59 protein-coding genes, 1 tRNA gene and 1 pseudogene are annotated in these 52891 nt (G+C 69.2%); 22 read left to right on the plus strand and 39 right to left on the minus strand.

Annotation, left to right across the window (positions count from 1 at the left end):
* Positions 1 to 158 precede the first annotated feature (158 nt).
* From ACK4S2_RS01245 to ACK4S2_RS01255, 3 genes are read right to left on the minus strand one after another with little or no spacing between them, the layout of a single operon-like run.
* Positions 159 to 1148 (minus strand): OmpA family protein, encoded by a 990-nt coding sequence (locus ACK4S2_RS01245; protein WP_409619515.1) that lies wholly within the window; start codon positions 1146 to 1148, stop codon positions 159 to 161.
* Positions 1149 to 1178: 30 nt separating this feature from the next.
* Complete coding sequence (locus ACK4S2_RS01250; RefSeq protein WP_409619517.1) at positions 1179 to 1910, minus strand: GNAT family N-acetyltransferase; 732 nt, start codon at positions 1908 to 1910, stop codon at positions 1179 to 1181.
* Positions 1910 to 2635: a competence/damage-inducible protein A gene (locus tag ACK4S2_RS01255; protein ID WP_409619519.1), complete on the minus strand. Its 726-nt coding sequence runs from the start codon at positions 2633 to 2635 to the stop codon at positions 1910 to 1912. The genes ACK4S2_RS01250 and ACK4S2_RS01255 overlap by 1 nt, the downstream gene beginning before the upstream one ends.
* Positions 2636 to 2680: 45 nt before the next feature.
* On the opposite strand from ACK4S2_RS01255, the gene sfsA reads away from it, so the two are divergent.
* From sfsA to ACK4S2_RS01275, 4 genes are all read left to right on the plus strand, one after another.
* Positions 2681 to 3367 (plus strand): DNA/RNA nuclease SfsA, encoded by a 687-nt coding sequence (gene sfsA / locus ACK4S2_RS01260; protein ID WP_409619521.1) that lies wholly within the window; start codon positions 2681 to 2683, stop codon positions 3365 to 3367.
* Between the two features lie 53 nt (positions 3368 to 3420).
* Positions 3421 to 4320 (plus strand): D-amino acid aminotransferase, encoded by a 900-nt coding sequence (locus tag ACK4S2_RS01265; RefSeq protein WP_409619523.1) that lies wholly within the window; start codon positions 3421 to 3423, stop codon positions 4318 to 4320.
* An 86-nt stretch (positions 4321 to 4406) separates the two neighbouring features.
* Positions 4407 to 5123: an HAD family hydrolase gene (locus ACK4S2_RS01270; protein WP_409619525.1), complete on the plus strand. Its 717-nt coding sequence runs from the start codon at positions 4407 to 4409 to the stop codon at positions 5121 to 5123.
* A 131-nt stretch (positions 5124 to 5254) separates the two neighbouring features.
* Entirely contained in the window at positions 5255 to 6502 is a 1248-nt protein-coding gene (locus ACK4S2_RS01275; protein WP_409619527.1) for an MFS transporter, read from the plus strand.
* 6 nt (positions 6503 to 6508) lie between these two features.
* Here the strand turns inward: ACK4S2_RS01275 and ACK4S2_RS01280 are convergent, their stop codons facing one another.
* The 4 genes from ACK4S2_RS01280 to ACK4S2_RS01295 all read right to left on the minus strand — a co-directional run bounded on the left by ACK4S2_RS01280 (position 6509) and on the right by ACK4S2_RS01295 (position 9150).
* Positions 6509 to 7144: a GntR family transcriptional regulator gene (locus ACK4S2_RS01280; RefSeq protein WP_409619529.1), complete on the minus strand. Its 636-nt coding sequence runs from the start codon at positions 7142 to 7144 to the stop codon at positions 6509 to 6511.
* Positions 7144 to 8538, minus strand: a complete 1395-nt coding sequence (locus ACK4S2_RS01285) for an aspartate aminotransferase family protein (RefSeq protein ID WP_409619531.1) — start codon at positions 8536 to 8538, stop codon at positions 7144 to 7146. The genes ACK4S2_RS01280 and ACK4S2_RS01285 overlap by 1 nt, the downstream gene beginning before the upstream one ends.
* Before the next feature lie 138 nt (positions 8539 to 8676).
* Complete coding sequence (locus ACK4S2_RS01290; protein ID WP_409619533.1) at positions 8677 to 9048, minus strand: RidA family protein; 372 nt, start codon at positions 9046 to 9048, stop codon at positions 8677 to 8679.
* 26 nt (positions 9049 to 9074) lie between these two features.
* Positions 9075 to 9150: transfer RNA gene (locus ACK4S2_RS01295), tRNA-Arg, on the minus strand.
* 106 nt (positions 9151 to 9256) lie between these two features.
* Here ACK4S2_RS01295 and ACK4S2_RS01300 point away from each other — a divergent pair.
* Positions 9257 to 10309, plus strand: a complete 1053-nt coding sequence (locus ACK4S2_RS01300) for a LacI family DNA-binding transcriptional regulator (protein WP_409619535.1) — start codon at positions 9257 to 9259, stop codon at positions 10307 to 10309.
* A complete protein-coding gene (locus ACK4S2_RS01305) occupies positions 10306 to 10875 on the plus strand; it encodes a peroxidase-related enzyme (protein WP_409619537.1) in 570 nt (189 codons plus the stop codon). Before ACK4S2_RS01300 ends, ACK4S2_RS01305 begins: the two co-directional genes overlap by 4 nt.
* Positions 10876 to 11013: 138 nt before the next feature.
* Here ACK4S2_RS01305 and ACK4S2_RS01310 read toward each other — a convergent pair whose 3' ends face one another.
* Positions 11014 to 12264 (minus strand): lytic murein transglycosylase, encoded by a 1251-nt coding sequence (locus ACK4S2_RS01310; protein ID WP_409619539.1) that lies wholly within the window; start codon positions 12262 to 12264, stop codon positions 11014 to 11016.
* Positions 12265 to 12344: 80 nt separating this feature from the next.
* The gene (gene rnr, locus ACK4S2_RS01315; protein WP_409619541.1) at positions 12345 to 14591 is read right to left on the minus strand and encodes a ribonuclease R; all 2247 of its coding nucleotides are present in this window, start codon (positions 14589 to 14591) and stop codon (positions 12345 to 12347) included.
* A gap of 124 nt (positions 14592 to 14715) precedes the next feature.
* On the opposite strand from rnr, the gene ACK4S2_RS01320 reads away from it, so the two are divergent.
* A complete protein-coding gene (locus tag ACK4S2_RS01320) occupies positions 14716 to 15540 on the plus strand; it encodes a serine aminopeptidase domain-containing protein (RefSeq protein WP_409619543.1) in 825 nt (274 codons plus the stop codon).
* Here ACK4S2_RS01320 and grxD read toward each other — a convergent pair whose 3' ends face one another.
* The 4 genes from grxD to ACK4S2_RS01340 all read right to left on the minus strand — a co-directional run bounded on the left by grxD (position 15541) and on the right by ACK4S2_RS01340 (position 17654).
* Positions 15541 to 15900, minus strand: coding sequence for a Grx4 family monothiol glutaredoxin (grxD, locus tag ACK4S2_RS01325; RefSeq protein ID WP_409619545.1), 360 nt, complete (start codon positions 15898 to 15900; stop codon positions 15541 to 15543). It abuts the gene before it with no gap.
* Positions 15897 to 16055, minus strand: coding sequence for a hypothetical protein (locus tag ACK4S2_RS01330; RefSeq protein ID WP_409619547.1), 159 nt, complete (start codon positions 16053 to 16055; stop codon positions 15897 to 15899). The genes grxD and ACK4S2_RS01330 overlap by 4 nt, the downstream gene beginning before the upstream one ends.
* On the minus strand, positions 16052 to 16285 hold the full coding sequence (locus tag ACK4S2_RS01335) for a BolA/IbaG family iron-sulfur metabolism protein (protein WP_409619549.1): 234 nt from the start codon (positions 16283 to 16285) through the stop codon (positions 16052 to 16054). The genes ACK4S2_RS01330 and ACK4S2_RS01335 overlap by 4 nt, the downstream gene beginning before the upstream one ends.
* A gap of 136 nt (positions 16286 to 16421) precedes the next feature.
* On the minus strand, positions 16422 to 17654 hold the full coding sequence (locus tag ACK4S2_RS01340; RefSeq protein ID WP_409619551.1) for an argininosuccinate synthase: 1233 nt from the start codon (positions 17652 to 17654) through the stop codon (positions 16422 to 16424).
* A 102-nt stretch (positions 17655 to 17756) separates the two neighbouring features.
* On the opposite strand from ACK4S2_RS01340, the gene ilvA reads away from it, so the two are divergent.
* Entirely contained in the window at positions 17757 to 19004 is a 1248-nt protein-coding gene (ilvA, locus tag ACK4S2_RS01345; protein WP_409619707.1) for a threonine ammonia-lyase IlvA, read from the plus strand.
* 16 nt (positions 19005 to 19020) lie between these two features.
* On the opposite strand, the gene ACK4S2_RS01350 is transcribed toward ilvA, so the two are convergent.
* Entirely contained in the window at positions 19021 to 19353 is a 333-nt protein-coding gene (locus ACK4S2_RS01350) for an Hpt domain-containing protein (protein ID WP_409619553.1), read from the minus strand.
* Between the two features lie 173 nt (positions 19354 to 19526).
* Between ACK4S2_RS01350 and ACK4S2_RS01355 the strand changes: the two genes are divergently transcribed.
* Entirely contained in the window at positions 19527 to 20783 is a 1257-nt protein-coding gene (locus ACK4S2_RS01355) for a PP2C family protein-serine/threonine phosphatase (RefSeq protein WP_409619709.1), read from the plus strand.
* Here the strand turns inward: ACK4S2_RS01355 and ACK4S2_RS01360 are convergent.
* A complete protein-coding gene (locus tag ACK4S2_RS01360; protein WP_409619554.1) occupies positions 20769 to 21203 on the minus strand; it encodes an NUDIX domain-containing protein in 435 nt (144 codons plus the stop codon). The two genes, ACK4S2_RS01355 and ACK4S2_RS01360, sit on opposite strands and share 15 nt — an antisense overlap.
* Positions 21204 to 21293: 90 nt before the next feature.
* Here ACK4S2_RS01360 and ACK4S2_RS01365 point away from each other — a divergent pair, with 90 nt between their 5' ends.
* From ACK4S2_RS01365 to ACK4S2_RS01375, 3 genes are read left to right on the plus strand one after another with little or no spacing between them, the layout of a single operon-like run.
* Complete coding sequence (locus ACK4S2_RS01365) at positions 21294 to 22289, plus strand: Hsp33 family molecular chaperone HslO (protein ID WP_409619556.1); 996 nt, start codon at positions 21294 to 21296, stop codon at positions 22287 to 22289.
* The gene (locus ACK4S2_RS01370; protein WP_409619558.1) at positions 22282 to 22878 is read left to right on the plus strand and encodes an NUDIX hydrolase; all 597 of its coding nucleotides are present in this window, start codon (positions 22282 to 22284) and stop codon (positions 22876 to 22878) included. The genes ACK4S2_RS01365 and ACK4S2_RS01370 overlap by 8 nt, the downstream gene beginning before the upstream one ends.
* Positions 22875 to 24095: a CCA tRNA nucleotidyltransferase gene (locus tag ACK4S2_RS01375; protein ID WP_409619560.1), complete on the plus strand. Its 1221-nt coding sequence runs from the start codon at positions 22875 to 22877 to the stop codon at positions 24093 to 24095. The genes ACK4S2_RS01370 and ACK4S2_RS01375 overlap by 4 nt, the downstream gene beginning before the upstream one ends.
* On the opposite strand, the gene ACK4S2_RS01380 is transcribed toward ACK4S2_RS01375, so the two are convergent.
* The 6 genes from ACK4S2_RS01380 to ACK4S2_RS01405 form a co-directional block, all read right to left on the minus strand.
* Positions 23995 to 24852: a YihY/virulence factor BrkB family protein gene (locus ACK4S2_RS01380; RefSeq protein WP_409619562.1), complete on the minus strand. Its 858-nt coding sequence runs from the start codon at positions 24850 to 24852 to the stop codon at positions 23995 to 23997. The two genes, ACK4S2_RS01375 and ACK4S2_RS01380, sit on opposite strands and share 101 nt — an antisense overlap.
* A gap of 218 nt (positions 24853 to 25070) precedes the next feature.
* Positions 25071 to 25286, minus strand: coding sequence for a hypothetical protein (locus ACK4S2_RS01385; RefSeq protein ID WP_409619563.1), 216 nt, complete (start codon positions 25284 to 25286; stop codon positions 25071 to 25073).
* 77 nt (positions 25287 to 25363) lie between these two features.
* Positions 25364 to 26068, minus strand: a complete 705-nt coding sequence (locus ACK4S2_RS01390) for a YjbF family lipoprotein (RefSeq protein ID WP_409619565.1) — start codon at positions 26066 to 26068, stop codon at positions 25364 to 25366.
* Positions 26065 to 28197 (minus strand): YjbH domain-containing protein, encoded by a 2133-nt coding sequence (locus ACK4S2_RS01395; RefSeq protein WP_409619567.1) that lies wholly within the window; start codon positions 28195 to 28197, stop codon positions 26065 to 26067. Before ACK4S2_RS01395 ends, ACK4S2_RS01390 begins: the two co-directional genes overlap by 4 nt.
* Before the next feature lie 69 nt (positions 28198 to 28266).
* The gene (locus ACK4S2_RS01400; protein ID WP_409619569.1) at positions 28267 to 28896 is read right to left on the minus strand and encodes a sugar transferase; all 630 of its coding nucleotides are present in this window, start codon (positions 28894 to 28896) and stop codon (positions 28267 to 28269) included.
* Positions 28893 to 29774: an NAD-dependent epimerase/dehydratase family protein gene (locus ACK4S2_RS01405; RefSeq protein ID WP_409619571.1), complete on the minus strand. Its 882-nt coding sequence runs from the start codon at positions 29772 to 29774 to the stop codon at positions 28893 to 28895. The genes ACK4S2_RS01400 and ACK4S2_RS01405 overlap by 4 nt, the downstream gene beginning before the upstream one ends.
* A 139-nt stretch (positions 29775 to 29913) precedes the next feature.
* Here ACK4S2_RS01405 and ACK4S2_RS01410 point away from each other — a divergent pair, with 139 nt between their 5' ends.
* A complete protein-coding gene (locus tag ACK4S2_RS01410; protein WP_409619573.1) occupies positions 29914 to 30264 on the plus strand; it encodes a hypothetical protein in 351 nt (116 codons plus the stop codon).
* Between the two features lie 100 nt (positions 30265 to 30364).
* Here ACK4S2_RS01410 and ACK4S2_RS01415 read toward each other — a convergent pair whose 3' ends face one another.
* From ACK4S2_RS01415 to ACK4S2_RS01475, 13 genes are all read right to left on the minus strand, one after another.
* Positions 30365 to 30697, minus strand: a complete 333-nt coding sequence (locus ACK4S2_RS01415; RefSeq protein ID WP_409619575.1) for a hypothetical protein — start codon at positions 30695 to 30697, stop codon at positions 30365 to 30367.
* Between the two features lie 299 nt (positions 30698 to 30996).
* A complete protein-coding gene (locus tag ACK4S2_RS01420; protein ID WP_409619577.1) occupies positions 30997 to 31125 on the minus strand; it encodes a hypothetical protein in 129 nt (42 codons plus the stop codon).
* Positions 31126 to 31269: 144 nt separating this feature from the next.
* Positions 31270 to 32094 (minus strand): phosphonate ABC transporter, permease protein PhnE, encoded by an 825-nt coding sequence (gene phnE / locus ACK4S2_RS01425; RefSeq protein ID WP_409619579.1) that lies wholly within the window; start codon positions 32092 to 32094, stop codon positions 31270 to 31272.
* A complete protein-coding gene (phnE, locus tag ACK4S2_RS01430; RefSeq protein WP_409619581.1) occupies positions 32091 to 32957 on the minus strand; it encodes a phosphonate ABC transporter, permease protein PhnE in 867 nt (288 codons plus the stop codon). The genes phnE (ACK4S2_RS01425) and phnE (ACK4S2_RS01430) overlap by 4 nt, the downstream gene beginning before the upstream one ends.
* Positions 32954 to 33730: a phosphonate ABC transporter ATP-binding protein gene (phnC, locus tag ACK4S2_RS01435; protein ID WP_409619583.1), complete on the minus strand. Its 777-nt coding sequence runs from the start codon at positions 33728 to 33730 to the stop codon at positions 32954 to 32956. The genes phnE (ACK4S2_RS01430) and phnC (ACK4S2_RS01435) overlap by 4 nt, the downstream gene beginning before the upstream one ends.
* Positions 33727 to 34623, minus strand: a complete 897-nt coding sequence (phnD, locus tag ACK4S2_RS01440; protein WP_409619585.1) for a phosphate/phosphite/phosphonate ABC transporter substrate-binding protein — start codon at positions 34621 to 34623, stop codon at positions 33727 to 33729. Before phnD (ACK4S2_RS01440) ends, phnC (ACK4S2_RS01435) begins: the two co-directional genes overlap by 4 nt.
* A gap of 32 nt (positions 34624 to 34655) precedes the next feature.
* A complete protein-coding gene (locus ACK4S2_RS01445) occupies positions 34656 to 35456 on the minus strand; it encodes an inositol monophosphatase family protein (RefSeq protein WP_409619587.1) in 801 nt (266 codons plus the stop codon).
* On the minus strand, positions 35453 to 36304 hold the full coding sequence (gene phnE, locus ACK4S2_RS01450; protein WP_409619589.1) for a phosphonate ABC transporter, permease protein PhnE: 852 nt from the start codon (positions 36302 to 36304) through the stop codon (positions 35453 to 35455). Before phnE (ACK4S2_RS01450) ends, ACK4S2_RS01445 begins: the two co-directional genes overlap by 4 nt.
* Positions 36304 to 37185, minus strand: a complete 882-nt coding sequence (gene phnE / locus ACK4S2_RS01455) for a phosphonate ABC transporter, permease protein PhnE (RefSeq protein WP_409619591.1) — start codon at positions 37183 to 37185, stop codon at positions 36304 to 36306. Before phnE (ACK4S2_RS01455) ends, phnE (ACK4S2_RS01450) begins: the two co-directional genes overlap by 1 nt.
* Positions 37186 to 37233: 48 nt before the next feature.
* Entirely contained in the window at positions 37234 to 38133 is a 900-nt protein-coding gene (gene phnD / locus ACK4S2_RS01460) for a phosphonate ABC transporter substrate-binding protein (protein ID WP_409619593.1), read from the minus strand.
* On the minus strand, positions 38130 to 38939 hold the full coding sequence (gene phnC / locus ACK4S2_RS01465) for a phosphonate ABC transporter ATP-binding protein (protein ID WP_409619595.1): 810 nt from the start codon (positions 38937 to 38939) through the stop codon (positions 38130 to 38132). Before phnC (ACK4S2_RS01465) ends, phnD (ACK4S2_RS01460) begins: the two co-directional genes overlap by 4 nt.
* A 170-nt stretch (positions 38940 to 39109) precedes the next feature.
* Positions 39110 to 39586, minus strand: a complete 477-nt coding sequence (locus tag ACK4S2_RS01470) for a VOC family protein (protein WP_409619597.1) — start codon at positions 39584 to 39586, stop codon at positions 39110 to 39112.
* A complete protein-coding gene (locus tag ACK4S2_RS01475; protein WP_409619599.1) occupies positions 39583 to 40014 on the minus strand; it encodes a VOC family protein in 432 nt (143 codons plus the stop codon). Before ACK4S2_RS01475 ends, ACK4S2_RS01470 begins: the two co-directional genes overlap by 4 nt.
* 59 nt (positions 40015 to 40073) lie before the next feature.
* Here ACK4S2_RS01475 and ACK4S2_RS01480 point away from each other — a divergent pair, with 59 nt between their 5' ends.
* From ACK4S2_RS01480 to ACK4S2_RS01515, 8 genes and pseudogenes are all read left to right on the plus strand, one after another.
* The gene (locus ACK4S2_RS01480; RefSeq protein WP_409619601.1) at positions 40074 to 40538 is read left to right on the plus strand and encodes a MarR family winged helix-turn-helix transcriptional regulator; all 465 of its coding nucleotides are present in this window, start codon (positions 40074 to 40076) and stop codon (positions 40536 to 40538) included.
* 114 nt (positions 40539 to 40652) lie between these two features.
* Positions 40653 to 41828 carry an ABC transporter ATP-binding protein gene (locus tag ACK4S2_RS01485; RefSeq protein ID WP_409619603.1) on the plus strand — a complete coding sequence of 392 codons (1176 nt, stop codon included), beginning with the start codon at positions 40653 to 40655 and terminating at the stop codon, positions 41826 to 41828.
* Complete coding sequence (locus tag ACK4S2_RS01490) at positions 41746 to 43029, plus strand: ABC transporter substrate-binding protein (RefSeq protein WP_409619605.1); 1284 nt, start codon at positions 41746 to 41748, stop codon at positions 43027 to 43029. The genes ACK4S2_RS01485 and ACK4S2_RS01490 overlap by 83 nt, the downstream gene beginning before the upstream one ends.
* A 66-nt stretch (positions 43030 to 43095) precedes the next feature.
* Entirely contained in the window at positions 43096 to 44370 is a 1275-nt protein-coding gene (locus tag ACK4S2_RS01495; RefSeq protein ID WP_409619606.1) for an ABC transporter substrate-binding protein, read from the plus strand.
* Positions 44371 to 44427: 57 nt separating this feature from the next.
* Positions 44428 to 45303 carry a carbohydrate ABC transporter permease gene (locus ACK4S2_RS01500; RefSeq protein ID WP_409619608.1) on the plus strand — a complete coding sequence of 292 codons (876 nt, stop codon included), beginning with the start codon at positions 44428 to 44430 and terminating at the stop codon, positions 45301 to 45303.
* Complete coding sequence (locus tag ACK4S2_RS01505) at positions 45300 to 46139, plus strand: carbohydrate ABC transporter permease (RefSeq protein WP_409619610.1); 840 nt, start codon at positions 45300 to 45302, stop codon at positions 46137 to 46139. Before ACK4S2_RS01500 ends, ACK4S2_RS01505 begins: the two co-directional genes overlap by 4 nt.
* 189 nt (positions 46140 to 46328) lie before the next feature.
* Positions 46329 to 46818, plus strand: a pseudogene (locus ACK4S2_RS01510) (IS3 family transposase); the annotation flags it as partial.
* Positions 46804 to 47160 (plus strand): integrase core domain-containing protein, encoded by a 357-nt coding sequence (locus tag ACK4S2_RS01515; RefSeq protein WP_409619711.1) that lies wholly within the window; start codon positions 46804 to 46806, stop codon positions 47158 to 47160. The pseudogene ACK4S2_RS01510 and the gene ACK4S2_RS01515, both read left to right, overlap by 15 nt.
* A 182-nt stretch (positions 47161 to 47342) precedes the next feature.
* On the opposite strand, the gene ACK4S2_RS01520 is transcribed toward ACK4S2_RS01515, so the two are convergent.
* The 5 genes from ACK4S2_RS01520 to tsaD form a co-directional block, all read right to left on the minus strand.
* Positions 47343 to 49160, minus strand: coding sequence for an acetate/propionate family kinase (locus ACK4S2_RS01520; protein ID WP_409619612.1), 1818 nt, complete (start codon positions 49158 to 49160; stop codon positions 47343 to 47345).
* Between the two features lie 175 nt (positions 49161 to 49335).
* Positions 49336 to 49767 (minus strand): EVE domain-containing protein, encoded by a 432-nt coding sequence (locus ACK4S2_RS01525; RefSeq protein WP_409619614.1) that lies wholly within the window; start codon positions 49765 to 49767, stop codon positions 49336 to 49338.
* Positions 49767 to 50036, minus strand: coding sequence for a YciI family protein (locus ACK4S2_RS01530; protein WP_409619616.1), 270 nt, complete (start codon positions 50034 to 50036; stop codon positions 49767 to 49769). The genes ACK4S2_RS01525 and ACK4S2_RS01530 overlap by 1 nt, the downstream gene beginning before the upstream one ends.
* The gene (locus tag ACK4S2_RS01535) at positions 50037 to 50984 is read right to left on the minus strand and encodes an NAD(P)H-dependent glycerol-3-phosphate dehydrogenase (protein WP_409619618.1); all 948 of its coding nucleotides are present in this window, start codon (positions 50982 to 50984) and stop codon (positions 50037 to 50039) included.
* On the minus strand, positions 50981 to 52063 hold the full coding sequence (gene tsaD, locus ACK4S2_RS01540; RefSeq protein ID WP_409619620.1) for a tRNA (adenosine(37)-N6)-threonylcarbamoyltransferase complex transferase subunit TsaD: 1083 nt from the start codon (positions 52061 to 52063) through the stop codon (positions 50981 to 50983). Before tsaD ends, ACK4S2_RS01535 begins: the two co-directional genes overlap by 4 nt.
* 56 nt (positions 52064 to 52119) lie before the next feature.
* Here tsaD and ACK4S2_RS01545 point away from each other — a divergent pair, with 56 nt between their 5' ends.
* A complete protein-coding gene (locus tag ACK4S2_RS01545; RefSeq protein WP_409619622.1) occupies positions 52120 to 52866 on the plus strand; it encodes a uroporphyrinogen-III synthase in 747 nt (248 codons plus the stop codon).
* Positions 52867 to 52891 lie beyond the last annotated feature (25 nt).

A 52891-nucleotide genomic window follows, 5' to 3' on the forward strand; every position in this document is an offset into this window, starting at 1 on the left:
AAACTCGACGGCCAAAACCGCCTCCCCGAGATCATCCGAGGGGTTGAATTTCGCGACGGCATCAAGCACGAAATCAAAGCCGCCTGATCACACCGTCACCAACTTTCGGGCATAGCTCGCGCCGGGGGCCAAGGCGCCAGTGTCAAAGGTGCGTCGGCTTACCGGGTCGAGGTCAACATGGCCTCGACCCGCCTGTTTGCTGCCCGGCCTTCGTCGGTCAGGTTCGATCCGCGCGGCGCCATGAACCCGGCCCCCAGCGCGGTGATGCGGCTGCCATCGGCGCCCATCTCGGCGATCAGGCGCGCGCGCACGGCCTCGGCCCGCCGTTTGGACAAGGCGATGTTGGCTTCCAGCGAACCCGAGGCATCGGTGTGCCCGACCAGGGCGATGCTGCGCGCCGGATGCGCCGCCAGATAGGCCGCCAGTTCCGCCAGCACCGCATCGCCCCCCTGCGCCACATCGGCGGCGCCGCTGGCAAACTCCACGCCATTCAGCACGACCGACCCGTTTTCCAGCGCCTGCGCCAGCCCACCCGCGGCTTCGGCGCGCGGTGGTGCCGGCACCGCCTGATCCGGGGCGGATTTGCTGGAAACCGCGGCCTGAACCGGCGGTTCGTCTGCCGCCGGCCCCACCCGGATCATCTGCACATGCCCGGTGCCCGCCCCGGCCGACCGGCTGACCAGCAGGCTGAGGTATTCCGCCTGCGCCCCGCTGCCCCGGCGCACGGCCAGAAAGCGGAAATCGCCCAGATCGACATGCATCGCCGGTTCGGGCAGCACTTGCGTGGAATAGCGAAAGTCGAATCCGCCGCACCCGGCCGTTTCGCATTCGAACAGCATCTGCCAACCGTCGGCCAGCAGTGCTGCGCGCATCGGTGCCAGCAACGCCAGCGTGCCCGCCCGGCTGTCGGGCAGGCGCCATGCCGATTGCTCGACCCGGCCTTCGGTGCGCTGCGTCAGCATGCTGCCATCGGCCCAGGGGCCGATCGGCAAGGCGTAGCTGCCCATCGGCTCGACCCGCTCGGCGGTGCGTTCGGCGCCCGGCGGAAAGGCGCGTTCCAGCGCCAGTGCCGGGGTTGTGGTCAGGGCCAGCCCGATCGCCAGCCCAAAGGCTATGCGGCGCCGCAGGAAGCATGCGCCAGGGAACATGCGGGTGTCCATCACTGCTCGGCCCAGTTTTCAGGCGCTTCTGTAGTGATAGTGTCCCACAATGCTCATGTTCAGGGAAGCATAGAGTTTCCCGGCCGCCTCGTTGTGGCAGGTCACCGCCAATGCCAGCCAGTGCGCACCATTTGTCTGTGCCCACCACGCAGCCGACCGCAAGATGTTGTGCGCGGACCCTTGCCGACGCATCCGCGGAAGCACCTCGACGGCGTGGATCATCGCAATTTGACCCGAAATGGCGGCAAATCCTGCCCCTGCCACCCGGTCGATCCGGTCCGGCGCACAGGCCAGAAAGGCCGTGGCCGGCCCCTTGACCCGCCGCATCACCGCCTGCCGGCCCGGACCGATGCCCGTTTCGGTCCACACATCCTCGCACATCGCCATCGGCGGCCAGTGCGGAAAGCTGTACATCAGGTCGGGCTCGGCAAAGGCCCCCAGCGGGGCCGCGCGCAGATGCACCGGGTCCACCACCCGGTAACCGCGCGCCTCCAGCATGGCGTCCAGCGCCTCGTCGCCCGGCCGGATCAGAAACAGCGGGGTCTGACCCAACGCGCGGTGCCTGGCCTCTGCCAGCGGGATATCGGCCTCGGTCACCGGCGCCTCGGCCGTCGCCGCCGAAACCCGCTTGCCGCCTCCCTGGCCTTCACGCACCAGCCACGGCCCCACCCGGTGCAGCGCCGCCGCAGGCCAGGTATCGTCCATCGCCTGGAACAGCGCCGGCAAGGCAGGCAGGGCGGGCGCCAGCATCAGCCTTGCCCGAACAGCGCGACCAGCCGCGCCATCGCCGCATCCACCTGCGCCCCGTCGGTGCCGCGGATCACCAGATTGGTGCCATGCGCCCCATTGCGGATGAACGGATAGCTGCCCATCGACAGCTCGGGGAAATCGGCGGCCAGCGCACCGAATGCCTCGGCGATCTCGCCTTCGCCGCGGTTCACCTGCAACGACTGGCTCAGCAGCGGCGCCCCGCCCGTCAGCGTCGGCAGCACGCTGGCCACCATCGCCTGAAAGATGTTCGGCACACCTGCCATCACATGCACGTTGCCCAGCGTGAACCCGGGTGCGGTGGACACCGGATTGTCGATCAGCGCCGCGCCGTCGGGGATGCGCGCCATCCGCTGCCGGGCGGCGTTGAACTCCAGCCCCGCCCGTTCGTAATGCGCCGCCAGCAAGGCGCGCGCATCCTCACGGATGCCGATGCCCACGCCGAACGCCGCCGCGACCGCATCGGCGGTGATGTCGTCATGCGTGGGCCCGATACCGCCGCTGGTGAACACATGGTCCCACCGGCCGCGCAAGGCATTCACCGCTGCCACGATATCCTCGTGCACATCGGCCACCACCCGCGCCTCCATCATGCGGATGCCGTGGCGCGTCAGTTCGTTGGCCAGATGGTGCATGTTCGAATCGCGCGTGCGACCCGACAGGATTTCATCGCCGATCACCAGCATCGCCGCGGTAGGGTTGGTCATGGTCGTCTCCTTGCAGGGAAGTCCAACAGCGTATAGGGGCCGGGCATGGACTTTCCCACCCCCCTGTTCTCGTTCAGGTTGTGCCGCCGATACAAGCGGTTTCTTGCCGACATGCAGGACGATACCGGAAACGTGGTAACCGCGCACTGCCCCAACCCCGGCGCCATGACCGGGCTGGCCGAACCGGGCACCCTCTGCTGGCTGGCGCCCGCCGCGCCGGGGGCGAAACTGACCTGGGGCTGGAAGCTGGCGGAAACGCCAGGCGGCATGGCGCTGGTCGATACCACCCTTGCCAACCGCATCGTGGCCGAGGCGCTGGCCGCCCGCCGCATCCCCGGCCTGCCCGGCTACACCGCCATCCGGCCCGAGGCACGCCTGGGCGACAGCCGCATCGACTTCTGCCTGACCACTGCCACCGGCCCCCTCTGGCTGGAGGTGAAAAGCGTGACCCTCTCGCGCGACGGCTGGGCCGAATTCCCCGACACCCGCACCGAACGCGGCGCCCGGCACCTGGCCGCGCTGACGGGTGCCGCCGAACGGGGCGAAGGTGCTGCGATGGTCTATCTGCTGGCCCGCACCGATTGCACCCGTATCCGCATCGCCGCCGACATCGACCCCGCCTATGCCGCCGCCTTTGCCCGCGCTCGCGCTGCCGGCGTGGCGATGATCGGGCTGGCCACCGCCATCACCCCGCAGGCCGTCACCGCAACCGGCCCCGTTCCTGTCGCCTGACCTTTCCCCCGGCCCGCGCCCGCGCTAGCCTGCGCACCAAGCAGGAGGCCGGAATGACCGATCACGTCAGCACCCACCAATCCGAAGAGGACGCCCGCAACGAAAACATCCTGATCTGGGTCGATGGCCGCATCGTGCCCAAGGCGCAGGCGGTCGTGTCGGTCTACGATTCGGGCTTCATGCTGGGCGACGGGGTGTGGGAAGGCATCCGCCTCTACAATGGCCGCTGGGCTTTTCTGGAGGATCACCTCGACCGGCTGTTCGAGGCCGCGCGCGCCATCGACCTCGACCTTGCCCGCACGCGCGACGAAATCCGTCAGGCGATCTTCGACACCCAGGCCGCAAACGGCATGACCACCGATGCCCATGCCCGGCTGATGGTCACCCGCGGAGTCAAGACGCGGCCCTTCCAGCACCCCGCCCTCAGCCAGCGCGGCCCCACGATGGTCATCATCATGGAACACAGCCGCCCGAAAATCCCGCGCCCGATCCGCCTTGCCACCGTGCCGCACCTTCGCGGCCTGCCGATGACGCAGGATCCCAAGCTGAACTCGCACAGCAAGCTCAACTGTATCCTTGCCTGCATCGCCGCACAGAAGGCCGGCGCGGACGAGGCGCTGATGCTCGACATCCACGGCTTCGTGAACACCACCAACGCCTGCAACTTCTTCATCGTGCGCAAGGGCCAGGTCTGGACCAGCACGGGCGACTACTGCATGAACGGGATCACAAGGCAGAAGGTCATCGACCTGTGCCGCGCCAATGACATCCCGGTGTTCGAACGCAACTTCTCGCTGGTCGAAACCTATTCGGCGGACGAGGCGTTCCTCACCGGCACCTTCGGCGCGCAAACCCCCGTGGGCAGCATCGACGGGCGCACCATCGGCACCGGCCAGATGGGCCCGATGACCGCCCGGCTGCGCGATCTCTACAAGGCGCTCGTGATGGCCTGACCCTGCCCGTTTTCTGTCCTCAAATATCCCACGGGGGTCCGGGGGTGTGAAACCCCCGGTTCCCCGCCAGCCACAAGGAACCGCCCATGAACATCGCGATGTGGTCCGGCCCGCGCAACCTGTCGACCGCCATGATGTATGCCTTTGCCGCCCGGGGCGACTGCGCGGTGTGGGACGAGCCCTTTTACGCCGCATACCTTTCCGCCACCGGCATCGACCACCCGATGCGCGATGCGATCGTCGCCGCGCATGACGCCGACCCGGCCCGGGTCGCCGCCGCCTGCGCCGCGCCCCCCGCCGGCAAAGAGCCGCTGTTCTACCAGAAGCACATGACGCTGCACATGATCCCCGCCTTCGACCGCGGTTTCATGCGCGCCTGCACCAATGTCTTCCTGATCCGGCACCCGGCGCGTGTCGTGGCCTCCTACGCCAGGAAACGCGAGGGCCCGACGCTGGCCGACATCGGCTTTGTCCAGCAGGCCGAGCTGTTCGACGAGGTGGCGGGCTGGCTGGGCCGCGCGCCGCTGGTAATCGACAGCGCCGACATCCGCGCCGACCCGCCCGGCGCGCTGGCCCGGCTGTGCGCGGCACTGGGGATAGCCTTCACCGACCGGATGCTGCACTGGCCGGCCGGGCCGAAACCCTTCGACGGTGCCTGGGCGCCGCACTGGTATGGCGCCGTGCACGCCTCGACCGGATTCGAAGACCCCGAAGGCCCGCTGCCCGACCTGCCGCCCGATTACGCCGCCCTCGTGGACCAGGCCCTGCCGTATTACGACCGTCTGCGCGCCTACGCCCTTTGACGCCGCCCCGGCCCCGAGCCGGGGCCTTGTCAGACCGCAGAGGTCCCGGCACAAGGCCGGGACGGGTTTCCCCAGCTTGACCTTCCGTTCCGGCCGACGCAGCTTGCGCCGGAACGGAACCGGAGTCGGTCATGGCCAAAGCCCCCCTCGTCACCCCCGTGCTGATCGCAGGGTGCATCCTCTTGATGCTGGGCTTTGCCGTTCGCGCCTCGTTCGGGGTGTTCCAGATTCCGATCGCGGCCGAGTTCGGCTGGGCGCGCAGCGAGTTTTCGCTGGCCATCGCCATCCAGAACCTGGCCTGGGGCATCGGGCAGCCGCTGTTCGGCGCGCTGGCCGAACGCTTTGGCGACCGGCGCGCGATTCTGGCCGGCGGGGTGATGTATGCGGTGGGGCTGGTGCTTTCGGCCTTTGCCACCACGCCCTTTGCGATGCAGTCGCTCGAGGTGCTGGTGGGGTTCGGCATCGCGGGCACCGGCTTCGGCGTGGTCCTTGCGGTGGTCGGCCGCACCGCGGCGCCCGAACATCGGTCGATGGCGCTGGGCATCGCCACCGCGGCCGGGTCGGCCGGGCAGGTTTTCGGGCCGCCGGTGGCCGAACTGTTGCTGGGCTTCGTGCCGTGGCAGGGTGTGTTCCTGATCTTTGCCGCCGTCATCCTGCTCAGCCTGCTGGCGCTGCCGCTGTTGCGTTCGCCCGGCGTGGCGACCCGGGCCGAGCTGGAGGAAAGCCTCGGCACCGTGCTGGTGCGCGCCTTCCGCGACCCCAGCTATCTGCTGATCTTCGTCGGGTTCTTTTCCTGCGGCTATCAGCTTGCCTTCATCACCGCGCATTTCCCGGCGATGGTTACCGAACTGTGCGGCACGCCCGACCCCGGCGGGCTGCTGGCGGGGCTGGGCATCACCACCACCTCGGCCCTGGGGGCCGTGGCGATCGGGGTCATCGGGCTGGCCAACATCGTGGGCACGCTGACCGCCGGCTGGCTGGGCAAGCGCCATACCAGGAAATACCTGCTGGCGGCGATCTATGCCGGGCGCACGCTGGCATCGGCGGCCTTCATCCTGTTGCCGATCACCCCGGCCTCGGTGCTGTTGTTCAGCCTGGTGATGGGGGCGCTGTGGCTGGCCACGGTGCCGCTGACCTCGGGGCTGGTGGCGCATATCTATGGCCTGCGCTACATGGGCACGCTGTATGGCTTCGTCTTCCTGTCGCACCAGATCGGCGGTTTCCTCGGTGCCTGGCTGGGCGGGCGGATGTATGACCTGACCGGCGACTACACCCTTGTCTGGTGGATCGGCATCGGTGTCGGCGCGTTTTCGGCCATCGTTCACCTGCCGGTGCGCGAACGCCCGCATCCCGCCACCACCGCTGCTGCGGCGGCGTGACCGCCGCTATTCGGCCGCGGCCCGCAGCGTTCCCAACGCATCCTCGATGTCGGCGGCGATGGCGGCGCGCAGCCCCGCCGCATCCGCGGCCCGGATCGCAGCCAGCGCCGCCTGATGCCGGTCGGCAACCAGATGCGCCGGCGCGCGGTCGAACAGCAGGTGCATGTAGGCGCCGAACTGCACCCAAAGGCTTTCGATCAGCGGGCACAGCACCGAATCGGGCGCCGCGCGATAGATGCCGAAGTGAAAGCGGTAGTTGAGCCGCATGTAGCCGGCCACATCCCGCGCCCGGATCGCTGCCGACAGCGCCGCATCGGTCGCATCCAGCGCCGCCACCGCCGCCGCGTCGAGGTGCGCCAGCGCATCGGCCGCCGCTTCGGGCTCCAGCAGCAACCGCGCCCGCACCAGCGCCTGAAACCGCGCGCGCCCCAGGGCCGGCACCGTCAGCCGGCGCGTGGCGCTGGCCTGCAAGCCGCCTTCGGCCGTCAGCCGGCGCACGGCCTCGCGCATCGGCATGGTGCCGGTGCCCAGCAGCGCGGCCAGCGACGCCACCGTCACCGGCTGGCCGGGCGGAATGCGCCCTTCCAGCAGCGCCTCCTTCAGCGCCTCGTAGGCAAGGTCGTGCTGCGGGGTGGCGGCCATCAGGCGGCCTGCCACAACCCTTCGGCGCGCACCTTGGCCGCGGCCTCGTCCAGCGACTTCCAGGCCCGTTCGATCAGGATGTCGATTTCCGCCGGCGTGATGACCAGCGGCGGCGCGATGATCATGCGGTCGTAGACGTGCCGCATGATGAGGTTGTTGGCAAAGCACCGCTCGCGCGTGATGAGGCCCACCGTGCCCGCCTCGGCGGCGAACCTTGCCCGCCGCGCCTTGTCGGGCGTCAGCGCAATGGAGCCCATCAGGCCCACCAGCTTGGCCTCGCCCACCATCGGGTGGTCGGCCAGTTGGGCCCATTTCGCCGCCAGGTACGGGTGGGCCACGTCGCGCACATGGTCGATGATGCGTTCTTCCTCGATGATGCGCAGGTTTTCCAGCGCGACCGCCGCCGACAGCGGGTGACCCGAATAGGTGTAGCCGTGGTTGAACTCGTCGCGCCCGACCACCTCGGCCACCTCGTCGCACACGATCGACCCGCCGATCGGCGCATAGCCCGACGACAGGCCCTTGGCGATGGTCATGATATGCGGGCGGATGCCATAGGTCTGGCTGCCGAACCAGTTGCCGGTGCGCCCGAAGCCGGTGATGACCTCGTCCGCGATCAGCAGGATGCCGTATTCGTCGCAGATGCGCTGGATTTCCGGCCAGTAGGTGCTGGGCGGCACGATCACGCCACCGGCGCCCTGGATCGGCTCGCCGATGAAGGCCGCGACGTTCTCGGGGCCCAGTTCCTGGATCTTGGCCTCCAGTTCGCGCGCGCGCAGCAGGCCGAAATCCTCGGGGCTCAGGTCGCCGCCCTCGTTGTACCAATGCGGCTGGCCGATGTGCACGATGCCCGGAATCGGCAATCCGCCCTGTTCGTGCATCGGCTTCATCCCGCCCAGCGACCCCCCGCCCATGGTCGAGCCATGATAGCCGTTCTTGCGGCTGATGAGGATGTGGCGCTGCGGCTGGCCCTTCAGCGCCCAGTATTGCCGCACCAGCCGGATGTTGGTGTCGTTCGCCTCGGACCCCGAGCAGGCATAGAACACGTGGTTCAGATCGCCCGGCGCCAGTTCGGCGATCTTCGCTGCCAGCGCGATGGCCGGCACATGGGTGGTCTGGAAGAAGGTGTTGTAATAGCTCAGTTCCCGGATCTGGCGCGCCGCCGCCTCGGCCAGTTCCTCGCGCCCGTAGCCCACGTTCACGCACCACAGCCCGGCCATGCCGTCGATGATCTCGTTGCCGTTGCTGTCGGTCAGGAAAACGCCCTTGGCGCGCACCATCACCCGCGCCCCCTTGGCGGCCAGAGCGTTTCCGGCGGTGAACGGGTGCATGTGGTGCGCGGCATCCAGCGCCTGCAATTCGGCGGTCGGCAGATGGTTGGTGATGATGGTCATGGCGAAAACCCCTTTTCGCCGCGCAACCTGCGCCTTTCCGGCGCCAAGGTCAATGGATTTTGATCAAAATATTCCCGTGCGCGGAATCCCGGCGCAAGGCCGGGGCCGGCCCCGGCCGGGCGGCCGGGGCCTGGTCGCTCAATATTCGCCGGGGCCGCGCTGTTCCACGCCGGGGACGGCAGCCGTCACGATGATTTCCACCCGGTATTTCGGCGCAGCCAGGCGCGCCTCGCCGGTGGCGCGGGCCGGGGCATGGCCGGCAGGCACCCACTTGTCCCAGACGCTGTTCATCGCGTCGTAATCCGCCATGTCGGCCAGCCAGATCACCGCCTGCAGGATGTGTTCCTTCGACGAACCGATCTGCGCCAGGATGCGGTCGATCTGCGCCAGGCAATCGGCCGTCTGCTCGGCCACGGTGGCGCCTTCGCCGACCTGGCCGGCCAGCCAGGCGATGCCGTTGTAGACCACGGCCTCGGACAGGCGCGGGCCGGGATTTATGCGGGTAATCATGCGGGAGTCCTATCGTTGGGCAGGCATGGTGACCCCGGCAGGATTCGAACCTGCGACCTGCCGCTTAGGAGGCGGCCGCTCTATCCCCTGAGCTACGGGGCCATGCCGCCCCCTGATGCCCGCAAACGCACCGCGATGCAACCGGGGGCTTGGCCCCGGGCAGGCTTTGGCGCTAACAATCAGGAAAAGCGCGCGAGGAGGACGCCCCATGAGCAAGCCACCGGCCCGTCCGGGCCCGAAATCCGCCCCACCGCGCCGCCCGCTGACCCTGCGCGACGTGTCGGAACTGTCGGGCGTGTCGGAAATGACCGTCAGCCGCGTGCTGCGCAACCGCGGCGACGTGTCCGAGGCGACGCGCGAAAAGGTGCTGGGGGCGGCGCGCGACCTCGGCTATGTGCCCAACAAGATCGCCGGTGCCCTGGCCAGCCAGCGCGTCAACCTGGTGGGGGTCATCATCCCCTCGCTGTCGAACATGGTCTTTCCCGAAGTGCTGCAAGGCATTTCCGAAGTGCTGGAAGACACCGGCCTGCAGCCTGTGTTCGGTGTCACCCACTATTCCGCCGTCCGCGAGGAAGCGGTGCTGTACGAAATGCTGTCCTGGCGCCCTTCGGGCATCGTCATCGCCGGGCTTGAACATTCCGATGCAGCGCGGGCCATGCTGGATACCGCCGGGGTTCCGGTGGTGGAAATCATGGATACCGACGGCACCCCGGTGGATTCGGTGGTCGGCATCTCGCACCGCCGCGCCGGGCGGCAGATGGCACAGGCGATTCTCGCCGCCGGCTATCGGCGCATCGGCTTCCTCGGCACCAAGATGCCCGACGACCACCGCGCCCGCAAACGCATGGAAGGCTTCGAGGAGGTGCTGGCCGAAGCCGGCATCGCGCTCGCCGACCGCGAATTCTATGCCGGCGGTTCCGCGCTGCTGAAGGGGCGCGAGATGACGGCCGCGATGCTCGCCCGTTCGCCCGATCTCGATTTCCTCTATTACTCCAACGACATGATCGGGGCCGGAGGGCTCTTGTGGTGCCTGGAAAACGGCATCGACGTGCCCGGGCGCCTCGGGCTTGCGGGCTTCAACGCCGTCGAACTGCTCGAAGGTCTGCCGCGGCGCCTTGCCACGATGGACAGCTGCCGCCGCGAGATCGGCCGCAAGGCGGCCGAGATCATCGCCGGCAAGCTGCCCGGCGGGATCATCGGCGGACATGTCATCGAACTCGAACCGGTGCTGCAACCGGGCGACACCATCCGCAAGGCATGACGATGGAACCGCTGACCGCCCTCGACCTCGCCGCGGCCCATCCGCTCGACGACGACATCCGGGCCTATTTCGACAAATGCACCGAAAAGCTCGGGCTCATCCCCAATGTGCTGCAGGCCTATGCCTTCGATCAGGCCAAGCTGCGCGCCTTCATGGCGATGTACAACGACCTGATGCTGGCGCCTTCGGGCCTGTCCAAGGCGGAACGCGAGATGATCGCGGTGGCGGTTTCGGCCGAAAACCGATGCGTCTATTGCCTCACGGCCCACGGCGCCGCACTTCGGCAACTGACCGGCGATCCGATCCTGGCCGAAACCATCGCCCAGAACTGGCGCGCCGCCCGGCTGGATCCGCGCCAGCGCGCGATGCTGGCCTTCGCCGTCAAGCTCACGCGCCATCCGCAGGACATGGCCGAGGCCGACCGCGCTGCCTTGCGCGACGCCGGGTTCACCGACCGCGACATCTGGGACATTTCGGCGGTCGCCGCCTTCTACAACATGTCGAACCGACTGGCCTCGGCGGTCGAGATGCTGCCGAACCCCGAGTATCACGGCATGGCACGTTGAAGGCGGCCGCCGCACCGGGGGGCGCCGCCTCCCACCCGGCAAGGTCGGTCGGCGCTGCTCCGCCCGGCCTCTTTTCACCTTGATCCAAATATCCCACGGGGGTCCGGGGGTGTGAAACCCCCGGTCCTGCAGCTGCCGTCAGCGCAACCGCTTCAGCAGCGCCTCGTTGACATAGCCGTCCGGCGTCAGCCCCTGGGCGGTCTGCCAGGCGCGCACCGCCTCCATCGTGCCCGAGCCGGTGACACCGTCGATTTCCCCGGTGTAGTGGCCAAGGTCTGCCAGGCGCTGCTGAATCTCCTTGCGCTCGGCCTCGGTCAGCGGCCGGTCGCCGCGCGGCCAGGGGCGCACCAACCCGCCGCGCCCGGCCAGCTGGTCCGACAGCAGCCCGACACCCATCACATAGCTGTCGGCATTGTTATACCGGCTGATGACGCGGAAATTGTCGAAGATCATCAGCGCCGGCCCGTTCATCCCGGCGGGCAGCAGGATCGAGGCCGGCCCGTGGTCGGGGATGCGCCCGCCGCGCACGGCCTTGACGCCTTGCGCCTGCCACTGCGACGGCGGTTTGCGCGTGGCCTTGCCGGCCTCGCGGAAGCCGGCCGGCACCGTCACCTCCACCGCCCAGGGTTGGCCCGGGTTCCAGCCCATCTTCGCCAGATAGTTCGCCGCCGAGGCCAGCGCATCGGTCGGATCGTCGCCCCAGATGTCGCGCCGCCCGTCGCCGGTAAAGTCCACCGCATAGGCAAGATAGCTGGTCGGCATGAACTGGGTGTGCCCCATCGCCCCTGCCCAGGACCCTTTCATGCTGGCCGGGTCGGTGTCGCCGGCCTGCAGGATCTTCAGCGCGGCAATCAGCTGTTCCTCGAAAAAGGCGCCGCGCCGCCCGTCATAGGCCAACGTGGCCAGCGAGGGGATGACCCCCTTCTTGCCGCGGTTGATGCCATAGCTGGTTTCCATGCCCCAGATGGCGGCGACCACTTCGGCCGGCACGCCATAGCGCGCCTCGATCCGCCGCAGGGTCGCGCCATGTTCCGACAGCGCCTTGCGCCCGTTGGCCAGCCGGGTATCCGACACCGCGCTGTCGAGGTATTCCCAGATCGGGCGGGCAAATTCCGCCTGCCGCCGGTCCAGCCGGATCACGTCGGGGTCGTAATAGGCCACGTCGAGCGCCCGGCTGACGACCGCAGGCGCGACCCCCTTGGACTGCGCCCGCGCGGCAAAGCCTTGTGCCCAGCGGTCGAACCCGGCCTTCTGTTCCGCGCTGGCCACGGCTACCGCCGCCGGGGCAGCCGCTGCCGGGCGGGCGGCAACCCGTTCGGGCCCCGCATTGCCGCAGCCCATCGGCAACAGCGCAATGCCGAAGCCCAAGGCCTTGAAAACATGCCGCATGATGTCACCTGCCTGCATCCGTTGTTATCTGCTCTTGGTCGATAACCTAGCCCGATTCGGGCGATGCGGAAAGCCCGAGGTCAGCGCCGGGTGCGCAGCACCTTGCGGGATTTCGCCGGCCCGCGCGACGGCGGGCGCGGTTTGCCGCCCTTGCGTGCCCGGGCTGCGCGTCCCGAAGGCAGGCCCTTGTCCTCGACCGACAGCAGCTCCAAGAGCAGCCCGCCGGTCACCGGCACCGCCTCGGTCAGCCGTACGGTGACGCGCTGGCCCACGCCAAGCGTCAGCCCGGTATCGGCCCCCATCAGCGTCTGCGCCTGCGGGTCGAAGTGAAAGAATTCGCGCCCGATCTCGCGGATCGGGATCAGGCCGTCGGCGCCCGATTCGTCCAGCCGCACGAACAGGCCGAACCGCTGCACCCCGGAAATGCGGCCCGTGAATTCGGCCCCCACCCGGTCCGACAGCCAGGCGGCCAGGTAGCGGTCGGTGGTGTCGCGTTCGGCGGCCATGCTGCGCCGTTCGGTGTCGGAAATCAGCTTGGCGGTTTCCTCCAGCTGCGCGATGTCGGCGGCACTCAGCCCGTCGTCGCCCCAGCCATGCCCCAGGATCAGCGCGCGATGCACGATCAGGTCGGAATAGCGCCGGATCGGCGAGGTGAAATGCGCGTAACTGCGCAGCGCCAGCCCGAAATGGCCCAGGTTGCGCGGCAGGTAATAGGCCTGCGTCATCGAGCGCAGCGTGGTGATGTTCAGCAATTCGTCGAAATCGCTGCCTTCGGCCTGTTGCAGCAGGCGGTTCAGGTGCTGCGTCTTCAGCACCTGCCCCTTGGCCAGCACAAAGCCCGAGGCCTGCGCCACCTCGCGCAAGGCGTCGATCTTGTCGAGGCTCGGCTCCTCGTGCACGCGGTAAAGCAGCGGCCGGCGCAACCGCTCCAGCTCCTCGGCGGCGGCCACGTTGGCCAGCACCATGAATTCCTCGATCAGCTTGTGTGCGTCGAACCGTTCCTTGAAGGCGACCGATTGCACACGCCCGTCCTCCGACAGCACGATCCGCCGTTCGGGCAGGTCCAGCTCCAGCGGTTGCCGCTCGGCCCGGGCACGCAACAGCGCGGCATAGGCGGCGAAAAGCGGGCGGATCACCGGCTCCAGCAACGGGGCGGTGATGGCATCGGGGCGCCCGTCCTGCGCGGCCTGCACCGCCTCATAGGCCAGCGAGGCGCGGCTGCGCATCAGCCCGCGGGCAAAGCGGTGGCTCAGCTTGCGCCCGTTCGCGTCGATGCGGATGCACACCGCCAGGCAAGCCCGGTCCACCCCCTGATGCAGGCTGCACAGGTCGCCCGACAGCCGGTCGGGCAGCATCGGCACCACCCGGTCGGGGAAATAGGTGGAATTGCCGCGCCGGCGTGCCTCGCGGTCCAGCGCCGATTGCGGGCGCACGTAATGCGCCACATCCGCAACGGCCACCCAGATCACATGGCCGCCGGGGTTGTCGGGCGCCGCATCGGCATGGGCCAGCACGGCATCGTCGCGGTCGCGCGCATCGATCGGGTCGATGGTGACGAGGTCCAGATGGCGCAGATCCTCGCGCGTGCCAAGCGGGGCCGGCTCTTGCCGTTCGGCCTCCAGCAGCACCTCGTCGGGGAAATCGTCGGGGATGCCGTGCTGGTGTATCGCAATCAGCGACACCGCGCGCGGTGCGCCCGGGTCGCCCAGCCGGGCCACGATCCGCGCTCGCGGCAGACCCATCGCCTCGCGCCGGCCGACCAGCTCGGCCTCGACCAGTTCGCCATCGCGGGCACCTTGAGTGGAGTCGCGCGCCACCAGCCATTCCTTGGCCTCGCCCTTGTCGATGGGCACGATCCGCCCGCCTTCGGCAGCCTTGCGAAAAACGCCCAGAATGCGCCGCGCCCCGGTGCCGATGCGCCGGATCAGCCGCGCCTCGTGGCTGTGGGTTTCCGCCGCCACCGCCGTCACCCGCGCCAGAATGCGGTCGCCCGCGCCCAGTGCCGGATCCTCGGCCCTGGTCAGCACCAGAATCCGCGGTGCCTCGCCTTCGCCTTGCCATTCCAGCGCGCGGGCGAACAGATCGCCCGCGCGGTCGGGGCCTGTCACCTCCAGCACCGAGACCGGGGCCAGCTCGCCCGGCGCGCCATAGCGGCGGGCCTTGCGCGCCACCGCGCCCTCGGCCTCCAGCTCGCGCAGCAGGCGCTTCAGCTCGATCCGCTGGGCCCCCTTGATGCCGAAGGCGCGCGCGATGTCGCGCTTGGCGGTTTCGCCGGGGTTCTGCGCGATCCAGTCGAGGATCTGCTGGCGGGTCGGAAGCTGGTTCATCCCGCTGCCCTAGCACGCGCGCCCCCGCGCGTCATGCGCAAAAAATCCGCCGCCCGTGACGCCACGGCCGGGCTTGCGCGAGCCCGCCGGTCGGCGAAACGTGGCAGGGCAAGGGGGGCGCGCGATGCAGGAAGAACAGGTTTCCATTCCCGGCCCGGGCGGTCGGCTGGCAGGGCGGCTGATCGCGGTGCCCGACCCGCGGCTTGCGGTGGTGATCAATGCGGCAACCGGCGTGCCGGCCGGATTCTACGCAAGCTTCGCGCGCTGGCTGGCCGAGGACCGGCACGCCGCGGTCCTGGTCTGGGACTACCGCGACTTTGCCGCCTCTGGCAACCCGCGCCGGTCGCGTGCGACGATGGCCGATTGGGGCGTGCACGATGCGGCGGCAGCGCGCGACTGGCTGGCGGCACGCCTGCCGGGCCTGCCGCTCTGGGTCATCGGGCACTCGCTGGGCGGGCTGGCGCTGCCGTTCCAGCCGGGGCTCGAAGGCATCGCGCGCGCGGTGATCGTCGCAGCCGGACCCGTGCACCTGTCCGACCATCCCTGGCCGCTGCGGCTGGGGATCGCCAGCACCTGGTGGGGGCACGGCCCGCTGCTGACGGCCGCTTTCGGCTACCTCCCCGGACGCCGGCTGTTTCTGGGCGCCGACATTCCGGGCCCCGCCTACTGGCAATGGCGGCGGTGGTGCGCGCATCGCGGGTCATGCCTGTCGGACCCCGCGATGCCGCCGCTTGCGTCCGAGACGCTGACCTGCCCGGTCACGCTGGTGGCTCTGGCTGATGACGGCATGGTGCCGCCGGTCGCAGTCTGGCGCCTCGCCGACTGGATGCCGAAGGCGGCGGTGACCCGCCGCCTGATCGCGCCCGCCGACCACGGGCTTGCCACGCTGGGCCACATCGCGGCCTTCGCGGGGCGCAACCGCGCGGTCTGGCCGGCGCTGGTGGCCTGATTACTTGTTGGCTTCGCGGATCTGCTCGGCCTTGGCCTTGTCGAAGGCGATGCCCTTGGCCTCGAACAGCTGGTCCAGCTCGCCCGACAGGGTCATCTCGGTGACGATATCGCACCCGCCCACGAACTCGCCCTTGACATACAGCTGCGGAATCGTCGGCCAGTCGGAGAAATCCTTGATCCCCTGGCGCACTTCGGGGTCGGCCAGCACGTTCACGTCGGCGAAATCCACCCCCATGAAGTTCAGCACCCCCGCCACGCGGCTGGAAAAGCCGCATTGCGGCATCATCTTGGTGCCCTTCATGTAAAGCACCACGTCGTTCTTCTCGATCGTCTCGCGGATCTGATCCAGCGCGCTCATCGTCCGGTCCTCCTGGTCGCCCGCACCGGCACGCGCACACGCCGCATGCCTCCCGGGCCGTTGTCATCGTCGTCGTCGTGTTCCTCGCGGGCGCGGGCGGCAACCAGCACCACGGCCACCACCACCACCACCAGCAGGATCACCGCAAGTATCATTCCGGCGCCCGCGTCGTCAGCGCCAGCGCGTGCAAGGCGCCGTTCGGCCCATCCATCTTGCCCTTCAGCGCAGCATAGACGGCGCGCTGCTGCTGCACCCGGTTCAGCCCGCGAAAGCTTTCGTCCACCACCTCGGCGGCAAAATGCGCGCCGTCGTCGCCCTGCACGGTAATCCGCGCGCGCGGAAAGCTTTCGCGCAGCAGTTTCTCGATATCCTCAGCCTGGATCATGGATCGCTCCCTGCTACCCACCGCAATCTAGGCCGCGGCCCGGCCCTTCGCAAGCCGGGGCCGGCACTGGTCTTTCACCTTGCCGAAATATCCCGGGGGGTGCGGGGGGCAGCGCCCCCCGCCCTCTGCGGCCTGGTCAGCCCTTGGCCGCCACCCGGGCGTTGCGCGTGGCAATCAGCTTCAGCCGCAGCGCGTTCAGCCGGATGAAGCCGGCCGCGTCCTTCTGGTCGTAGGCGCCGGCGTCTTCCTCGAAGGTCACGTGCTTTTCGCTGTACAGCGTATGGTCCGACCAGCGCGCCACCGTGCGCACCGACCCCTTGTAGAGCTTCAGCCGCACCGTGCCGGTCACATGCTCCTGGCTCTTGTCGATCAGCGCCTGCAGCATCTCGCGCTCCGGGCTGAACCAGAAGCCGTTGTAGATGAGTTCCGCATAGCGCGGCATCAGGCTGTCCTTCAGGTGGCCCGAGCCTGCGTCCAGCGTGATCTGTTCGACGCCGCGGTGGGCCTCCAGCATGATCGTGCCGCCGGGGGTTTCGTAAAGCCCGCGCGACTTCATGCCGACAAAGCGGTTCTCCACGAAATCCAGCATCCCGATGCCGTGCCGCGCGCCATATTCGTTCAGCGCGGTCAGCAGAGTGGCCGGGCTCATCGCCACGCCGTTGATCGCCACCGGGTCACCGCGTTCATAGGTGATCTCGATGAACTCGGGCTGGTCGGGCGCATCCTCGGCCCGCACGATGCGCTGCGCCACATAGTCGGGCGCCTCGTCCGCCGGGTTTTCCAGCACCCGGCCTTCGGAACTGGTGTGCAGCAGGTTGGCATCCACCGAAAACGGCGCCTCGCCGCGCTTGTTCTTGGCGATCGGGATCTGGTTCTGCTCGGCGAATTCCAGCAGGCGGGTGCGGCTGGTCAGATCCCATTCGCGCCAGGGCGCGATCACCTTGATCGAGGGATCCAGCGCATAGGCGCTCAGCTCGAAACGCACCTGGTCGTTGCCCTTGCCGGTTGCGCCATGCGCCACCGCATCGGCGCCGTGTCTGTGCGCGATCTCGACCAGATGCTTGGAAATCAGCGGCCGCGCGATCGAGGTGCCCAGCAGATACTGCCCCTCGTAGACCGCGTTGGCGCGGAACATCGGGAACACGAAGTCGCGCACGAATTCCTCGCGCACGTCGACGATGTGGATGTTCTCGGGCTTGATCCCCAGCAGGATCGCCTTTTCCCGCGCCGGTTCCAGTTCTTCGCCCTGGCCGAGGTCGGCGGTGAAGGTGATGACCTCGCAGCCGTATTCGGTTTGCAGCCACTTCAGGATGATCGAGGTGTCGAGGCCGCCGGAATAGGCCAGCACGACTTTCTTGGGCGCGGACATCGCTATGCTCCGTCAGGAAGGGTCGGGCCGGGTCTATTGGCTTTTGCCCGGGCAAACAAGTGCCGCATGGCCACAAGCCGCGCGCCGCGCTATGAAGACGGCATGGATACCTTCGCCACCTCCGCCCGCCAGGCCGCGGTCGCCTTGCGCGACCTGTTCGACCCCACGCCGTTGCAGCGCAACGACCACCTGTCGGCGCGCTATGGCGCCGAGATCTGGCTCAAGCGCGAGGATCTGTCGCCCGTGCGCAGCTACAAGATCCGCGGTGCCTTCAACGCCATGCGCAAGCTGCGCGCGACCAGCCCGGCCTTGCGCCAGTTCGTCTGCGCCTCGGCGGGCAATCATGCCCAGGGTGTTGCCTATGCCTGCCGGCATTTCGGGGTGCAGGGCACCATCTTCATGCCGGTCACCACGCCGCAGCAAAAGATCGACAAGACCCGCATGTTCGGCGGCGGCGCGGTCGAAATCATCCTGACCGGCGACTATTTCGACCAGACGCTTGCCGCCGCCCAGGCGCATTGCGCCCGTGCCGGGGCGCATTTCCTGTCGCCCTTCGACGATGCCGACGTGATCGAGGGGCAGGCCACCGTGGCGGTGGAAATCCTCGACCAGCTCGGCCGCGCGCCCGATCTGGTGGTGCTGCCGGTCGGCGGGGGCGGGCTGGCCTCGGGCGTCACGCGGTTCCTGCGCGACGAGGCGCCGGGGGTCGCCTTCCGCTTTGTCGAACCGGCAGGGGGCGCCAGCCTCAAGGCCGCGATCGACCACGGCGGCCCGGTCAAGCTGTCGCGCGTCAACAGTTTCGTCGATGGTGCCGCGGTGGCGCGGCTGGGCGACCTGACCTGGCGCCACCTCGACTGGGTCGGCGCCGACCTGGTGCATCTGGCGCCCGAGGACCGCATCTGCATCACCATGCTGGAGATGCTGAACGTCGAAGGCATCGTGCTGGAACCTGCCGGGGCGCTGGCGGTGGATGTGCTGCCCGAACTGGCCGACACGATCCGCGGCAAGACCGTCGTTTGCATCACTTCGGGCGGCAACTTCGATTTCGAACGCCTGCCCGAGGTCAAGGAGCGTGCGCAGCGTCATGCCGGGCTGAAGAAATACTTCATCCTGCGCATGCCCCAGCGCCCCGGCGCCTTGCGCGAGTTCCTGACCATGCTGGGCCCGGACGACGACATCGCGCGCTTCGAATACCTCAAGAAATCGGCGCGCAACTTCGGCTCGGTCCTGATCGGGATCGAGGCGAAGGATCCCGCCAGCTTTACCCGCCTGTTCGCCCGGCTCGATGCCGCGGCCTTCGTCTGGCGCGACATCACCGGCGACGAGACGCTGGCGGAATTCCTGATCTGATCGGAACCCGATCGCGTCACGTCGCCGCGGCGCTGCCCAGCGACTCGAGGAACTGGCGCCGCGATTCGGCGTAGAGCGCCACCACCTCGGCCAGGTCGATCTCGGCCGCGCGGCCTGCGGCGGCTTGGCGTTCGCCGATCTGGCACAGCGCCCCGAGCCGCCGGAACCCCAGGTTCAGCGCCCCGCCTTTCAGGAAGTGCAGGTCGGCTTCCAGCCGCGCCGGGTCGGGCGCAGTGCGAAACCTTTGCACGACCTCGTCCACCTCCTCCAGAAACAAGGCTACGACTTCGGCAAAGCTTTCGGCGCCCACTTCGGCGCGCAGGGTTGCCACCCTGTTCCAATCGATCATCCCGTTACCTCCGGCATCGCCTGCAATACACAAAACCCGCCACGACCCTAGTGAATCGGGGTTAACCCTTGGTTCCGCATTCATGTCGCTGAATGTGCAATTTTATCCTTCATACCGCATTAATCGGACAGGCTGCATGGTGGCGCGGTGATCATCAGGGGTGTCAGGTGCCAATCGCGGCCGTGCAGCAAGAAACCGAACAACCGCGCCGCCGTGCTCTGGTGGTGGACGACAGTCGGGCACAGCGTCTGCTGTTGCGGGTGGCTCTGGCCCGCTGGGGCTATGACGTGACCGAGGCGGCTTCGGCCGATGCCGCGCTGGACTTGTGCCGCAGCACCGCCTTCGACATCGTGCTGTCGGACTGGGTGATGCCCGGCCTGTCGGGGCCGGAATTCTGCCGCGCCTTCCGCGCCTTGCCGCGCGAAGGCTACGGCTATTTCATCCTGCTCACCTCCAAGTCCGACAAGGACGAGGTGGCCGAGGGGCTGGATGCCGGCGCCGACGATTTCCTGTCGAAGCCGGTCGATCCGGGCGAATTGCGCGCCCGGATGCAGGCGGGCGAACGGCTGCTGTCGATGCAGCGCGAACTGCAAGACAAGAACCGCCTGCTGGGTGCGGCGCTGGCGGAACTGCAAGGGGTCTACGACACGCTCGACCGCGACCTGATCGAGGCGCGCAAACTGCAACAATCGCTGGTGCGCGACCGTCACCACGATTTCGGGCCGGCGGCGGTGTCGCTGCTGTTGCGGCCTTCGGGGCATGTCGGCGGCGACCTTGTGGGGTATTTTCCGCTTTCGCACCGGCGGCTGGCGTTCTTTTCCATCGACGTGTCGGGCCACGGCGTTGCCTCGGCGATGATGGCTGCGCGCCTTGCGGGCATGCTGTCGGCCTCGGCGCCCGATGCCAACATCGCGCTGGTGGTGGGCGGCGATGGGCCGGTGGACGCCTGGCCACCGGAAATCGTCGCCGCCCGCCTCAACCGCATGGTGATCGAGGTGATGCAGGTCGAACAGTATTTCACCTGCGTCTACGCTGATGCCGATCTGGCCACCGGACGCGTTGCCCTGGTGCAGGCAGGGCACCCGCACCCGCTGCTTCTGTCCGCCGATGGTGCGGTGCGACTTGTGGGGCAGGGCGGCCTGCCCATCGGCCTGGTGCCCCGCGGTACCTGGGACCGGGTCAATCTGCAGCTTGCACCCGGCGATCGCCTGCTGCTGATGACCGACGGCCTGACCGAATGCCGCGACGCCGCAGGGCGCGAACTGGGCGAAGATGGCCTGGCCGACCTCGTGCGCCGCAACCTGCCCCTGCGGGCCGAGGCCTTTCTCGATTCGCTGCAATGGGATCTCGAACGCTTTGCCGGCAGCGCGGATTTCGCCGACGACGTCTCTGCCGTGCTGTTCGACTGGCGCGGCTCAGACCAGCGCTGACAGGAAATGCCGGTCGCCGGGGTTGGCCAGCATCCGCACCGCGGCCGCCGGCTCGGCCCAGACGGCGGTGTGCCCCGGCTCGGTTGGCGGGCCCAGCTGCAGAACCGGCATCGCCAGGTAGACCGTGCACAGCTTTTCCGCCCACAGGTCGTATTCCGGCATGTAGGTAAACCGCCGGAAGGCGCCCAGCCGGCGCTCGATGCGAATCGTCCAGCCGGTTTCCTCGCGCACCTCGCGGTGCAAGGCGGGCAAGGGCTGTTCGCCGCGGTCGATCCCGCCGCCCGGCAGCTGGTATTCCGGCCAGGGTTCGGCCTGATGCGTCAGCAGCACCGCGCCATCGCGCCACAGAATCGCATAAACCCCCGGGCGTCGGGTATAGCGGCGGCCCGGCGCGGGCGGCTGGTCGAAACGGCGGATCATCGGGGCCTCTTGGCTGGCAGGGTCTCTCGCCTATATAGAGGCGACAAACACCCCCGCGCCATGCCCTCTGGCACCGCAAGGAACCCCCGTATGACCGTAGCTGCCCCCGCCTGGGACGATAGCGTCCTGCCCTTTCAACTTGACGCCGCCGATGTGCGCGGCCGCGTCGCCCGGCTGGACGGGGCGCTCAACCGCATCCTGGCCCAGCACAGCTATCCCCCGGCGATCGAGGCGTTGGTGGCCGAAGCCGTCCTGCTGACCGCGCTGATCGGTCAGGCCATCAAGCTGCGCTGGAAACTCAGCCTGCAGATTCGCGGCAAGGGGCCGGCCCGGCTGATCGCCACCGACTATTACGGCCCGACCGAAGACGGCCAGCCGGCCCGCATCCGCGCCTATGCCAGCTACGATGCCGAACGGCTGGAGCCCGAAGGCCCCGCCTTTGCCCAGATCGGCGAAGGCTTCTTTGCCGTGATGATCGACCAGGGCGAAGGCATGCTGCCCTATCAGGGCTTTACCCCCATTGCCGGCTCGTCGCTGGCGCATTGCGCCGAAACCTATTTCGCCCAGTCCGAACAGCTGCCCACCCGCTTTGCGCTTTCGCTGGGCCGCAGCCAGGCGCCCGGGCAGCCGGCCGGCTGGCGCGCAGGCGGCGTGATGATCCAGCACATGCCCAAGGCCTCGCCCTTTGCCAAAGGCGAAGGCGGCTCGGGCGAAGGCGGGTTGCTGGCGGCGGCCGATCTGGTCCACGGGGCCGAGGGCGAAGCGTGGAACCGCGTCAACCTCTTGCTCGACACCGTCGAGGATCTGGAGCTGATCGGCCCGTCGCTGGCGCCCGACCGGCTGCTTTACCGCCTGTTCCACGAGGAGGTGCCGCGCATCTTTCCGGTGCAGCCGGTGAACTTCGGCTGCTCGTGCTCCGAAGACAAGGTGCGCAACAGCCTGTCGATCTATTCGGCCAAGGACATCCGGCACATGACCACGCCCGAAGGCACCGTCACCGCCGATTGCCAGTTCTGCGGCGCGCATTACGTGCTCGATCCCGCCACCGTCGGGTTCGAGGCCGTGCGGGAGGCACCCGGTGCATGACGCGCTGGATCGGCTGCGCGCCGCCTTGCAGCGCCCGGTCGATGCTTCGTCCGATTTCGACCTGAACCCCGGCGTCGTGCCGCCGCCCGGGCGCGCCTTGCGCCCGGCGGCGGTGCTGGTCGGGTTGCTGGAGGGTGCGGCCGGCCCCGAGGTGGTGCTGACCCGGCGCTCGTCGCTGTTGCGCCACCATCCGGGGCAGATCGCCTTTCCGGGCGGCAAGCTCGAACCCGCCGACCCCACGCCCGAAGCCGCCGCCCTGCGCGAGGCGCGAGAGGAAATCGGCCTCGACCCCGCGCGGGTGGAACCGCTGGGCCGCCTGCCGGTGCATGAGACCGTCACCGGCTTTTGCATCACCCCGGTGCTTGGCCGCATCGACGGCCCCTTTCACCCCGTTCCCGAAGCCGGCGAAGTGGCCGAGGTGTTCCGCGTGCCCTTCGCCCACCTCGCCGATCCCGCGCATTACCGGGTCGAGCGGCGCCTGTGGCAAGGTCAGTGGCGCAACTACTATGCCGTTCCCTGGGGGCCCTACTACATCTGGGGCGCCACGGCGCGCATCCTGCGCGGGCTGGCCGGGCGGCTGGCGCCATGAAGATCGCGGGCGACTGGCTGGCCCACCCCGGCACGGTCGCGCTCTGTGCGGCGTTGCAGGCGGCGGGGCACCAGGCGCTGTTCGTCGGCGGTTGCGTGCGCAACGCCCTTCTGGGGGCCGAGGTCGCCGACATCGACATCGCCACCGATGCAACACCGCCGCAGGTGACCGACCTTGCCGCCGCGGCCGGTCTACGTGCCGTGCCCACCGGCTTCGATCATGGCACGGTCACCGTTGTCGCCTTGGGCCGCGCGCACGAAGTCACCACCTTTCGCCGCGATATCGCCACCGATGGCCGCCGCGCCACCGTCGCCTATTCCGACCGGATCGAAGAGGATGCCGCCCGCCGCGACTTTACCATGAACGCGCTCTATGCCCGGCCCGACGGCACCGTCATCGACCCGCTCGGCGGCTTGCCCGACCTGCTGGCCCGCCGCGTGCGCTTCGTGGGCGACCCGGCGGCCCGCATCGCCGAAGATCGCCTGCGCATCCTGCGCTTCTTCCGCTTTCACGCCTGGTATGGCGACCCCGCCGCCGGGATGGACCCCGCGGCTCTGGCCGCCATCGCTGCGCAGCAAGAGGGGCTCGACCAGATCTCGCGCGAGCGGATCGGGCACGAGATGCGCCGGCTTCTGGCCGCGCCCGACCCGGCCCCGGCCGTGGCGGCTATGCAGGCGACCGGCACCCTGGGCCGCATCCTGCCCGGGGCCGAGCCCCGCGCGCTGGCGCCGCTGGTGCATCTGGAACAGAGGGTGGCCGGCACCGGCCCTGCCGGCCGCTGGTTGCGCCGCCTCGCGGTGCTGGGCGGGCCGGACCCGACCGCCGCCTTGCGCCTGTCGCGGGCCGAGGCCGCGGCGCTGGCGCGGCTGAACGCAGCATCGGCGCTGCCCCCGGCCGAAGCGGCCTGGCGCTACGGCGCCGATGTGGCCACCGACGCGATGCTGGTCATGGCCGCAAGCCTCGGCGCCGACCTGCCGCCCGGCTGGCAGGATGCCATCGCCAAGGGTGCGGCGGCCCGCTTTCCCGTTGCGGCGGCCGACCTGATGCCGGGTCTGCAAGGCGCGGCCCTTGGCGCCGCCTTGCAGCGTCTGGAACGCGCCTGGATCGATTCGGGCTTCACGCTCGACCGCGCGAGGCTTCTGGCCGCGGTGCCGCACCCGACGCCTGCCCCCGCGCCGCATTCACCGCCGCCCCCATCAGCACCGCCCAGGCGCTGAGGTAAAACCACATCAGCAAGGCCGCCACGGCGCCGATCGCCCCGTAAACCTTGTTGTAGGTGCCGAAATTGGCAAGGTAGATCGAAAATCCCTCGGATGCTGCCAGCCACAGCACCACGGCCACCAGCAGCCCCCAGGACAACAGCGGCGGGCGGCGCCCGGCCCTTCCGGCCGGGCCATAGCGGTAGACCAGGCCCACCCCCAGCACCGTCACCAAAGGCGCGATCAGCCAGCGCGCCAACCGCACCAACCCGGCCTCGTAAGGCCCCAGCGGCAGAAACTGCAACACCAGCGGCACCACGATTCCTGCGGCCAGCGCGGCCAGCGCCGCCGCCACCATCGCCAGCGTCAGCGCCAGCGCCACCGCCTGATGGCGCACACCGCTGCGGCTTTCCTGCCCGAAGGCTGCGTTGATGCCTTGCACCAGCGCCGCCATGCCGGCCCTGGCCGACCACAGCGCAGCGCCAAGGCTCAGCGCCGTCGTCCAGCCCAGGCGCCCGGCGCCAGCCCCCACCAGACCCGTCACCTGGGCATTCAGGATGTCGAAGGCATCGGGCGGCAGGAACTGCGCCAACCCTTCAAGGTTCGCCGCGACCACATGCGGGTCGGCAAACAGGCCCCAGATGGCCACCACTGCCGCCAGCGCCGGAAAGATCGCCAGCACCGCGAAAAAGGCGACTCCGGCAGAAATCAACCCCAGGTGCCGCTGCCCGGCCAGCACCCAGGCCCGCCAACCGACCCTGAGAATTGCGTGCATCGATTCTGCTTGCCTGGCCCGACAGGGCCGGACCGCCCCTAAAAGCAACGGGGGGCAGCCTGCGCCACCCCCCTTGTCTCGCTTACCCAAGGCCAGCAGTCAAACCGGAGTCAAAGCCCCCAGTGTGCCGCGCCTTGTGCCTTGCCCTTCGCGCTGCAACCGCCCCCGGATGCGCCGCCAAGGGCGGCACAAGATCCGAAGGGTGCCGCGCGCCGATCTTACATCGCGGGGGCAGTGGTGGTCACGGTGCCGTCGTTCGAGATGATGTAGGCAACGCCAGCGATGACGATGACGATCCCGGCCACGGCACCGGCGGTCAGACCGCCGCCAACGGCCAGGCTGCTCGGGATGGGCGCCGATGCCTGAGCATTGGCGACCCCGACGGTCGCGGTGGCCATGGCGGCGGAAAGGGCAATTGCTGCAAACGTCTTCATGGTCTGAACTCCTGAGATGGGTGAACTTGACGAAGGGGTAGCATGGGCTCGGGCGGGCTGTAAAGCACCTCGCCGGCCTACCCGGAAAAGTTGCGCGGATTCGGGTCGAAAAGCAACAGATAGCCGCCGTTCTGCCCAAGCCATTGGCGCGATTTGCGCAATACTCCGCCGCCATCGACCCAGTATCGGTTGTCCACCCGCGCACCGCCCGGGCCGGTGCAGGTTTCGGCCACCACACGCGTGGCGTGGCTGCGGCCCGACAGCACCACCGTTTCGCGTCCCGCCACCGCCAGCGTGCAGTGCATCGTCACGCTGACCGTCTGGTCCAGCCCGTCCAGCCATTGCCAGCTGCGGTTGTAGCTGCCTTGCCCGGCCGCCAGCATCGCCCGCGACGGCGGCGCCGACGACATCAGGTCTGCCCCCAGCCCGCGCGAGGCCACCAGCACGCCTTGCCGCAAGGTGACCTGGTTGCCAAGATGGCTGGCATAGGTTTCGTCCGGGCCGTTGCGGGCGATTCGCCCCAGGGCTGCGGTGCTGCGCGTATCCTCGACCGCGGCCGAAATCAGCGGCTCGGGCCAGCTGGCCAGCGTTTCGGCCGGAATGTCGATTGCCGCCACCGGCCCCGCAGCCCGCGCCCCGGCCGGCTGGAACGCCGCCCCCAGCAGGCCGCGCAGCTCGGCCGCGCTCGGCCCTGCGGCGGGCGCATTGCCGCAGGCCGCCAGCCCCGCCACCAGCGTCAGCGCCGCGCCGGCGCGCATCCATGCCTGCCAGCGGCGCATCATCTCCAGACCCTTCCCCATTGGTCGTCCAGCCGCTTGGCGTGGTTGCCGCGCACCTGTTCGTAAAGCCGCCCGTCCACGTTCAGCCGCGCCCCGCCATCGCGCTGGATCGGGCGCAGCACCGTGCCGGCCGTGGCGCGCGACCCGTTGCCCAGCATCCAGGCAATCGGGATCGTCACCCGGATGCCCTTGTCGAACGACCCTTCGCCGAACTGCGCCGCCGACACGTTGGTCAGCGTGGCAAAGGCGCCCACGCGCCAGCCGTTGGCGAATTCGCGGTCCAGGCTGAACGTCGCGCCCACGTCGCCGGCCAGATAGCGGCCCACGTCCAGTTGCGCGGTAAAGCCGTTGCGCATGTCGTAATAGGCCGACACATGCCCGGTGGCGACGCCGTAGTTGGTGAACCCCAGCGCCGAGCCGAACGACCGCTGGCGCACATAGTTGACCTCGGCCCCCAGCGCGAGCCGGCTTTGCACCGGCTTCCACAGCACCTCGGCCGAGATGCCGCCAAAGCTGCGTTCCAGGTAACCCACCGTCACCCGGCTATAAAGATTGGTGCCCGGCCGGGCATACCAGGCCAGTTGCAGCCGCTCCAGCTCGGTGCTGCGGCGGGCGCGCAGGTAATCCTCGGTGCGCACGCGCGGCAGAACCGAATTGGACGGGCGGTTGTAATTGCTCAGGTTTCCGGCCACGCGCTGCGTCACCGCGCCTGAAAGCACCAGCCCCGGCGCCAGATCCAGCCAGCCTTGCAGGCGCACGCCCACATCCACCCGGAACGGGTCCGACGGGTCGAACAGGCCGGTGCGTGCATAGGGCCCGAGCGACCAGGTGAACGCCGGGTAAAGCCCCGCCGCCGTCACCGCAACGGGCGACCGCGGCCCGGCCTCGCCCAGGTCGGCCCGGGCGCGCAAGGCGGCGGCGCTGTCGGGGGCGAACTCCAGCGCCTCCAGATCGGACCGTTGCAGCCGCACCCGCGCGGTGCCCATCCCTTGCACCACCGGCACGATGTCGAACACCTCGACCGAGGCGGGCATCGTCGCCGCCAGCGCACGTGCCGCCCGGCCGATGGCCTGCGCGCCGGCATCGAACCGGGTGTTGCGCACCCGCAGCTCCGCCCGCCCCGGCGCCAAGGCCAGCGATTCCAGCTGCAGCCCTTGCGTCTTCAGCGCTTCGGCCACCTTGTCGCGCAGATCCAGCGCGGCGGCGCGGGTGCCGGCCGCCGCCCAGCTGTCGGACCAGGCCCCCGGGTCGGCCTGCCGCGACGGTCGCACCGCCACCGGCAAGGGCCCGGGGCCGCTGACCCCCGGCGCAGGCTTGCGCCGCGGGTTGAAAGAGAAATGCGCCGCGATGCCGATTTCCGAGCCATACATGTAATAGGCGCCCAGCCGCACCGACGGGCTGACCTGATATTCGGCACCAAAGCTCAGCGGGCTCTTGCGGCCCATCAGGCCTTGCCCGGTCTCCAGCGCATAAGCGTCGGAGGAATATTCCATCTTCAGGCCCAGCCGGTCGTTGACCTGCCATTCCACCCCGCCGAAGGGGGCCACCGGCCCGCGGAACCACTGCTTGACGTTCGGCGTGCCGCCGGTGGCCACGCCGGGTGCAGGCCGGGTGCCGGTGCTGGCAAAGCTGCCATAGCTGCCCAGCCGCCCCCAGCCGAGGCCCGCGGTGACCTTGACCCGGTCGGCAAAGGTCTTGGTCGCCACCACATATTCGCCCGCGAAGTTGCCGGTGCCGATGAAATCCTGCAAACCCACTGTGACCGCCGGCCACCAGCGCCCTTCGTCCAGCAGGCGAAAGCGCAGGTCGAAGCTGCGGTCGAAATAGGTCTGCCCCACGCCGAAGCCCGCCAGCGTCAGGTCGCGCACGCCGGTATAGCGAAAGCTGCCTTGCAGCCGCGGCGCGATCTGAAAGGTCAGGGTGTTGCGCGTGGTCGGCCCGAAGCGCGACAGCGACCACGACAGTTCGCCATCGGGCTGCATCTCGGCGCTGGGCATGTCCATCAGGCCGTTGACGCCGTAAAAGTTCAGGCTGGGGCGAAGTTCGGCCAACGCAGGCCAGGGCAGCGCCGCCGCCAGGATCGCGGCGACGGCTGGGCGGGCCAGAGCCGGGCCCCGGGTGCTTCGGATCATGCGGCGCGTCCTTTCGGTTTGGGGCACCATAGGCGACGGTCGGCCCCGGCTGCAAGCGCTTGCCTGCCGCTAGGGCCGGCGTCGGCGGCCGGGCAACACCTTTGCCGCCGTTTGCAGCATCAGCGCGATGTCGAGGCACAGGTTGCGGCGGCGCTGATAGATCAGGTCCAGCCGCGCCTTGCGCGGCACGCAGACCCGGGCATAGACGGCGTCGGTTTCCTCGGGGGTGCGGCAGCGGGCCAGCCACCATTCCTCGTGCCGGTGAAAATGCAGCGATGCAAGCCCGGTGATTCCGGGGCGCGAGCGCAGCACCCGGGCGTAAAGCTCGGGGAACCGCTCCACATACTGGCGCAGGGGCGGGCGAGGGCCGACAAAGCTCATGTCGCCCTTCAGCACGTTCCACAGTTGCGGCACCTCGTCCAGCCGGCTGCGGCGCAGGAAGCGGCCAGTGGGGGTGATGCGGTCGGCCTTGTCGCCGCCTGACACGCCACTGTCGGCGCCGGGCGGGGCAGGGCGCATGGTGCGCAGCTTCCACAGCCGGAAGGGTTGCCCTGGCGCCCGCATCCGTTCGGAGACATGAAACACCGGCCGCCCCTCGCGCCACAAGAGCCACAGCAGCAGGGCCGAGAACGGCACCGCCAGCAGGATCATCAGCCCCAGCGCGCAGAGGATGTCGAGCAACCGCTTGGCCGGGGTCATGGTGCCGCCTTCGCGCCTGCATCTGTGCCCGCGCCTGTCCCCGCCCCCGCCGCCGCGCGCCATTCGGCCGCGACCCCGGCGGCGGTTTCGGCCTGCGGCACCGGCGGCACCAGCGCGGCCAGCCGGGCGCAGTTCATGGCGATGCGCGGCACGGCGGCGGCCCCGGCCGTTGTCCAGGCAAAGCCCAGCCCCGCCGCCTGCATCAGGTCGGCCATCGCCAGCGGGTGCTGGCCGGCGACGTTGAGCACCGCGGGCAGCCGTTCCCCCGCCAGCGCGCGCCGCGCCAGCGCCTGCACCACCCGCGCCAGCAGCCCCGGCCCGGCGTAGGATCGCACCGGCCCCGCCCCGTCGGCAAAGCGGTCGAGCGCGATCGGCAGCCCCTGGGCCACGCGGTCGCCCAGCAGGTCGGCACCGGCCACGTTGCCGATTCGCAGCGCGCAGAGCTGCGGGCCCGGGCCCGAAAGCTCGGCGGCCATCGCCTGCTCCATCTCCAGCTTGGAGCGGCCGTAGGGGTTGGGGCGGTCGGGGGCGGTGTCCTCGGTCGCGTCGCCGGGCGGAGTGCGGCCATAAAGCGCCATCGTCGAAGCCAGCAGGATCGTGCCGACCCCGTCTGCCGCCGCAGCGGCGCGGGCGATGGCGCGGCCGAGGCGCGGGTTTTCGGCCAGTGCCTCGGGCGGGCCGGAGGTGACGCCGGCCAGCACCAGCACCACGCGGGCCGGCGGCAAGGGCTGGCCCGGCGCCCAGGCCACCCAGCCGGGTGCGTCCCCCATGCGCCGGCCTTGCCAGCGGGTCGCAAGCCCCGGCGCGCCCCAGTGCGCCCGCATCAGCCGGCCCACCTTGCCGCTGGCCCCCAGCACCAGAATGTCGGCCCGTTCCATCCTTGCCTCGTGCTGCCTGCTGCCTTTCCTGCCCGCAGGCGCGGCGATTGTCCAGCTGGGGCGGCGCCGGCGGTATCCCCTGCTTGGGGGGTTCTGTCGGCGGCGGCTTCCGTGCTAGCCTGCGGCCATGACCCGGGCCGTGAAACCCCTGTTCCTGCTTGTGCTGCCGCTGCTGGCGGGGCTGGCCGTGGCGGCGACGCCGCGGGCGGCGCGGGCCGATGTGGCCTGCACCGGGCCGGCCGGCGGGCATCTGGGCGCGGCCCCGGCCTGCGACCGGCTGGCGGCGCTGCTGGCGGGGCGCGGCGTTTCGGTGACGCTGGAGCTGACGCGGGACGAGCCGCAACTGCTGGCCGGGCGGCTGGTCTGGCAGGCGGGCGGGCAGCGCCGCGCCGGCCCGGTGGTGGAAGTGACCGCCCGCGACCGCCCGCTGACCGCCGCGGCGGGCGACCGGCTGGTGCGGGGGTTGCTGGCGGTCAGCGACCTGCCCTGAAAAGGCGCCGCGGCGGGGCCGACCCCGGCCCTGTCCCTTGAAGGGACATCTGCCGGACCCAATGAAATCAGGGGCTTGCGCGCGCGGATTTACCAAGCGTTTACGATTGGCCGGGCACGGGGGCGGGGCTGGACCGGAGGGGATGGGCCTGACGTCCGACCTTCGCCAGGTTTCGCTGGATCGGGTTGGCCTGGCCGGGCGACCCGCCATCGCGCCGCCCGGGTAGCCAGAGGAAGGCCACGGGCAAGGCGAGCACGATCATCAGCAGCACCCAGGACGCGGCCGGGCCTTCGTTGCGCGACAGCCCGGGGAACGCACGCCGGTCGGCGAAGCGGCTCGGCACCCCGGTTGCGTGGCCGGGCCCGCCGAGGGCCAGCACGTTGGGCAGGTCGCAGGTGCGGAACTCGGTGATGAGCTGGATGACCCTGGCCATCGCGGCGACCCAGAGATATCCGGCCGCCCGGTGCGCCAGGTCACGGCGACAGCGCCATATGGCAACGGATCCCGCCACCAGCGCGACCAGCGCCGCGCACGTGTGCAGCACAAGCACCGGACCAGACAGAAGGACAGGATCGAAAGACATGCAAGCATCACCCTGGTTGTGAAAAGGAGCCGAAAAGAAAGCCCGCGCGGACAGCAGACGGCAAACCTGCCACGGCCCCGGCCGGAGCCGAAGCGGCGCCGTCCCGTGCGGCTCGGACCCCGGCGCGCGCCACCGGTCCGGGATCGCGGTCAGGCCGTGTCCTGCATCACCTGGTTGCGCGCCGGATCCAACACCTCCAGCCCGCCCTGCGATGCCGGTTCCGGCAACATCCGCCGCCAGGCTCTTGCCCCCGGGCGCCCGGCAAGCAGGCCCAGCATGTGGCGTGTCACCTGATGCAGCTGCCCCCCCCCGCCGCCAGATGCGCCGCGGTGCAGGGACGCATCGCGGCCGCCACCACGAAGGCGTCGCGCGCGTGGTCCTGCCCCCGAAGCGCATCGGCCCCGATCAGCACCGCGCCCGGATCAGATCAGCCGCCGCCGGATCCGGTGCGACAGCCCGTCGATCACGGCCACGGTGATCAGGATCAGAAGGATGATGAAGGCCACCTGCGGCCAGGCGTTGATGAGGATTCGGTCCATCAGGAAGAACCCGATCCCGCCGGCCCCCACCACGCCGAGGATGGTGGCCGAGCGCACGTTGGATTCGAAGAAATAAAGCGTGTTGGTCAGGAACACCGGCACCACCTGCGGCCAGATGCCGAAGCGGATCACCTGCACCCGCCCCGCCCCGGTGGCGCGCACCCCGCGCGACTGTTCGGCATCGGCATTCTCGATCGCCTCGGCATAGAGTTTCGCCAGCACCCCGGTGTCGTTCACCGCGATGGCGAGGATGCCGGCAAAGGGCCCGAGCCCGATGATCGACACAAAGAGGATCGCCCAGATCAGGCTGTCCACCCCCCGCACCACATCGAACATCCGCCGCACCGCAAAGCGCAACGGGGCCAGCGGCATGGTGTTGGCCGCCCCCATGAACCCCAGCGGCACCGCCAGGATGCTGGCCGCCAGCGTGCCGAGGAAGGCCATGGCGACGGTTTCGGCAATCGCCAGCGCATAGGTCTGCGCCATGCCCCCCGTCTGCGGCGGCAGCATCAGGCCGCCCACCCGGATCAGCTCGCCCGATCCTTGCCAGAGCCTGACGAACCCGAAGCCCAGCCGGTCCAGCCCCCAGACGAACAGCACCGCGCCCACGGCGATGGCGGCGCGTGTGGCCCACATCCGCAGGCCCCGGTCGGGGAAGGCGCCGGGGTGGGCCGCGCGCAGCGCCTCGATGCGGGCGGCGGTCGTCATGCGGTGGCCCTCAGCGCCTCGGCGCCGATGATGCGGTGGCGCAGGAACTCCGAGATCTGGTCGATCAGCGCCACGGTCACGATCAGCATCAGCGCGATGGCGGAAATGTCGGTGTAGTGGAAACTCTTGATCGCGGTATAGAGGTCTTGCCCGATCCCGCCCGCGCCGACGAAGCCCAGGACCGAGGCCGAGCGCACGTTGATCTCGAACCTGAGAAGCCCGTAGGACACGAAGGCCGGCGCCACCTGCGGCAACGCGCCATAGCGCATCACCTGCATCCAGGAGGCGCCGGTCGAGCGCACGCCGCGCAGGGCGTCGGGGTCGGTCGCCTCGGCCACCTCGCCGAACAATTTCCCGAGCGCGCCCATCGTGTGCAGCCCGATCGCCATCACCCCCGCCATGGGGCCGATGCCGAAAGAGAACACGAAGAGCACCGCGAACACCAGTTCCGGCACGGTGCGGGCGAATTCGAACACCCGGCGCATCAGGGTCGAGGCCCAGGGCGCGGGCGCGAGGTTGCGCGCGGCCACAAAGGCGCCCGCCACGGCAAAGGCGGTGCCGAAGACCGTGGCGTAGAAGGCGATCAGGATGGTGTCGATCAGGCCCGCAAACCAGCGGTCGAACCGGCGGAACCAGTGCGCCATGTCGGCGGCGAAGGTCTCGAGGCTCAGCACCGGCACCATCTTGCCGAAATAGCTGCCGAAACGGTCCATCCGGGCCCAGAGGCGGGCCAGGTCCACCTCGCCCAGATCGGCCGAAATCGCGGCGGTGACGAGGATGGCGAGGACGATCAGCGCCGTCTGCCCCATCCGCGCGCGCCGGGCGGCGCGGAAGGCGGTTTCCACCTGCGCCGCCGAAGTCATGCCGCCTCCTCGATGGCGGTCAGATCGGCGGTGCCATAGACCTGTTCCAGCACCGGCCCGGTCAAGGCCGAGGTCGGCCCGTCGAACACCACGCGGCCCCTGGCCAGCGCCACCGCACGGGTGCAGTATTTCTGCGCCAGGGCCACGGAGTGCAGGTTGCACAGCACCGTGATGCCGTTCTCGCGGTTGATCCGCGCCAGCGCGTCCATCACCGCCTCGGAGTTGCGGGGATCGAGGCTGGCCACCGGCTCGTCGGCCAGGATGATCTGCGGCTCCTGCACCAGGGCGCGGGCAATCGCCACGCGCTGCTGCTGGCCGCCCGACAGGGCGTCGGCGCGTTTCAGCGCCTGTTCGCCCATGTCGAGCGCCACCAGCGCCTCGATGGCGCGCGCCCGGTCCTCGTCGGTGAACAGACCCAGAAGCGACGGGATCAGCGGCCGGGTGGCCAGCCGCCCGGTCATCACATTGGTCAGCACCGTGAGCCGCGCCACGAGGTTGAAGCGCTGGAATACCATCGCCGTGCCGCGCCGCCAGTCGCGCAGATCGCGCCCCCGCAGCGCCAGCACATCGCGCCCCGCGCAGGTCATCGTGCCGCCGTCAGGGTCGATCAGCCGGTTGATGACGTTCAGAAGGGTGGATTTTCCCGCCCCCGACCGCCCGATCACCGCCACCATCTCGCCCCTGGCAAAGGCGAGGCTGATGCCATCCAGGGCACGCGCCTCGCCCCAGGTCTTGACGATGCCCTCCAGCTTCAGGAAGGGCTGCCCGGTCACTTGGTTGCCAGCCGGATCTTGATGAACTCGTCATACATCTCGTGCGTGGCGAAGCCGAAGCCGCCGAAGGTGTCCTTGGCCACCACGGCAAAGCGCTCGGGGTCGGCCCAGGGCATGTTGACGATGCAGGCGGTCATTGCCTTCTTCATCGGCTCGGGCAGCGACTTGATGGCGACGAAGGGCGCGTTCGGCACGATGTCGGATTCGTAGATGAAGCGGATGTCCTCCAGCTTGATCGTGCCGGCCCCGGCCGCGCGGGTATGCGCGCCGACCGCGGGCGAGTAATACCAGTTGGTGGCGGCATCCACCTTGCCCTGCACCACCGACACCAGGCTGTTGTCATGGCTGCCGGTCTGCACCATCTCCGAAAAGAAGATCGGGTTGTTGTCCTTGTCCACCATGCCCTTTTCGCGGAAATACTGCATCGGCAGCACATAGCCCGAGGCCGAGGTGGGCGAGGGCCAGCCCAGCGACTTGCCCTTGAGGTCATCCATGGTCTGATAGGGGCTGTCGGCCTTGACCACGATCACCCAGCGATAGCCGAGGTCGCCGTTCTTGGACACGTCCATCGCCACCGGTTCCACATCGCCGCCCGAAATGTCCCAGCCGGTCGCGTAGCCGGCAGGGCCGGTCCAGGTCAGGTGGGTGTCGCCCTGCGCCTGGCTTTCGATGATTGCGGAATAATCCGAGGCGACGCGGACGGTGACCTTCTGCACGCCGAGGCAGGATTGCAGGTATTCGCCGAACTTCTCCCACCGCTCGGCCGCGCTCTGCGCGTTCTCGCCGGTGCCGACGCCGAACACGACCTCGGGGAACTTGGCGCGCCAGTCATCCTCGGCCATGGCAGCCATGGGCAGGACAAGGGCGGTGGTCAGGGTCAACAGACGGATCATCGGGGGCAACTCCGGTTTGGTGCAGCTCCGGCCTAGGCTCGCGCGGTAACGTGCGCGTGATCGCCGTGTGACGTTTCGATGATCCGCCGGGCTGCGTCATGCAGGACTGCGTCGCCCGCCGCCAGCACGCGCCGGCCCGACCCGAGGCGGAGGGGCCGCCCCTCCCAATCGGTCACCCGGCCGCCTGCGCCCGCGATGATCGGGGCGAAGGGCGCCCAGTCCCACAGGTCCAGCCCCGCATCCAGCGCAAGGTCCGTGCCGCCCGAGGCCAGGCGCCCGTAGGCCAGGCACGACGCCCCCCAGACACGCCAGCCGGTCGCCGCACGCAGCGCATCGAGCGCGGGCATATCGCGCGGCCCGAAGAAATCGGGCGACGACACCGAAAGGATCGCCTGCGCCATGGCCGTGCCCGCCCGCGTGCGGCAAGGCACCCCGTTGTGCGTGGTGGGCTGCCCCTGCACCCCGATCGAGCGGTCGCGGGTGCGGTGCATGTCGATCACCCCCAGCACGGGCCTACCTTCGCGCAACAGCGCGATCAGCGTGCCGTGAACCGGAACCCCGGCCACCCAGGCCCCGGTGCCGTCCACCGGGTCCAGCACCCAGAGCCATTCGGCGCCGGGGTTCACCGTCGCCCCCTCCTCGCCAAGGATGCCGTGGTCGGGAAAGCGGTCGGCAATGCGCGCCGCCAGTGCAGCCTCGATGTCGCGGTCCAGCGCTGTGACGAAACTGCGGTCGGGCTTGAGGTCCGGCGCGCCGGGCCGGGCAGCGCAGACCGTCGCCTGCGCCGCATCGGCCAACGTCACCGCAAGCGCCCGCGCCGCCGCAAGCGTCATCCCCGCTTGCCGATGATGGCAAAGCGCAGGCGCGTCGAGATCAGGTCGATCACGCTGACCACGACAAGGATCATCAGGATGATGACCGACACCTGCTGCCATTCGCCGGTGCGGATCGTGTCGGACAGGAACAGCCCGATCCCGCCCGCGCCGACGATGCCGATGATGGTGGCCGAGCGGGTGTTGGATTCGAAGAAATACAGGATCTGGCTGATCAGCACCGGCATCACCTGCGGCAAGAGGCCGAAGGCGATCTCGTCCCATCGGTTGCCGCCGGTTGACCGAACCCCTTCCGAGGCGTTCCTCTCGGTGGCCTCCATCGCCTCGGAATAGACCTTGGCAAAGCCGGCCATGTCCGACGAGGCAATCGCCAGAACCCCGGCAAACGGGCCAAGGCCCACCACGTTCACATAGATCAGCGCCCAGATCAGCGTGTCGATCCCGCGCACCCCGTCGAACAGGCGGCGCGACATGAACTGCACGATGCGGCTGGTCATCACGTTGCGCGCCGCCAGCAGCGACAGCGGGAAGGCAAGGATCGCCCCCAGCAAGGTGCCGAGCAGCGCGATCGCCACGGTTTCGCCCAGGGCCTTGGCAAAGGCGGGGAAATTGCCCTTGGCATCGGGCGGCAGCATGAAGCTGACGATGTAGCCCAGCTGCTCCAGCCCGTTCCAGATGCGGGCAAAGCTGAACCCGAAACGGTCGAGCGAATAGACAAACAGGCCCGCCATCGCCAGCGTCACGCCCGCCGGCACGACGTGGCGCTGCCAGCCGGGGTGGATCAGCGCCTGCCTCTCGGGGCCGAGGCCGCGGGCGCGCGCCAGAAGGGTGCTGCGTATGTCGGCCATCAATGCCCCTCCCGCCCGATGATCGCGTGGCGAAGTTTCTCGGTCAGGATGTCCACCACCATCACGGTGGCGATGATCATCAGAAGGATCGCCGAGATGTCGGAATAGTAGAATTGCCGGATTGCCGTCACCAGCTCCTGCCCGATCCCGCCCGCGCCGACAAAGCCCATGACGGCGGCGCCGCGGATGTTCACCTCGAACCGCAAGAGCGCGTAGCTGACGAAGTTGGGCAGCACCTGCGGCAGCACGCCGAAGATCATCGCCGCATGCCAGCCGCCGCCGGTCGCGATCACGCCTTCGACGGGCTTGAGGCTCGCATTCTCGTTCACCTCGGAAAAGAGCTTGCCCAAAGCCCCGATGGTGTGCAGCGCGATCGCCATGACGCCGGGCAGCGGCCCCAGACCGAAGGCTACGATGAAGATCAGCGCAAAGACGATCTCGGGCACCGTGCGGCAGAATTCAAGCAGACGGCGCGTCACGAAGACCAGCCATTTCACACGGTTGAGACTGCCCGCCGCCACGAAGGACAGGTATCCGCCGACCAGCGCGCCGATGATGGTGCCCGTATATGCAATCAGGATCGTGTCGATCAGCAGCCGCGTCCATCGCTTCAGGCCCCAATACCACTCGCCCAAGTCGGCCCAGAAGGTGGCCAGCGACAGCTTCGGCACAAGATTCGAGAAGTAGTCGAAGAACCGCGGGATCCCCTCGGCAAACCGGGTCGGGCTGACCTCGGCCATCCCGGCTGCAACCAGGCAAAGGGCGATCAGGATGCCAAGACCGCCCAGCGTGCGCAGTCGCTTTGCGCGCTGCACCTCGGCATAGGCGTCGCGAATCGCGGTGGCGCGTTCAGGGGTAAGGGCGGGGATGCGGGCTGTCATGATGAAGGCGGTTGCAGGCCCCGCGCCGGGGCCTGCAACCCTTTGTCCTTACTGCTTTTTCCGCAGAGCATCAACGTATTCGATCATCGCCATCGATTCGCGATAGTCTTCCAGCTTGACCGGCAGGAAGCCCTGGCCCTTGCCGTCGTTGAACTTGGCATAGGTCTCGGGCGAACGTTCGGTCATGTGGATGAAGGCATCCTGGATCGCGGTCTTGCAGCCTTCCGACAGGGTGTTGACGTAGATCAGCGGCGAGCCGGCCAGCAGCGGCGACTTCCACACGATGCGGAAGTCGTCATACTTGACCATGCCCTTCTTTTCCATCTGGCGCAGGTTGGACTGTTCCTCGTTGTCCCACCAGTTGCCGGCGGCATCGACGGTGCCTTGCTGCACGGCGATCACCGCGTTCTCGTGGCTGCCGGTGAAGACAACGTCCGAGAAGTAGGTTTCCGGCGTGATCTTTTCGTCGCGGTCCATGAAGAAGCGCAGCGCGAAGTTGCCCGAGGTCGAGTTGGGATCGACCAGGCCGAACTTCTTGCCCTTCAGGTCGGCCAGCGACTGATAGGGGCTGTCGGCCTTGACGTAGATCACCGAGTAATAGCCCACGGCGCCATTGTTGTTGATCGCGGCGAAGGGGGTCACGTTGCCGCCGGTCACCTGATAGGCGCGGGCGAACGACCCCGGGCCGTGCCAGCCGATGTGGATGTTGCCGGCCTTGTGGCCCTCGATCACCGCGGCATAGTCGGATGCCACGCGCAGCGTCACCTTGGTGCCGAGCTGTCCGGTCAGGTAGTCGGCCGTCGGGGTGAAACGGTCGATCGAGCCTTGGGCGTTTTCCGCCGGCACAACCGCGAACACCAGTTCGCCGTCGTCCTTGCAGGCGTCGGCGGCCAGCGCGGGCGCCGCCACGAGGGCCGCAACCGCCGCCGCCATCATCGTCGTCTTCATTTCGCCATCTCCATCTTGGCCACAGGTTTCACGGCGGACAGGGGGGTGTTCTCCACCCCGGCCTCGCTGCTTTCCATTCCGTAAAGGTCGCGCACCACGCCGTCGGTCAGCTGCGCCGCGGTGCCGTCGAAGAACATTCGCCCGCCCTGCAAGCCGATCAGCCGGTCGCAGTATTTGCGGGCCAGGTCGATGGAATGCAGGTTCACCAGCACGGTGATGCCGAACTCGCGGTTCAGCCGCTGCAACGTGTCCATCACGATGCGCGTGTTGCGCGGATCGAGGCTGGCCACGGGTTCGTCGGCCAGGATCAGCTCGGGCTCCTGCGCCAGCGCGCGCGCGATCGCCACCCGCTGCTGCTGGCCGCCCGACAGGCTTTCGGCGCGTTGCGCAGCATAATCGGCCATGTCCACGAGGTCGAGCGCCGCGGTGGCAATCGCGCGATCCTCCTCGGAATAGAGGTTCAGCGCCGCCCGCAACGTGGAGACCCGCGACAGCCGGCCCAGAAGGACGTTGGTCATCACGTCCAGTCGGCCGGCCAGGTTGAACTGCTGAAACACCATCGCCGCCCGTGACCGCCAGCGCCGAAGCTCCGCCCCCTTGAGGCCGGACACGTTCTGGCCGTTGAATACGATCGTGCCCGAGGTCGCATCCGACAACCGGTTGATCGCGCGCAAGAGCGTGGATTTTCCCGCCCCGGAGCGACCGATCACGCCCACCATGCTTCCGGTCGGAACCGTGAAGGACACGTCGTTCAACGCCGTCGATGTGGCGAAAACCTTTGTCAGTCTGTCGATCTTCAGGGTCATGCTCACCTCACAGGCGATGTGCATAACCCCCTTCTGCGACAGCTCGGCGAATGACGCATGACGCATCAATGACGGGGGGCCAGTTTCGGGATCCCGTCTCCTCGGGCGCGGTGGGCTGGCGAAGGGCCGAGGCGCGCACCGAGGCCCCGAACCGCGCCACGGGGCGACGCCTACCCCCGCCGTGCCGCTTCGATGGCCGCCACGTCGATCTTCTGCATCGTCATCATCGCCGCAAAGGCCTGCCGCGCTGCATCGCCGCCCGCCGCCAGCGCCTCGGTGAGCGTGCGCGGGACGATCTGCCAGTTGACGCCCCAGCGGTCCTTGCACCAGCCGCAGTCGCTTTCCCGCCCGCCGTTGCCGACGATCGCGGTCCAGTAGCGGTCGGTCTCGCCTTGCGTGTCGGTGGCGATCTGGAACGAGAAGGCCTCGCTGTGCGGAAAGGCCGGTCCGCCATTCAGCCCGATGCAGGGGAGGCCGCAGACGGTGAACAGCACCACCATGACATCCCCAGCCTTGTTGCCGGGGTTGTCCATCGGCGAGCGGATCACCGCCGTAACCTCGCTGTCGGGAAAGACCGAGGCGTAGAAGCGCGCGGCCGCCTCGGCCTCGGTGTCGTACCAGATGCAGACGGTGTTCTTGGGGGTCATTGCGCACCCCCATCCTGCATGATGCCCCACTTGAGGCCGAAGGGATCCTGCACCATGCCCCAGTCGTCGCCCCAGGGCTGGCGGGCGTAGGGCACGAGTTCGGTGCAACCTGCCGCGATGGCGCGGTTCCACCACATGCGGCCGTCCGTGACGACCAGTTGCAGGTGGCCAGACCCGGTCTGAATGGTCCGGACCTCCGCCCCGCCAGGGTTCATCCCCGAATCTGTCATCATCAGCGCGCCGCCGTTGATCGGCACCTGCCCGTGCATCACGCCGGGGCTACCATCGTAGAAGGGCATCCGCCCGATGTCCTCGGCCCCGAAGGCGCGGGCGTAGAAATCCATCGCCTCGGCGGTGCGGCCCGCCATGGCGATGCAGGGCACGACGCCCTGCATGGGGTTTGCCCCCGCGGGATCGGGTTGCGTCATCCTGTCCTCCCTGACAAGGCATCCTTGGGTGCCCTCATTTACTTTGGGATCAAAGGATCATGACCGAGACAACCCCCGGCCTGCTGCCGCGCGACACGGTCCTTCACATCCGCGACACCTGCCTGTGCCTTGCGGTGCAGCGGGCGGCGCGGCGGCTGGCGCGGCGCTTCGATGCGGCGCTGCGGCCCTTCGGGCTGACCAACGGGCAGTTTGCGCTGATGGTGGCGCTCAATCAGCCCGAGCCGCCGCCGATCGGCCGGCTCGCGCCCTTCCTCGGGATGGATCCCTCGACGCTCACCGCCGCCGTCAAGCCGCTCGCCCGCCGCGGGCTGCTGGTGGTCGAGCCTGACCCCGACGACGGCCGTTCGCGCCGTCTGCGGATCACGCCCGAGGGCGTGGCACTGATGCGACAGGCGGTCGATGTCTGGCGCGAGGAACATGCGGCGCTGGAGGCCATGATGTTGCCCGGCATGGCCGAGGCGCTGCGGACGGGCCTTGGCGCGCTGGCGCAACCGCCCCTGTGACGCCTGCCGCGCAGCGCCGGACCGCCCGCAAAAAACGGCGCCGCGCGCGGTCGGGGTCATTTGCCTGTTGCATACCTTTCCTAAGACAGGGTTCGTGATGGAAGGGGCAGGGACATGCAGGACACCAGCATCCGGCTTGCGCAGGTCGGCAAATCCTTTGCGGCGGCCGCCGCGGCCCCGGTCGCGGCGCTGTCCGGGATCGATGTCACATTCGAGGCGGGGCAGTTCTCGGTGCTGCTGGGGCCCTCGGGATGCGGGAAATCGACGCTGCTGCGGCTGGTTGCGGGCCTTGACCAGCCGACCGAGGGCGAGATCTGGCAAGGCGCGACGCGCATCGACCCTTTGCCCCCCAAGGCGCGCAACCTGTCGATGGTGTTCCAGTCCTATGCGCTCTTTCCGCACCTGACAGTGGCCGAGAACATCCTGTTCGGCCTCGCGTTGCGGCGGGTGGGCCGGGCCGAACAGGCGCGGCGGCTGGCGCATGTGGCCGACATGATGGGGCTCGGCGCGCTGCTCTCGCGCAAACCCGCCGCGCTTTCGGGCGGCCAGCAGCAGCGCGTGGCGCTGGCGCGGGCGGTGATCTCGGAACGCCCCGTCTGCCTGATGGACGAGCCGCTGTCCAACCTCGACGCCAAGCTGCGCGCCGAAATGCGCTCCGAGATCCGTGCGCTCCAGCAGCGGCTGGGTCTGACGATGATCTATGTCACACACGATCAGGTCGAGGCGATGACCATGGCCGACCGCATCGTGGTGATGAACGCAGGCCGCATCGAACAGGCCGCCACCCCGCGCGACCTTTACGCCCGGCCCGGGACGCTTTTTGTCGCGGGCTTCATCGGCACCCCGCCGATGAACCTGATTCCGCGCGCCGCCCTGCCCGATGCGGCCGCCCCGCCGGGCACCGCGACCATCGGCATCCGCCCCGAGGATATCGCGCTGGAAGGGACGGCTGCCACGGGTGCGGGGCCGCGGGTGACGGCGCGCCTTTGCGGGCAGGAGTTTCTGGGCGCCGAACAGCTGGTCACGCTCGATCTCGGCGCCGCGCGCGCGGTTCTGCGGCTGTCGGGCCAGGTCATGCCGCCGGGGGGAACCCTGACCGTGGTCCTGCCGCAGGACCGGCTGCATTTCTTTGACGACAAGGGCCGCCGGATCGCTTCGGCGCATCACCAATCCACCCCCGACATCCTTACACGACAGGAGACCCCGCATGACCCGCTTCTTCACCCGGATGCTGACCGGCGCCGCGATGATCGCCGCGCTTTCGCTGCCGGCCCGAGCCGTCGATCTTGAATTCTACTTCCCCGTCGCCGTCGGCGGCGATGCCGCCGCCACGATCGAGGCGCTGACGCAGAAATACATGGCCCAGAACCCCGAGGCCAAGATCGCGGCCATCTATACCGGCAGCTATGCCGACACCACCGCCCGCGCGATCACCGCCGCCCGTGGCGGCAAAGCGCCGCAATTGGCGATCCTGCTGTCCACCGACATGTTCACCATGATCGACGAAGATGTGGTGATGCCCTGGGATGACATGCTGACCGAGGCCGAGGTGAAGGACTGGATCGGCGGCTTCTACCCGGCCTTCCTGCGCAACAGCCAGACCGAGGGCAAGACCTGGGGCATCCCGTTCCAGCGGTCCACGCCGGTCCTCTACTGGAACAAGGATGCGTTCAAGGCCGCGGGCCTTGACCCCGAAGTGCCCCCCGCCACCTGGGACGAGATGGTCGAGATGGGCAAGAAGCTGACGCTGCGCGATGCGGCGGGCAACGTCACGCAATGGGGCGTGCGCATCCCGTCCTCGGGCTTTCCGTCGTGGCTCTTCACCGGGCTGGTCGCGGCCAACGGACAGGACGGACTGGCCAATGACGCGGGCACCGAGGTGATGTTCAACACCCCCGCGGTGGTGGGCGCGCTCGAATACCTGGTCAGCCTGTCGAAGGAACATGGCGTGATGGAGCCGGGCATCATCGACTGGGGCGCCACGCCTCGCGCCTTCTTCGATGGCCAGGCCGCGATGGTCTGGACCACCACCGGCAACCTCACGAACATCCGCAAGAACGCGCCTTTCCCCTTCGGCGTGGCGATGCTGCCCGCCAAGGAACGCCGCGGCGCGCCGACCGGCGGCGGCAACTTCTATCTCTTCAAGGGGTCGGACGAGGCGCAGGTCCGCGCTGCGGTCGATTTCGTGAAATGGGCGACCGCGCCGGAACAGGCGGCCGACTGGTCGATCGCCACCGGCTATGTCGCCCCGCGCCCCGATACCTGGGATACCGACCGGATGAAGGCCTATGTCGCCGAGGTGCCCGGTGCGCTGGTCGCGCGCGAGCAGCTGGCCTTTGCCGTGCCCGAACTCTCGACCTTCGAGGGGCCCAAGGTCACGAAGATCCTGAACGACAATCTTACCGCCGCCATCATCGGCGAGAAGACCCCGGCCCAGGCCATGGCCGACGCCCAGGCCGAGGCCGACGCCATCCTGGCCGCCTATCGCTAAGGCCTTTGCCCTCGGGCAGCCATCCTTGGCTGCCCGCCCTTGCCCGCCGTTACATCAGAGGTTTCCATGACCATGCTTCGGACATTTGCGGCCTCGGCCGCGCTTGCCCTCGGCCTGTCCCCGGCCGCACAGGCCGTCGATCTGGAATTCTACTTCCCTGTGGCCATCGGCGGCCCGGCCACCCAGATCATCGACGAACTGGTGGCCGACTATACCGCCGTCACCCCCGGCGTGAAGATCAGCGCGATCTACGCGGGCAGCTATCCCGACACGCTGGCGCGCGCCATCACCGCCTCGCGCGGCGGCAACCCGCCGCAACTGGCGATCCTCGATGCGCCCGACCTCTTCACCTTGCTGGACGAAGAGCTGATCCTGCCCTGGGACGATTTCCTGACCGAGGAGGAGATGAAGACCTGGGTCGGCGGCTTTTTCCCGGCCTTCATGCAGAACAGCCAGACCGAGGGCAAGACCTGGGGCATCCCGTTCCAGCGCTCGACCCCGGTGATCTACTGGAACAAGGATGCGTTCAAGGCCGCGGGCCTCGACCCCGAGGTGGGCCCCGACACCTGGGACGAGATGGTGGAGATGGGCAAGAAGCTGACGCTGCGCGACGCCTCGGGCAAGGTCACGCAATGGGGCGTGCGAATCCCGGCGCAGTCGCTCTGGCTGCCCTCCGGGCTGGTCGCGGCCAACGGCGGCGAGATGTCGAGCGAGGACGGCACGCAAGCCTACTTCAACACGCCCGAAACCATCGGCGCGGTGGAATTCCTGGCCGCGCTGTCGCGCGAACATGGCGTGATGGAGCCGGGGGTGATCGACTGGGGTGCGACGCCGCGCGCCTTCCTCGACGGCCAGGCCGCGATCATCTGGACCACCACGGGCAACCTGACGAACATCCGCAAGAACGCGACCTTCCCCTTCGGCGTGGGCATGCTGCCCGCCAAGGTGCGGCGCGGCGCGCCCACGGGTGGCGGCAACTTCTATCTGTTCAAGGGCGCCAGCGAGGAACAGCTGGCCGAAGCCGTGAAGTTCGTGAAATGGGCCACGGCGCCGGCGCAGGCGGCGAAATGGTCGATTGCCACCGGCTATGTCGCTCCGCGCCCCGAGGTGTGGGAAACCGAGGTGATGAAGGAGTATGTCAAGGAAGTGCCGGGTGCGGTGGTCGCCCGCGATCAGCTGCAATACACGATCCGGCAGTTCTCGACCTATGACGTGCTGCAAGTCTCCAAGGCGTTCAACGACAACGTGGCTGCGGTGTTGAACGGCGAAAAGTCGGCGGCGCAGGCCATGGCGGATGCGCAGGCCGCCGCCGACGCGATCCTCGCGGCTTACCGCAAATAGACCCCTGCGCGGCGCCCGGCCCCCCGGGCGCCGCCGATTTCGCCGAAGGGACCGCCGATGCTGCTGCGACGCGACTGGCTGACCGCGCTGGTGTTTCTGGCGCCCGCGCTGATCCTTCTGTTCACCTTCACCCACTATCCGGCGGTGCAGACGGTGATCGACAGTTTCTGGTCCACCCCGCGCGGCCGCCGCGCCGCGGCCTTTGTCGGCACAGCCAATTACACGCGGCTGATCGAGGACCCGATCTTTCTGCGCGCCATGACCAACAACGCGATCTATGCCGCGATCACCATCCCGTGCTCGATTGCGCTGGCGCTGGTGATGGCGCTGTTCGTCGAAGGCCGCATCCGCGGCCGCGCCCTGGTGCGGATGTCGTTCTTCACCCCGACCGTGCTGCCCTTGATCGCGGTCGCCAACATCTGGCTGTTCTTCTTCCTGCCCGGCTTCGGCCTGTTCGAGCAGATCCGCGGCCTGTTCGGCCTGTCGCCGCGCAACTGGGTCGGCACCCCCGCAACGGCGCTATACGCCATCAGCGCGGTCACCGTCTGGTCGCAGGCGGGGTTCTTCATGATCTTCTACCTCGCGGCGCTGAACACCATTCCGCCCAGCCTGCGCGAGGCGGCGGCGATCGAGGGGTGCGGTCGCTGGACCTTCTTTCGCCGGGTGATCTGGCCGCTGATCATGCCGACCACGTTGTTTGTGTCGGTCAATGCCACGATCAACGCCTTCCGCACCGTGGACCATATCTTCGTCATGACCCAGGGCGGGCCCAACAACGCCTCGATGCTGTTGCTCTACTACATCTACGACCAGGGATTCCGGTTCTGGGATACGGCCTATGCCGCGACGCTGACCGTGGTGATGGTGGGCATCCTCGCGTTGGTGGGGATCGGGCAGTTCTTTCTTCTCGACCGCAGGGTGCATTACCGATGACCGTGCTGACCGCCCCCCCCGCGCGCCCGTTCGACCTGGACCGGGCGCTGATCCATCTGGGCGCCTGGGCGCTGGCGATGGTCTGGATCCTGCCGCTGGCCTATGCGGTCTGGACGGCGTTCCACCCTTCGGCCTACGAGACCCGCTTCGTGCTTCTGGCGCCGCTGACGCTGGAAAACTTCGTGACCGCCTGGAACGCCGCGCCCTTCGGGCGCTACTTTGTGAACACGATCCTGCTGGTCACGATGATCCTTGCGACGCAGCTCGTTCTGTGCTCGATGGCTGCCTTCGCCTTTGCCCGGTTCGAATTTCCCGGCCGCAACATCCTGTTCGCGCTGGTGCTGGTGCAACTGATGGTGATGCCCGACATCCTGATCGTGCGGAACTATGCCACCATGGGCCAGCTCGGGCTGATCGATTCGATCCTGGCCATCGGCCTGCCCTATTTCGCCAGCGGGTTCGCGATCTTCCTCTTGCGCCAGACCTTCAAGACCGTGCCGCGCGAACTGGACGAGGCGGCGCGGATCGAAGGCTGCTCCTGGGCGGGCCTCTTGTGGCGGGTCTATGTGCCGCTGGCACGGCCGACGATGCTGGCCTTCGGCCTCGTGTCGGTCAGCCATCACTGGAACAACTTCATCTGGCCGCTCATCATCACCTCATCGGTGAACACCCGGCCGCTGACCGTGGGCCTGTCGATCTTTGCCACCACCGACAGCGGCACCGAATGGTCGATCATCAATGCCGCAACCCTGATAACCTCGGGGCCGCTGCTGATCGCCTTCCTGATCTTTCAGCGTCAGTTCGTGCAAAGCTTCATGCGCGCTGGCGTCAAGTGACCGGCAAGCCGCCCGCTTCGGGCTCCGCGCGGCGCACCGCCGCTTCGGCCAGCGGGTCAAGCCCCGTGCCGCCCGCCGCCAGCGTGCCCCGCGCCTCCTCGGCCCGCCGCAGCAGTCGCCGCGGCCACGGCAGCCGCCGCCGCGACCCGCACCCGCCGCGAAAAGGCCGCCAGCCGGGCGTTGGCCGCCTCCATCTCGCGGTCGTCGTTTTATTACGCGCCGCAAGGCGAGACGGCGATGAGCCTCGACCTGATGCCAAGGATCGACAAGCAGTTCCTGGAGGCACCGTTTTATGGCGTCCGGCAGATGACATGGCACCTGCAGAACGAGGGTCATGCCGTAAATGAACAGCGCATCCGGCGGCTGATGCGCCTTATGCGCCGTCGTCGGGAAAATAGTCCTCCGGACTGTTTTCTGACCCTCCTCCGTGCCGATCTGTCAAAAGCCCAACACCAGCACGCCCGCGAAGGGGCACACTGCCTACCCCTACCTGTTGGGCGGGCTTCGGATCGACCGGCCCAATCAGGTCTGGTGCGCCGACATCACCTGCCTGCCGATGCGCAAGGGCTTTCTCTATCTGGTGGCCATCATGGACTGGTTCGCGCGCAAGGTGCTGGCCTCGCGCATCTCCAGCACGCTGGAGGCCGAGTTCTGCCTCGAGGCTTTGAACGAGGCCATCCACAAGTTCGGCCCGCCCGAAATCATGAACACCGACCAGGGCAGCCAGTTCACGTCCTTCGGCCGGACGGATCGACGAAAAAGGGCAAAGACCAAGATCTGCCCGGGCGGTAAAGCCCGGTATCTGGACGGCGTCGTCATCGAGCGACTTTGGCGGTCCCTGACGTATGAATGCGTATATCTGCACGCTTGGGAAGCCGGGTCACAGGCCAAGGCCGGAGACGGATGCTGGATCACCTTCTACAACCACCAGCGGCCTCACGCTGCCCATGGCGGTCAACCGCCCGCCGTGGGCTATTTCAACGCAACCCAAACCGATCAGCAGGTGCAGGTGGTAGCTTGAACCAGCCGGAAATCTGTCCGAGGGTTGAGCCGTAGCTCACACCGCACGCCGATCGGCGTAAACAGCAACCGGGCTCAGGTCGCAGCTGCATGAAAGTTCAGCGGCAGGTCACATTCACTCCGCAGGAATGCAGCCGGTATCTCCGGCACGCTGGCTATGCTTCAACTTGATCGACAATGACCCTAGACCTCGGACCCTGACCCGGCCCCGGATACAGGGCCGGGGCCGGGGCCGACCCCGGCGGGGCGGATCAGCGCGCCGGTTGCGGCGCCGCTGATGCCGGCGGCGTTCGCCTCGTCGGTGTCGATGTGCATTTCGGTGAAGGCGTTGGGCTGCACGCGGATCAGCACCTCGGAAAAGGTCATGTCGCGCCCCGTGCCGGTGACGCGCACCTCGACCTCCTGCCCGTCGCGCACGCCCCAGCGGGCGGCATCGTCGGGGTGCATGTGGATGTGGCGCGCGGCGATGATGAGGCCGTCGGTTTCCACCGTGCCGGCCGGCCCCACCAGCCGCACCCGCGGCGTGCCGTCGAGATCGCCCGACAGGCGCACCGGCGCCGTGAGGCCGAGCGCGAAGGTATCGGTGCGCGACACCTCGATCTGGGTGCGGCCGCGGGCGGGGCCCAGCACGCGCACGCCGTCGAAGGCGCCTTTGGGGCCTTCGACGCGGACGGTCTGGTGTGCGGCGAAGTTGCCGGGCTGGCGCAAGGGAAACGCGGCCGTCAGCGGCGCGCCGAACAGCGCCTGCACGTGATCGGGCGCAAGGTGCACGTGGCGCGCCGATACCGCCACCGGCACCGACAGGCAGACGGGGGCGGCCCGTTGCAGCGCCTGCGCGGTTTCGCGGGCGATCTGCAACTGTTCCTGCGTTTCGGTCACGATGACCCGCACCCGGCCGCCCCAGGCTTGCAGTTCCGGCGCGGCGCGGTGGGCAAGGTCGGGGCGGGCGTTGCGGTCGTGATCCAGCGTGACGCCCATGAATTCCAGCCCGTCGCAGATGCGCCGCCGCATGGAGGCCGAGTTTTCGCCGATGCCGCCAGTGAACACCAGCGCGTCGAGCCCGCCCATCGCGGCGGCATAGGCGCCGATGTATTTGCGCGCGCGGTAGGCATAGATCTCGATGGCCAGTTGCGCGGCGGCATCGCCGGCGGCGGCGCGGTCTTCGGCATCGCGCATGTCGGGGCTGCCGGTCAGCGCCTTGAGGCCGGAGTCGTTGTAAAGCGCGGCCTCGACCCGATCGACGCCAAGGCCCAGTTCGCGCGCGAGAAAGCCGAAGGCGCCCGGGTCCACGTCGCCCGAGCGCGTGCCCATCACCAGACCTTCGAGCGGGGTGAGGCCCATCGAGGTATCCATGCTGCGGCCGCGGTTGATGGCGCAGACCGAGGCGCCGTTGCCGAGATGGCAGGACACGATCTGCAGCCGGTCCACCGGCTGGCCGATGGCCTCGGCCGCGCGCAGGGCCACGTATTTGTGCGACGTGCCGTGAAAGCCGAAGCGGCGCAGGCCCGCGTCGCGCCAGGCCTGCGGCACGGCGTAGGTGGTGGCAAAGGCCGGGGCCGACAGGTGGAACGCGGTGTCGAACACGCCGATCTGCGGCAGGTCGGGCCAGACCTGCATGGCCAGCCGCACCGCCGCCAGGTTGGCCGGGTTGTGCAAGGGCGCCAGCGGGGTAAGCGTTTCGATCTCGGCCAGGGTGGCGGGGTCGAGCCGGGCGGGGGCGGCAAAGCGCGCGCCGCCATGCGCGATGCGGTGGCCGATGGCATCCAGCCCGCTGACCCCATGCGCGGACATGAGGTCCGGCACCGCGGCGATGGCGGCGGCAAGGTCGGGCAAGGCGGGGGTGGCGTCGTGGCGCTGGTCGCCGACGGTCAGCTTCAACTCGCAGGTGCCGCCGCGGAAGCGGTCGAAGCTGCCCTTGACCCGTTGGGTTTCGTCGCCCGACAGGTCGTAGACGCCGAATTTCAGGCTGGAACTGCCGGCGTTGAACACGAGGATGCGCATGGGTCCGGTCCTTTTCGGCGGGGCGTCTGACGGGTTGCGGGGCAGTTTGCCTTGCGTTTGCGACCGGCGAAAGACCGAACGCGGCGGCAGTGCGCGCTTTGCGGCCGGGCGCGGCTGTGGCGTCGGGCGGCGGCGGGGGCGGTGCTGGCCGCCCGGCGCCGGGGGTAGCCGCGCCTCAGGCTGCGGCGGGGTCGAGCCCGGCCATACGGCAGATGGTGGCCCATTCGTCGGGCGTCACCGGCTGCACCGACAGGCGCATCGAGGTGACCAGCGACATGCCGGCCAGTTCGGGCGTGGCCTTGATTTCCTTCAGGCTCACCTTGCGCGGCAAGGGGCGCAGGGCGCGGATATCCACGCAATCCCACCGCGGGTCGCCTTCGGCGGTGCTGTCGGGGTGCGACAGGGCGCAGACCTCGGCGATGCCGACGATTTCGAGGCCGATGTTGGAGTGGTAGAAGAACACCCGGTCGCCCAGCTGCATCGCGCGCATGTTGTTGCGCGCCAGATAGTTGCGCACGCCGTTCCATTCCTCGCCTTGTGCGCCTTTGGCCACGAGGTCGTCCCAGGAAAACACGTCGGGCTCGGATTTCATCAGCCAGTGGCGCATCAGCCGATCGCCTTGCGCCATTCGCGGATCGACACGCTGGCGAACAGGCCGGCGCGGGCATAGGGGTCGGCCTCGGCAAAGGCGCGGGCGGCGGCCATGTCGGGCAGGTCCACCACCACCATCGAGCCGACGGGGTTGCCGCCTTCGACGAAGGGGCCGGCGAACAGCACCACGCCCGAGGCGTTGAGATAGTCGAGATGCGCGGGGCGGTTGTCGAGCCGGGTTTGCAAGGCGCCGGGCTTGTCCTGGCAGAGCAGCACGAAGGGCATTCATTCCTCCTTGAGGGGGCGGGTCATCAGCGATTGCACGGCCTGCGCCAGCGTGGTGCGGCCGGTGGTCAGCGCGGCGACCATCGCGGTCACCGGCATCTGCGCGGCAAGGTCCAGCGTTTCGGCCCGGGCCAGCACGGCGCGGGCGGTGGCCAGCCCTTCGACCGTGGCGGCAGGGTCGGGGGCGCGGCCGGCCCCGAGCGCAAAGCCATGCGCAAAGTTGCGCGACTGCGCCGAGGTGCAGGTCAGCACGAGGTCGCCCAGGCCCGACAGCCCGGCCAGCGTTTCGGCCCGCGCGCCCAGGCGGGTGGCAAAGCGCACCATCTCGGCGTAGCCGCGGGTCATCAGCGCGGCGCGGGCGCTGTCGCCCAGGCCCGCGCCCATGACGATGCCGGCCGCGATGGCGATGACGTTCTTCAACGCGCCGCCCAGCTCGGCCCCCGCCACATCGCCCGAGCGGTACAGCCGCAGCGTGGGGGTGGACAGCGCGGCCTGCAAGGCGGTGGCGGCGGCTTCGTCGGCGCAGGCCAGCGTCAGCGCGGTGGGCAGGCCGCGGGCGATGTCGGCGGCAAAGCTGGGGCCGGTCAGCACGGCGGCGGTCGCGGCGGGGCAATGCGCGGCGATCAGCGCCGAGGGGCCGCGCAGGCTCTGCAGGTCGAGCCCCTTGCAGCAGGCCACCAGCACCCGGCCATCGAGCTGCGGCGCGTGCAGCGCCAGAAACGCCCCCAGCGCCTGCATGGGCAGCGCCAGCAGCACCGGCCCGGGCGTTTCGGGCAGCGCCTCGGTCGGGGTCACGCCGGCGGGCAGCACCACGCCCGGCAGGCGCGGGTTGGTGCGCGTGCCGGCCCAGGCCGCCAGCCCACGCCCCCACAGCACCACCGGCCCGTTGGCGGCCAGCGCCACCGCCAGCGCAGTGCCGAAGGCGCCGGCGCCCAGGACGGCAGTCATGCCTTGGCCCCCTTCTTGCCCGATCCGAGCAGCGCCGGGGCCGCGGCATCCAGCGGCCAGCGCGGACGCGCGGGCAGGGTGGCATCGTCGGTGTGGCCAAGGCGGAAGCGTTCGATGCCGGCCCAGGCGATCATCGCGGCGTTGTCGGTGCACAGCCGCAAGGGCGGCGCCAGGAAGGGCACGCCGGCGCGGGCGGCCACCTGCACCAGCCGGTCGCGGATCGCGGCATTCGCTGCGACGCCGCCGGCGACGGCAAAGGCGCTGATCCCGGGGCTTGACGCCAGCGCGCGGGCCGACTTTTCGGCCAGCACATCGGCCACCGCGGCCTGGAAACCGGCGCAGAGGTCGCGCCGGTCCTGCAGGGTGATCCCGCCCTTTTGCGCCACGAGTCCGTCGCGCGCCCGCAGCAGCGCGGTTTTCAGCCCGGAAAACGACAGGTCGCACCCCGGACGGTCCAGCAGCGGGCGCGGAAAGGCAAAGCGGCGCGGGTCGCCCGAGGCGGCCTCGGATTCCACCGCCGGGCCGCCGGGCTGGGGCAGGCCCAGCAGCTTGGCGGTCTTGTCGAAGGCTTCGCCGGGCGCATCGTCGATGGTGCCGCCCCGGCGGCGAAAGCTTTCGGCGCCTTCGACGCGCAGAAACTGGCAATGCCCGCCCGACACCAGCAGCACCAGATAGGGAAAGGCCAGCGCATCGGTCAGCCGGGGGGTCAGCGCGTGGCCGGCCAGGTGGTTCACCCCCACCAGCGGCAGGCCGGTGGCGGCCGCCAGCCCCTTGGCGCACATCACCGCCGCCAGCACGCCGCCGATCAGCCCGGGCCCGGCGGTGACGGCGATGCCGTCGAGGTCGCCCAGCCCCAGCCCGGCCTGCGCCAGCGCCTGTTCGGCCACGAGGTCGATGCGTTCGGCATGGGCGCGGGCGGCGATTTCGGGCACCACGCCGCCGAAGGCCGCGTGCAGCGCCTCTTGCCCCGCCACGACGGACGACAGGATCTGTGCCCCGGCCGGACCGTGGCGCACCACGGCGGCGGCGGTATCGTCGCAGCTGCTTTCCAGCCCGAGGAATGTCAGCGTTCCGCTCATGGCCCCACTTCGCGCGCTCTGCCCCGTTGCCGGGGGGTGCCGCAGGGGGTAACACCATGAGCATGGCCAGACAATCCCGCCCGACCGTGCTGCTGACCCGCCCTGCCGAAGCGTCCGAACGCTTTGCGGCCGAGTTGCGCGCGCGCTTCGGGCCGGTGGATGTGGTGGTATCGCCGCTGATGGTGCCCGAGTTCCGCGCGCCGGTGCTGCCCGATGCCTGGGACGGCGTCATCCTGACCTCGGAAACCGGGGCGCGCGCGCTGGCCCGGCTGACGGCGCGGCGGGGGCCGGCGATCTGCGTGGGGCCGCGCACGGCCGAGGTGGCGCAGGCGCTGGGCTGGCAGGCCGAGGCGGTGGGGGGCGATGCCGAAAGCCTGGTGGCCGCGCTGGCGGCGCGCGGGCTGGCCGGGCGCTGGCTGCATGCGCGCGGGCAGGACGCCGCCGGCGACCTGGCGGCGCGGCTGAACGCCGCAGGGGCCGACATTGCCGAAGCGGTGGTATATGCGCAGGTGGCGCAGCCCCTGTCGGCGGCGGCGCAGGCGGCGCTGGCGGGTGCGGCGCCGGTGGTGGCGGCGGTGTTTTCGCCGCGCAGCGCGCGCCTGCTGGCGGCCGAGGCCGGGGCGCTGCTGCGCGCGCCGCTGGCGGTGGCGGCGATCAGCGCGGCGGCGGCGGCGCCGGTGCAGGCGCTGGCCGGCGCGGGCCTTGCGGTGGCACCCACGCCCGATGCCGCCGGGATGCTGGCGGCGCTGGGCCGGGTGTTGGGCAAAGACGGTGGCGCCGCTGCGGCGCAGGTGTATAGTTAGGTTGACATCGCGGGCCTCGGCCCGC

This window comes from Gemmobacter sp. (genome assembly GCF_046292685.1).
Taxonomy (GTDB): domain Bacteria; phylum Pseudomonadota; class Alphaproteobacteria; order Rhodobacterales; family Rhodobacteraceae; genus Wagnerdoeblera.

Bases quoted from the DNA above. Each gene is read 5' to 3' on its own strand.
- ACK4S2_RS01245 (WP_409619515.1), bottom strand. From the start codon at position 1,148: ATGTTCCCTGGCGCATGCTTCCTGCGGCGCCGCATAGCCTTTGGGCTG.
- ACK4S2_RS01250 (WP_409619517.1), bottom strand. From the start codon at position 1,910: ATGCTGGCGCCCGCCCTGCCTGCCTTGCCGGCGCTGTTCCAGGCGATG.
- ACK4S2_RS01255 (WP_409619519.1), bottom strand. From the start codon at position 2,635: ATGACCAACCCTACCGCGGCGATGCTGGTGATCGGCGATGAAATCCTG.
- sfsA (WP_409619521.1), top strand. From the start codon at position 2,681: ATGGACTTTCCCACCCCCCTGTTCTCGTTCAGGTTGTGCCGCCGATAC.
- ACK4S2_RS01265 (WP_409619523.1), top strand. From the start codon at position 3,421: ATGACCGATCACGTCAGCACCCACCAATCCGAAGAGGACGCCCGCAAC.
- ACK4S2_RS01270 (WP_409619525.1), top strand. From the start codon at position 4,407: ATGAACATCGCGATGTGGTCCGGCCCGCGCAACCTGTCGACCGCCATG.
- ACK4S2_RS01275 (WP_409619527.1), top strand. From the start codon at position 5,255: ATGGCCAAAGCCCCCCTCGTCACCCCCGTGCTGATCGCAGGGTGCATC.
- ACK4S2_RS01280 (WP_409619529.1), bottom strand. From the start codon at position 7,144: ATGGCCGCCACCCCGCAGCACGACCTTGCCTACGAGGCGCTGAAGGAG.
- ACK4S2_RS01285 (WP_409619531.1), bottom strand. From the start codon at position 8,538: ATGACCATCATCACCAACCATCTGCCGACCGCCGAATTGCAGGCGCTG.
- ACK4S2_RS01290 (WP_409619533.1), bottom strand. From the start codon at position 9,048: ATGATTACCCGCATAAATCCCGGCCCGCGCCTGTCCGAGGCCGTGGTC.
- ACK4S2_RS01300 (WP_409619535.1), top strand. From the start codon at position 9,257: ATGAGCAAGCCACCGGCCCGTCCGGGCCCGAAATCCGCCCCACCGCGC.
- ACK4S2_RS01305 (WP_409619537.1), top strand. From the start codon at position 10,306: ATGACGATGGAACCGCTGACCGCCCTCGACCTCGCCGCGGCCCATCCG.
- ACK4S2_RS01310 (WP_409619539.1), bottom strand. From the start codon at position 12,264: ATGCGGCATGTTTTCAAGGCCTTGGGCTTCGGCATTGCGCTGTTGCCG.
- rnr (WP_409619541.1), bottom strand. From the start codon at position 14,591: ATGAACCAGCTTCCGACCCGCCAGCAGATCCTCGACTGGATCGCGCAG.
- ACK4S2_RS01320 (WP_409619543.1), top strand. From the start codon at position 14,716: ATGCAGGAAGAACAGGTTTCCATTCCCGGCCCGGGCGGTCGGCTGGCA.
- grxD (WP_409619545.1), bottom strand. From the start codon at position 15,900: ATGAGCGCGCTGGATCAGATCCGCGAGACGATCGAGAAGAACGACGTG.
- ACK4S2_RS01330 (WP_409619547.1), bottom strand. From the start codon at position 16,055: ATGATACTTGCGGTGATCCTGCTGGTGGTGGTGGTGGTGGCCGTGGTG.
- ACK4S2_RS01335 (WP_409619549.1), bottom strand. From the start codon at position 16,285: ATGATCCAGGCTGAGGATATCGAGAAACTGCTGCGCGAAAGCTTTCCG.
- ACK4S2_RS01340 (WP_409619551.1), bottom strand. From the start codon at position 17,654: ATGTCCGCGCCCAAGAAAGTCGTGCTGGCCTATTCCGGCGGCCTCGAC.
- ilvA (WP_409619707.1), top strand. From the start codon at position 17,757: ATGGATACCTTCGCCACCTCCGCCCGCCAGGCCGCGGTCGCCTTGCGC.
- ACK4S2_RS01350 (WP_409619553.1), bottom strand. From the start codon at position 19,353: ATGATCGATTGGAACAGGGTGGCAACCCTGCGCGCCGAAGTGGGCGCC.
- ACK4S2_RS01360 (WP_409619554.1), bottom strand. From the start codon at position 21,203: ATGATCCGCCGTTTCGACCAGCCGCCCGCGCCGGGCCGCCGCTATACC.
- ACK4S2_RS01365 (WP_409619556.1), top strand. From the start codon at position 21,294: ATGACCGTAGCTGCCCCCGCCTGGGACGATAGCGTCCTGCCCTTTCAA.
- ACK4S2_RS01375 (WP_409619560.1), top strand. From the start codon at position 22,875: ATGAAGATCGCGGGCGACTGGCTGGCCCACCCCGGCACGGTCGCGCTC.
- ACK4S2_RS01380 (WP_409619562.1), bottom strand. From the start codon at position 24,852: ATGCACGCAATTCTCAGGGTCGGTTGGCGGGCCTGGGTGCTGGCCGGG.
- ACK4S2_RS01385 (WP_409619563.1), bottom strand. From the start codon at position 25,286: ATGAAGACGTTTGCAGCAATTGCCCTTTCCGCCGCCATGGCCACCGCG.
- ACK4S2_RS01390 (WP_409619565.1), bottom strand. From the start codon at position 26,068: ATGATGCGCCGCTGGCAGGCATGGATGCGCGCCGGCGCGGCGCTGACG.
- ACK4S2_RS01395 (WP_409619567.1), bottom strand. From the start codon at position 28,197: ATGATCCGAAGCACCCGGGGCCCGGCTCTGGCCCGCCCAGCCGTCGCC.
- ACK4S2_RS01400 (WP_409619569.1), bottom strand. From the start codon at position 28,896: ATGACCCCGGCCAAGCGGTTGCTCGACATCCTCTGCGCGCTGGGGCTG.
- ACK4S2_RS01405 (WP_409619571.1), bottom strand. From the start codon at position 29,774: ATGGAACGGGCCGACATTCTGGTGCTGGGGGCCAGCGGCAAGGTGGGC.
- ACK4S2_RS01415 (WP_409619575.1), bottom strand. From the start codon at position 30,697: ATGGCCAGGGTCATCCAGCTCATCACCGAGTTCCGCACCTGCGACCTG.
- ACK4S2_RS01420 (WP_409619577.1), bottom strand. From the start codon at position 31,125: ATGCTGGGCCTGCTTGCCGGGCGCCCGGGGGCAAGAGCCTGGCGGCGG.
- phnE (WP_409619579.1), bottom strand. From the start codon at position 32,094: ATGACGACCGCCGCCCGCATCGAGGCGCTGCGCGCGGCCCACCCCGGC.
- phnE (WP_409619581.1), bottom strand. From the start codon at position 32,957: ATGACTTCGGCGGCGCAGGTGGAAACCGCCTTCCGCGCCGCCCGGCGC.
- phnD (WP_409619585.1), bottom strand. From the start codon at position 34,623: ATGATCCGTCTGTTGACCCTGACCACCGCCCTTGTCCTGCCCATGGCT.
- ACK4S2_RS01445 (WP_409619587.1), bottom strand. From the start codon at position 35,456: ATGACGCTTGCGGCGGCGCGGGCGCTTGCGGTGACGTTGGCCGATGCG.
- phnE (WP_409619589.1), bottom strand. From the start codon at position 36,304: ATGGCCGACATACGCAGCACCCTTCTGGCGCGCGCCCGCGGCCTCGGC.
- phnE (WP_409619591.1), bottom strand. From the start codon at position 37,185: ATGACAGCCCGCATCCCCGCCCTTACCCCTGAACGCGCCACCGCGATT.
- phnD (WP_409619593.1), bottom strand. From the start codon at position 38,133: ATGAAGACGACGATGATGGCGGCGGCGGTTGCGGCCCTCGTGGCGGCG.
- phnC (WP_409619595.1), bottom strand. From the start codon at position 38,939: ATGACCCTGAAGATCGACAGACTGACAAAGGTTTTCGCCACATCGACG.
- ACK4S2_RS01470 (WP_409619597.1), bottom strand. From the start codon at position 39,586: ATGACCCCCAAGAACACCGTCTGCATCTGGTACGACACCGAGGCCGAG.
- ACK4S2_RS01475 (WP_409619599.1), bottom strand. From the start codon at position 40,014: ATGACGCAACCCGATCCCGCGGGGGCAAACCCCATGCAGGGCGTCGTG.
- ACK4S2_RS01480 (WP_409619601.1), top strand. From the start codon at position 40,074: ATGACCGAGACAACCCCCGGCCTGCTGCCGCGCGACACGGTCCTTCAC.
- ACK4S2_RS01485 (WP_409619603.1), top strand. From the start codon at position 40,653: ATGCAGGACACCAGCATCCGGCTTGCGCAGGTCGGCAAATCCTTTGCG.
- ACK4S2_RS01490 (WP_409619605.1), top strand. From the start codon at position 41,746: ATGACCCGCTTCTTCACCCGGATGCTGACCGGCGCCGCGATGATCGCC.
- ACK4S2_RS01495 (WP_409619606.1), top strand. From the start codon at position 43,096: ATGACCATGCTTCGGACATTTGCGGCCTCGGCCGCGCTTGCCCTCGGC.
- ACK4S2_RS01500 (WP_409619608.1), top strand. From the start codon at position 44,428: ATGCTGCTGCGACGCGACTGGCTGACCGCGCTGGTGTTTCTGGCGCCC.
- ACK4S2_RS01505 (WP_409619610.1), top strand. From the start codon at position 45,300: ATGACCGTGCTGACCGCCCCCCCCGCGCGCCCGTTCGACCTGGACCGG.
- ACK4S2_RS01520 (WP_409619612.1), bottom strand. From the start codon at position 49,160: ATGCGCATCCTCGTGTTCAACGCCGGCAGTTCCAGCCTGAAATTCGGC.
- ACK4S2_RS01525 (WP_409619614.1), bottom strand. From the start codon at position 49,767: ATGCGCCACTGGCTGATGAAATCCGAGCCCGACGTGTTTTCCTGGGAC.
- ACK4S2_RS01530 (WP_409619616.1), bottom strand. From the start codon at position 50,036: ATGCCCTTCGTGCTGCTCTGCCAGGACAAGCCCGGCGCCTTGCAAACC.
- ACK4S2_RS01535 (WP_409619618.1), bottom strand. From the start codon at position 50,984: ATGACTGCCGTCCTGGGCGCCGGCGCCTTCGGCACTGCGCTGGCGGTG.
- tsaD (WP_409619620.1), bottom strand. From the start codon at position 52,063: ATGAGCGGAACGCTGACATTCCTCGGGCTGGAAAGCAGCTGCGACGAT.
- ACK4S2_RS01545 (WP_409619622.1), top strand. From the start codon at position 52,120: ATGAGCATGGCCAGACAATCCCGCCCGACCGTGCTGCTGACCCGCCCT.